Source organism: Agrobacterium sp. M50-1 (genome assembly GCF_049843495.1).
Lineage (GTDB): Bacteria > Pseudomonadota > Alphaproteobacteria > Rhizobiales > Rhizobiaceae > Agrobacterium > Agrobacterium radiobacter.
Genome location: NZ_JBBHZH010000002.1, coordinates 563,098 through 617,829, shown reverse-complemented (window position 1 = coordinate 617,829; position 54,732 = coordinate 563,098). Strand labels below are relative to the sequence as shown.

54 protein-coding genes (2 of these 54 cut by a window edge) are annotated in these 54,732 nt (G+C 60.1%); 32 read left to right on the top strand and 22 right to left on the bottom strand.

Going from position 1 to position 54,732, the window contains the following annotated elements; genetic code table 11:
• Both ruvX and WDZ78_RS07155 read right to left on the bottom strand, forming a co-directional pair.
• Positions 1-218: the start of a Holliday junction resolvase RuvX gene (ruvX, locus tag WDZ78_RS07160; protein ID WP_020012363.1), read on the bottom strand. Its footprint begins 262 nt before the window's first position; 218 of the gene's 480 nt are visible here — the first part of the coding sequence; its start codon is at positions 216-218; its stop codon lies off the left edge, out of view.
• 12 nt (positions 219-230) lie between these two features.
• Entirely contained in the window at positions 231-533 is a 303-nt protein-coding gene (locus tag WDZ78_RS07155; RefSeq protein ID WP_425672655.1) for an alkylphosphonate utilization protein, read from the bottom strand.
• A gap of 173 nt (positions 534-706) precedes the next feature.
• Here WDZ78_RS07155 and WDZ78_RS07150 point away from each other — a divergent pair, with 173 nt between their 5' ends.
• The 4 genes from WDZ78_RS07150 (at position 707) to WDZ78_RS07135 (ending at position 3,849) form a co-directional block, all read left to right on the top strand.
• Positions 707-1,411, top strand: a complete 705-nt coding sequence (locus WDZ78_RS07150) for a metal-dependent hydrolase (RefSeq protein WP_020012365.1) — start codon at positions 707-709, stop codon at positions 1,409-1,411.
• 125 nt (positions 1,412-1,536) lie between these two features.
• A complete protein-coding gene (gene gatC, locus WDZ78_RS07145; RefSeq protein WP_003521472.1) occupies positions 1,537-1,824 on the top strand; it encodes an Asp-tRNA(Asn)/Glu-tRNA(Gln) amidotransferase subunit GatC in 288 nt (95 codons plus the stop codon).
• 55 nt (positions 1,825-1,879) lie between these two features.
• Positions 1,880-3,361: an Asp-tRNA(Asn)/Glu-tRNA(Gln) amidotransferase subunit GatA gene (gene gatA / locus WDZ78_RS07140; RefSeq protein WP_425672654.1), complete on the top strand. Its 1,482-nt coding sequence runs from the start codon at positions 1,880-1,882 to the stop codon at positions 3,359-3,361.
• A 20-nt stretch (positions 3,362-3,381) separates the two neighbouring features.
• Positions 3,382-3,849: a GNAT family N-acetyltransferase gene (locus tag WDZ78_RS07135; RefSeq protein WP_425672653.1), complete on the top strand. Its 468-nt coding sequence runs from the start codon at positions 3,382-3,384 to the stop codon at positions 3,847-3,849.
• Positions 3,850-3,918: 69 nt separating this feature from the next.
• Here WDZ78_RS07135 and WDZ78_RS07130 read toward each other — a convergent pair whose 3' ends face one another.
• On the bottom strand, positions 3,919-4,176 hold the full coding sequence (locus WDZ78_RS07130) for a YjhX family toxin (protein ID WP_059753193.1): 258 nt from the start codon (positions 4,174-4,176) through the stop codon (positions 3,919-3,921).
• Between the two features lie 274 nt (positions 4,177-4,450).
• Here WDZ78_RS07130 and WDZ78_RS07125 point away from each other — a divergent pair, with 274 nt between their 5' ends.
• Positions 4,451-4,960 (top strand): GNAT family N-acetyltransferase, encoded by a 510-nt coding sequence (locus tag WDZ78_RS07125; protein ID WP_020012369.1) that lies wholly within the window; start codon positions 4,451-4,453, stop codon positions 4,958-4,960.
• Here WDZ78_RS07125 and WDZ78_RS07120 read toward each other — a convergent pair.
• The gene (locus WDZ78_RS07120) at positions 4,942-5,274 is read right to left on the bottom strand and encodes a DUF1294 domain-containing protein (protein ID WP_425672652.1); all 333 of its coding nucleotides are present in this window, start codon (positions 5,272-5,274) and stop codon (positions 4,942-4,944) included. The genes WDZ78_RS07125 and WDZ78_RS07120 overlap by 19 nt on opposite strands.
• Before the next feature lie 151 nt (positions 5,275-5,425).
• Here WDZ78_RS07120 and gatB point away from each other — a divergent pair, with 151 nt between their 5' ends.
• From gatB to WDZ78_RS07095, 5 genes are all read left to right on the top strand, one after another.
• The gene (gatB, locus tag WDZ78_RS07115) at positions 5,426-6,931 is read left to right on the top strand and encodes an Asp-tRNA(Asn)/Glu-tRNA(Gln) amidotransferase subunit GatB (protein WP_425672651.1); all 1,506 of its coding nucleotides are present in this window, start codon (positions 5,426-5,428) and stop codon (positions 6,929-6,931) included.
• Between the two features lie 206 nt (positions 6,932-7,137).
• Complete coding sequence (locus WDZ78_RS07110; RefSeq protein WP_020012372.1) at positions 7,138-7,635, top strand: GNAT family N-acetyltransferase; 498 nt, start codon at positions 7,138-7,140, stop codon at positions 7,633-7,635.
• Positions 7,632-8,105, top strand: coding sequence for a GNAT family N-acetyltransferase (locus WDZ78_RS07105; protein WP_020012373.1), 474 nt, complete (start codon positions 7,632-7,634; stop codon positions 8,103-8,105). The genes WDZ78_RS07110 and WDZ78_RS07105 overlap by 4 nt, the downstream gene beginning before the upstream one ends.
• Before the next feature lie 109 nt (positions 8,106-8,214).
• On the top strand, positions 8,215-8,613 hold the full coding sequence (locus WDZ78_RS07100; RefSeq protein WP_020012374.1) for an NADH:ubiquinone oxidoreductase subunit NDUFA12: 399 nt from the start codon (positions 8,215-8,217) through the stop codon (positions 8,611-8,613).
• A gap of 129 nt (positions 8,614-8,742) precedes the next feature.
• Positions 8,743-9,180, top strand: coding sequence for a DUF2155 domain-containing protein (locus tag WDZ78_RS07095; protein WP_026364075.1), 438 nt, complete (start codon positions 8,743-8,745; stop codon positions 9,178-9,180).
• Positions 9,181-9,197: 17 nt separating this feature from the next.
• Here WDZ78_RS07095 and WDZ78_RS07090 read toward each other — a convergent pair whose 3' ends face one another.
• The 6 genes from WDZ78_RS07090 to WDZ78_RS07065 form a co-directional block, all read right to left on the bottom strand.
• Positions 9,198-9,641 carry a hypothetical protein gene (locus WDZ78_RS07090; RefSeq protein ID WP_026364076.1) on the bottom strand — a complete coding sequence of 148 codons (444 nt, stop codon included), beginning with the start codon at positions 9,639-9,641 and terminating at the stop codon, positions 9,198-9,200.
• 78 nt (positions 9,642-9,719) lie between these two features.
• A complete protein-coding gene (gene aat / locus WDZ78_RS07085) occupies positions 9,720-10,364 on the bottom strand; it encodes a leucyl/phenylalanyl-tRNA--protein transferase (RefSeq protein WP_020012376.1) in 645 nt (214 codons plus the stop codon).
• Between the two features lie 6 nt (positions 10,365-10,370).
• Positions 10,371-11,717, bottom strand: coding sequence for an acetyl-CoA carboxylase biotin carboxylase subunit (gene accC, locus WDZ78_RS07080; RefSeq protein ID WP_003502491.1), 1,347 nt, complete (start codon positions 11,715-11,717; stop codon positions 10,371-10,373).
• A 12-nt stretch (positions 11,718-11,729) separates the two neighbouring features.
• The gene (gene accB / locus WDZ78_RS07075) at positions 11,730-12,218 is read right to left on the bottom strand and encodes an acetyl-CoA carboxylase biotin carboxyl carrier protein (protein ID WP_020012377.1); all 489 of its coding nucleotides are present in this window, start codon (positions 12,216-12,218) and stop codon (positions 11,730-11,732) included.
• Positions 12,219-12,243: 25 nt separating this feature from the next.
• Positions 12,244-12,681 carry a type II 3-dehydroquinate dehydratase gene (aroQ, locus tag WDZ78_RS07070; RefSeq protein WP_020012378.1) on the bottom strand — a complete coding sequence of 146 codons (438 nt, stop codon included), beginning with the start codon at positions 12,679-12,681 and terminating at the stop codon, positions 12,244-12,246.
• A 125-nt stretch (positions 12,682-12,806) separates the two neighbouring features.
• Positions 12,807-13,574 carry a DsbA family protein gene (locus tag WDZ78_RS07065; protein ID WP_026364077.1) on the bottom strand — a complete coding sequence of 256 codons (768 nt, stop codon included), beginning with the start codon at positions 13,572-13,574 and terminating at the stop codon, positions 12,807-12,809.
• A 174-nt stretch (positions 13,575-13,748) separates the two neighbouring features.
• On the opposite strand from WDZ78_RS07065, the gene WDZ78_RS07060 reads away from it, so the two are divergent.
• Positions 13,749-14,906, top strand: a complete 1,158-nt coding sequence (locus WDZ78_RS07060; RefSeq protein WP_026364078.1) for a pyridoxal phosphate-dependent aminotransferase — start codon at positions 13,749-13,751, stop codon at positions 14,904-14,906.
• Positions 14,907-14,930: 24 nt separating this feature from the next.
• On the opposite strand, the gene WDZ78_RS07055 is transcribed toward WDZ78_RS07060, so the two are convergent.
• Positions 14,931-15,614 carry an ArsR/SmtB family transcription factor gene (locus WDZ78_RS07055; protein WP_425672650.1) on the bottom strand — a complete coding sequence of 228 codons (684 nt, stop codon included), beginning with the start codon at positions 15,612-15,614 and terminating at the stop codon, positions 14,931-14,933.
• A 74-nt stretch (positions 15,615-15,688) separates the two neighbouring features.
• Between WDZ78_RS07055 and WDZ78_RS07050 the strand changes: the two genes are divergently transcribed.
• The 3 genes from WDZ78_RS07050 to WDZ78_RS07040 all read left to right on the top strand — a co-directional run bounded on the left by WDZ78_RS07050 (position 15,689) and on the right by WDZ78_RS07040 (position 17,199).
• Entirely contained in the window at positions 15,689-16,015 is a 327-nt protein-coding gene (locus WDZ78_RS07050) for an NIPSNAP family protein (RefSeq protein ID WP_020012382.1), read from the top strand.
• The gene (locus tag WDZ78_RS07045) at positions 16,012-16,377 is read left to right on the top strand and encodes an antibiotic biosynthesis monooxygenase family protein (protein WP_425672649.1); all 366 of its coding nucleotides are present in this window, start codon (positions 16,012-16,014) and stop codon (positions 16,375-16,377) included. The genes WDZ78_RS07050 and WDZ78_RS07045 overlap by 4 nt, the downstream gene beginning before the upstream one ends.
• 117 nt (positions 16,378-16,494) lie before the next feature.
• Positions 16,495-17,199 (top strand): SDR family oxidoreductase, encoded by a 705-nt coding sequence (locus WDZ78_RS07040; protein ID WP_425672648.1) that lies wholly within the window; start codon positions 16,495-16,497, stop codon positions 17,197-17,199.
• 229 nt (positions 17,200-17,428) lie between these two features.
• Here WDZ78_RS07040 and WDZ78_RS07035 read toward each other — a convergent pair whose 3' ends face one another.
• Positions 17,429-20,320, bottom strand: coding sequence for an Rne/Rng family ribonuclease (locus tag WDZ78_RS07035; RefSeq protein WP_425672647.1), 2,892 nt, complete (start codon positions 20,318-20,320; stop codon positions 17,429-17,431).
• Positions 20,321-20,965: 645 nt separating this feature from the next.
• Between WDZ78_RS07035 and WDZ78_RS07030 the strand changes: the two genes are divergently transcribed.
• The 4 genes from WDZ78_RS07030 to WDZ78_RS07015 all read left to right on the top strand — a co-directional run bounded on the left by WDZ78_RS07030 (position 20,966) and on the right by WDZ78_RS07015 (position 26,774).
• Positions 20,966-22,225 carry an N-acetylmuramoyl-L-alanine amidase gene (locus WDZ78_RS07030; RefSeq protein ID WP_003502504.1) on the top strand — a complete coding sequence of 420 codons (1,260 nt, stop codon included), beginning with the start codon at positions 20,966-20,968 and terminating at the stop codon, positions 22,223-22,225.
• A gap of 327 nt (positions 22,226-22,552) precedes the next feature.
• A complete protein-coding gene (locus WDZ78_RS07025; protein WP_112355711.1) occupies positions 22,553-25,000 on the top strand; it encodes a penicillin-binding protein 1A in 2,448 nt (815 codons plus the stop codon).
• Positions 25,001-25,098: 98 nt separating this feature from the next.
• A protein-coding gene (gene prfB, locus WDZ78_RS07020) for a peptide chain release factor 2 (RefSeq protein WP_425672646.1) occupies positions 25,099-26,230 on the top strand; the annotation gives its coding sequence in 2 pieces (ribosomal slippage) (positions 25,099-25,167 and positions 25,169-26,230; 1,131 coding nt in all).
• A 73-nt stretch (positions 26,231-26,303) separates the two neighbouring features.
• Positions 26,304-26,774, top strand: coding sequence for a cysteine hydrolase family protein (locus WDZ78_RS07015; RefSeq protein WP_020012389.1), 471 nt, complete (start codon positions 26,304-26,306; stop codon positions 26,772-26,774).
• Between the two features lie 26 nt (positions 26,775-26,800).
• Here the strand turns inward: WDZ78_RS07015 and WDZ78_RS07010 are convergent, their stop codons facing one another.
• The gene (locus tag WDZ78_RS07010) at positions 26,801-27,301 is read right to left on the bottom strand and encodes a hypothetical protein (RefSeq protein ID WP_425672645.1); all 501 of its coding nucleotides are present in this window, start codon (positions 27,299-27,301) and stop codon (positions 26,801-26,803) included.
• 21 nt (positions 27,302-27,322) lie between these two features.
• Complete coding sequence (locus WDZ78_RS07005) at positions 27,323-28,096, bottom strand: NAD kinase (protein ID WP_003502514.1); 774 nt, start codon at positions 28,094-28,096, stop codon at positions 27,323-27,325.
• A 303-nt stretch (positions 28,097-28,399) separates the two neighbouring features.
• Here WDZ78_RS07005 and WDZ78_RS07000 point away from each other — a divergent pair, with 303 nt between their 5' ends.
• Complete coding sequence (locus tag WDZ78_RS07000; protein ID WP_020012391.1) at positions 28,400-29,317, top strand: PhzF family phenazine biosynthesis protein; 918 nt, start codon at positions 28,400-28,402, stop codon at positions 29,315-29,317.
• A 114-nt stretch (positions 29,318-29,431) separates the two neighbouring features.
• Here WDZ78_RS07000 and WDZ78_RS06995 read toward each other — a convergent pair whose 3' ends face one another.
• Positions 29,432-35,791 (bottom strand): hypothetical protein, encoded by a 6,360-nt coding sequence (locus WDZ78_RS06995; protein ID WP_425672644.1) that lies wholly within the window; start codon positions 35,789-35,791, stop codon positions 29,432-29,434.
• Positions 35,792-36,269: 478 nt separating this feature from the next.
• On the opposite strand from WDZ78_RS06995, the gene WDZ78_RS06990 reads away from it, so the two are divergent.
• Positions 36,270-36,638, top strand: coding sequence for an Hpt domain-containing protein (locus WDZ78_RS06990; protein WP_425672643.1), 369 nt, complete (start codon positions 36,270-36,272; stop codon positions 36,636-36,638).
• Between the two features lie 130 nt (positions 36,639-36,768).
• Positions 36,769-37,089, top strand: coding sequence for a 2Fe-2S iron-sulfur cluster-binding protein (locus WDZ78_RS06985; protein WP_060724125.1), 321 nt, complete (start codon positions 36,769-36,771; stop codon positions 37,087-37,089).
• A gap of 306 nt (positions 37,090-37,395) precedes the next feature.
• On the opposite strand, the gene WDZ78_RS06980 is transcribed toward WDZ78_RS06985, so the two are convergent.
• The gene (locus tag WDZ78_RS06980; RefSeq protein WP_026364080.1) at positions 37,396-38,022 is read right to left on the bottom strand and encodes a DUF922 domain-containing Zn-dependent protease; all 627 of its coding nucleotides are present in this window, start codon (positions 38,020-38,022) and stop codon (positions 37,396-37,398) included.
• Positions 38,023-38,201: 179 nt separating this feature from the next.
• Here WDZ78_RS06980 and folP point away from each other — a divergent pair, with 179 nt between their 5' ends.
• The 3 genes from folP to folK all read left to right on the top strand — a co-directional run bounded on the left by folP (position 38,202) and on the right by folK (position 39,951).
• Complete coding sequence (folP, locus tag WDZ78_RS06975) at positions 38,202-38,987, top strand: dihydropteroate synthase (RefSeq protein WP_425672642.1); 786 nt, start codon at positions 38,202-38,204, stop codon at positions 38,985-38,987.
• Positions 38,988-39,065: 78 nt separating this feature from the next.
• Positions 39,066-39,431, top strand: coding sequence for a dihydroneopterin aldolase (folB, locus tag WDZ78_RS06970; RefSeq protein ID WP_003502532.1), 366 nt, complete (start codon positions 39,066-39,068; stop codon positions 39,429-39,431).
• A complete protein-coding gene (gene folK / locus WDZ78_RS06965; RefSeq protein ID WP_425672641.1) occupies positions 39,415-39,951 on the top strand; it encodes a 2-amino-4-hydroxy-6-hydroxymethyldihydropteridine diphosphokinase in 537 nt (178 codons plus the stop codon). The genes folB and folK overlap by 17 nt, the downstream gene beginning before the upstream one ends.
• Positions 39,952-39,965: 14 nt before the next feature.
• Here the strand turns inward: folK and WDZ78_RS06960 are convergent, their stop codons facing one another.
• The 4 genes from WDZ78_RS06960 to WDZ78_RS06945 form a co-directional block, all read right to left on the bottom strand.
• Positions 39,966-40,526, bottom strand: a complete 561-nt coding sequence (locus WDZ78_RS06960) for a hypothetical protein (protein WP_020012398.1) — start codon at positions 40,524-40,526, stop codon at positions 39,966-39,968.
• 129 nt (positions 40,527-40,655) lie between these two features.
• Entirely contained in the window at positions 40,656-41,735 is a 1,080-nt protein-coding gene (locus tag WDZ78_RS06955; protein WP_020012399.1) for a YcjF family protein, read from the bottom strand.
• The gene (locus WDZ78_RS06950; protein ID WP_020012400.1) at positions 41,732-43,210 is read right to left on the bottom strand and encodes a YcjX family protein; all 1,479 of its coding nucleotides are present in this window, start codon (positions 43,208-43,210) and stop codon (positions 41,732-41,734) included. Before WDZ78_RS06950 ends, WDZ78_RS06955 begins: the two co-directional genes overlap by 4 nt.
• Before the next feature lie 129 nt (positions 43,211-43,339).
• On the bottom strand, positions 43,340-43,816 hold the full coding sequence (locus tag WDZ78_RS06945) for a SixA phosphatase family protein (protein ID WP_425672705.1): 477 nt from the start codon (positions 43,814-43,816) through the stop codon (positions 43,340-43,342).
• Positions 43,817-44,118: 302 nt separating this feature from the next.
• On the opposite strand from WDZ78_RS06945, the gene dksA reads away from it, so the two are divergent.
• Positions 44,119-44,538: an RNA polymerase-binding protein DksA gene (dksA, locus tag WDZ78_RS06940; RefSeq protein ID WP_003496274.1), complete on the top strand. Its 420-nt coding sequence runs from the start codon at positions 44,119-44,121 to the stop codon at positions 44,536-44,538.
• A 107-nt stretch (positions 44,539-44,645) separates the two neighbouring features.
• On the opposite strand, the gene WDZ78_RS06935 is transcribed toward dksA, so the two are convergent.
• A complete protein-coding gene (locus WDZ78_RS06935) occupies positions 44,646-45,887 on the bottom strand; it encodes a flagellar biosynthetic protein FliO (protein ID WP_425672640.1) in 1,242 nt (413 codons plus the stop codon).
• Between the two features lie 235 nt (positions 45,888-46,122).
• Between WDZ78_RS06935 and WDZ78_RS06930 the strand changes: the two genes are divergently transcribed.
• The 7 genes from WDZ78_RS06930 to WDZ78_RS06900 all read left to right on the top strand — a co-directional run bounded on the left by WDZ78_RS06930 (position 46,123) and on the right by WDZ78_RS06900 (position 54,597).
• Positions 46,123-46,395, top strand: a complete 273-nt coding sequence (locus WDZ78_RS06930) for a hypothetical protein (RefSeq protein ID WP_020012403.1) — start codon at positions 46,123-46,125, stop codon at positions 46,393-46,395.
• A gap of 174 nt (positions 46,396-46,569) precedes the next feature.
• A complete protein-coding gene (gene cckA, locus WDZ78_RS06925; RefSeq protein WP_020012404.1) occupies positions 46,570-49,152 on the top strand; it encodes a cell cycle histidine kinase CckA in 2,583 nt (860 codons plus the stop codon).
• Positions 49,153-49,434: 282 nt separating this feature from the next.
• Positions 49,435-49,791, top strand: a complete 357-nt coding sequence (gene clpS / locus WDZ78_RS06920) for an ATP-dependent Clp protease adapter ClpS (RefSeq protein ID WP_003502541.1) — start codon at positions 49,435-49,437, stop codon at positions 49,789-49,791.
• A 10-nt stretch (positions 49,792-49,801) separates the two neighbouring features.
• Positions 49,802-52,309 (top strand): ATP-dependent Clp protease ATP-binding subunit ClpA, encoded by a 2,508-nt coding sequence (clpA, locus tag WDZ78_RS06915; RefSeq protein ID WP_020012405.1) that lies wholly within the window; start codon positions 49,802-49,804, stop codon positions 52,307-52,309.
• A gap of 167 nt (positions 52,310-52,476) precedes the next feature.
• On the top strand, positions 52,477-53,235 hold the full coding sequence (locus WDZ78_RS06910; RefSeq protein WP_020012406.1) for an AzlC family ABC transporter permease: 759 nt from the start codon (positions 52,477-52,479) through the stop codon (positions 53,233-53,235).
• Positions 53,232-53,576 carry an AzlD domain-containing protein gene (locus tag WDZ78_RS06905; protein WP_003502544.1) on the top strand — a complete coding sequence of 115 codons (345 nt, stop codon included), beginning with the start codon at positions 53,232-53,234 and terminating at the stop codon, positions 53,574-53,576. Before WDZ78_RS06910 ends, WDZ78_RS06905 begins: the two co-directional genes overlap by 4 nt.
• Positions 53,577-53,646: 70 nt before the next feature.
• A complete protein-coding gene (locus WDZ78_RS06900; protein WP_425672639.1) occupies positions 53,647-54,597 on the top strand; it encodes a phosphatase PAP2 family protein in 951 nt (316 codons plus the stop codon).
• On the opposite strand, the gene WDZ78_RS06895 is transcribed toward WDZ78_RS06900, so the two are convergent.
• On the bottom strand, positions 54,576-54,732 hold the 3' end of the coding sequence (locus tag WDZ78_RS06895) for a LysR substrate-binding domain-containing protein (protein WP_425672704.1). It continues 728 nt past the right edge of the window; the window shows 157 of its 885 coding nt (coding positions 729-885); its start codon lies off the right edge, out of view; its stop codon occupies positions 54,576-54,578. The two genes, WDZ78_RS06900 and WDZ78_RS06895, sit on opposite strands and share 22 nt — an antisense overlap.

Sequence of the window (54,732 nt, the reverse complement as noted above, 5' to 3'; positions counted from 1 at the left end):
ATGATGAAGGCGGAAACTTTTTCCTTTTCGGCGAAGGCCAGCAGCACTTCCGCATCCAGCGTAAATTTCACCCGTTTGATGACGGGGCGCGGCGTTGCGAAACGCCGCGACAGGTCCGACATGGCAAGCCCGATGGTCTTTGTGCCGAGGTCGAGGCCGGCAATCGCCTGCGCGGGCTGAAGCGTCTGCGCCAGTTCCTCGATGGTGAGTATTGCCATGTCGCGCTGTCCTTACCGTTTGCGGACAAATTCGGTGCGCAGCACCAGACCCTTCACCGCATCATGCCTGCAATCGATCTCTTCCGGATTGTCTGTCAGGCGGATCGACTTGATGACGGTGCCCTGCTTGATGACCGTGCTGGTGCCCTTGACCTTCAAATCCTTGATCAAGGTGACGGAATCGCCATCTTCAAGCACATTGCCGGTGGCATCGCGCACTTCCTTCGCGCGGGCCGCTTCTGCGGCCAGTTCGGAAGCCGGCCGCCATTCGCCGGTGGCCTCGTCGTACACATAATCGTCATTGTCAGCGGCCATTGTCGCCTCTCTTAAATACAGGTAGTGCGGTTTCTCAAGTCGTATCGAGCACGTCCGGTCGGACGCGCTCTAGATCTTTGATTTTACGCATTTTCCGGACGCAAAACCGCTACGCGCTTTTACTGGAAATGCTCTATGTCATAATATACCGGCAATACAAAGGAGAACTTCCCATGAAAATCACCTGGCTCGGCCATTCCGCCTTCCGTCTTGAAAACGGGAGTGCGAAGATCCTCATCGATCCGTTCTTCACCGGCAATCCCGGTTTTGCCGGACAGGATGGGAAGTCGGCGGCCGAAGGCATCACCCATATTCTCCTGACCCACGGCCATGGTGACCATGTCGGCGACACCGTTCAGCTTGCGCGCGAGACGGGCGCGACCGTGCTGGCCAATGCCGATCTTGCCGCGTGGCTTTCCGCCAAGGGTGTCGCGAAGGTCGATATGGGCAATACCGGCGGCACGGTGCATTTTGACGGTTTTTCCGTCACCTTCACCAATGCGCTGCATTCCTCCGCCCAGATCACCGAGGATGGCGTCTCCCATTCGCTCGGCAATGCCAATGGCCTGATGCTGCATTTCGAAGACGGCCCGGCGGTTTATCACATGGGCGATACCGACATCTTTTCCGACATGAAGCTCATCAATGAACTGCACCAGCCGGATATCGGCCTCGTGCCGATCGGTGACCGCTTCACCATGGGGGGAGCCGTCGCGGCGCTCGCCTGCCAGCGCTTCTTCAAGTTCGAGAATGTCATTCCCTGCCACTACGGCTCCTTCCCGATCATCGACCAGACGCCGGAGAAGTTCGTGACCGGCATGGAAGGGTCGGAAGCCCGCGTCCATACGCCAAAGGCGGGCGATACGCTGTCCTTCTGACGTTTTGCTCAGGCATGTCGTGACCGCAAAAGCACCTCACACTTTGACGCGACATGCTTTCTACCGTTGCGAATGGCGGACATGGTGATTATAGCGGGTAGGAAAATTCTGACCGGAGTAGAACCATGTCCGTCGATCTCGCCACCGTAAAGCGCGTTGCGCGCCTTGCCCGTATCGCAGTCAGCGAAGAAGAAGCACAGAATATGCTTGGCCAGCTGAACGGCATACTCGGTTTCGTGGAGCAGCTTTCGGAAGTGAATGTCGACGGCGTCGAGCCGATGACATCAGTCACCCCTGTGGACATGAAAAAGCGTGCCGACGTGGTGACCGACGGCAACAAGGCGGAAGACATCGTCGCCAATGCGCCTGCGACCGACCGGGACTTTTTCATGGTTCCGAAAGTGGTCGAATAATCCGACCGCCGTTTGCCGCCCGATTTTTCCAAGATTTCGAAAGCCGTTGCCGACCATGACCGACCTGACGAGCCTGACCATTGCCGAAGCCCGCGAAAAGCTGAAGGCCAAAGAGTTTTCCGCCCTCGAGCTGACCGACGCCTATCTCGCCGCCATTGATGCGGCAAACGGCGCGCTGAACGCCTATGTCGTCACGACGCCTGAAAAGGCGCGGGACATGGCGAAAGCCTCCGATGGCCGTATCGCGTCCGGTTCGGCTGGCGAGCTGGAAGGCGTTCCGCTTGGTGTGAAGGACCTTTTCGCCACCCGTGATGTGCACACGCAGGCGTGTTCGCATGTTCTCGACGGCTTCAAGCCGAAATACGAATCCACCGTCACCCAGAACCTCTGGGACCAAGGCGCCGTCATGCTCGGCAAGCTCAACATGGACGAATTCGCCATGGGCTCGTCCAACGAAAGTTCCTGGTACGGACCGGCCATCAACCCGTGGCGCGCCAACGGTTCCGAGCAGAAGCTCGTGCCCGGCGGTTCCTCGGGCGGTTCGGCCGCAGCCGTTGCCGCGCATCTGTGTGCAGGCGCCACCGCAACCGACACCGGCGGCTCCATTCGCCAGCCGGCAGCTTTCACCGGAACCGTCGGCATCAAGCCCACCTATGGCCGCTGCTCGCGCTTCGGCATCGTCGCTTATGCTTCTTCGCTGGATCAGGCCGGCCCGATCGCCCGTGACGTGCGCGACGCAGCGATCCTGCTCAAGACCATGGCGAGCGTCGACGCCAAGGACACGACCTCGGTCGACCTGCCGGTGCCGGACTACGAAAAGGCCATCGGTCAGTCGCTGAAGGGCCTGAAGATCGGTATCCCCAGGGAATACCGCGTCGATGGAATGCCGGACGAGATCGAAAAGCTCTGGGCCAAGGGTGTCGAGTGGCTACGCGATGCCGGCGCCGAGGTTGTCGACATCTCGCTGCCGCACACGAAATACGCGCTTCCCGCCTATTACATCGTCGCGCCGGCGGAAGCTTCGTCGAACCTCGCCCGTTATGACGGCGTTCGCTACGGCCTGCGCGTCGACGGCAAGGACATTGCCGACATGTACGAAAAGAGCCGCGCCGCCGGTTTCGGCAAGGAAGTACAGCGCCGCATCATGGTCGGCACCTATGTGCTTTCGGCCGGTTATTACGACGCCTATTACCTGAAGGCGCAGAAGGTTCGCACGCTGATCAAGCGTGACTTCGAGAACGTCTTCCATGAAGGCGTCGACGCCATTCTCGCGCCGATCACCCCGTCTTCCGCCTTCGCAGTCGGTGACGAGGAGCTCGCCTCGGATCCGGTGAAGATGTATCTTCAGGACGTTTTCACCATCACGGTCAACATGGCCGGTCTTCCCGGCCTTTCGGTTCCGGCCGGCCTTGACGGCAAGGGCCTGCCGCTCGGCCTGCAGCTCATCGGCAAGCCTTTCGAAGAAGAAACGCTGTTCAAGACGGCGCACGCCATCGAGCAGGCAGCCGGCAAGTTCACCCCCGCCAAGTGGTGGTAAGCGGCCTCAAACTTAGACAGATGCACGAAGCCGATCGCCATGCGGTCGGCTTTGTCGGTTTTGCCGCCTGGCGTTCTGGCGAGGCCTTCCACGAGAGCTATCTCGACCCTGATGTCATCGAGCGGGTGAGGGGCGAATTCGAGAGCTTCGCCAAGTCTCCAACTGGTGATGTTGTCGTCGCTGAAATGGGAGGCGTAGTTGCCGGCTGGGGCGCATGCGATGCGGCGCCGCATCACATTTCCGATCTCTGGGTGGACCCGACCTGGCAGGGCAAGGGGATCGGCAAAGGCCTGATCCTTCATTTTCTCGACAGGATGCGCGCGCAAGGCCTGCCGCTTGCCACCATCGACACCCATGCCGGAAACCGCGCAGCCATCGGTCTTTACGAGCGTTGCGGATTTGAGATCGTCTGGCGCGGCATGGAATGGTCCGACATCATGAAAGTCGAGCTTGAAAAGGTGAAGCTCGAGCACAGGCTCTCGCCATAACCCGCTTTTACGGCCGCAGCTGATTCTCGGCGAAATGCCGGGCGGCAGCATTGCCGCCGCCCGGTCGATTTATCTGTTGTCCAACTCACCCCTCACGAGTTCCAGCCCGCGCGTGGTAATGCGGTAAGGTTTGCCGCCCGAGGAGGCGATCGCTCTCTTCCGTTTCAGCTTGCGGAAGGTGAGGAGATTGAGGCCGCTGAAAATCCAGCCGTCACGCGTATAAAGCGCGAGTTTTTCGATTTTGTGGGCGTCATCTCGAACGATTTCAATTCTGCCGCCCTGGGCGAGCAGGTGAAGAATGCGCTGTTCGGCGCGGGAAATGTCCATTTTTGGAAGTCCGGTCGGCGTCATATAGACGCGTGAAAACAAATCCGGGTGCCGTTAAGGCAACCGGCTCGGTTTCAGCATGGCCCGGCGCGCAATAAACTTGCGGGCAGGGCCTTTACCGGGACTCCGATTGAGCGAACATAAAAACTCCGTTCTTGCTCCTTTTGGGTAGCGGGCGAACCCGGCGCGGTCAAGCCCCGCCAGGCGCGAGAAAACCATGCTGGTCGAATCGCGCTGGCAATGGTTTAATTTCAACGGCCATGGAGGGCGCGGCTTGATCGTCATTCGCAATGCGCATGAGCAGGAAGCGGAGGTTCTGGCGGCCATCGGCCTCAGGGCATGGCGACAGGCAACCGCGGCTCTCGGCATCACCCCGACCCTGTACGACAATGCGGCCAGTGCTTTTTCCAATTTTACCCGCTCGTCATGGCTGGCGATCAGGGTGGCGGAATTCGGTGGCTCGGTTGCGGGCTGGGCGGCGCGGGAGCATTTCGACGAGACGATTTCCGATTTCTGGATCGATCCGGATTTTCAGCGCCGGCGGGTCGGCAGTCGTCTGCTGGGTGATGTGGAAAGGCTGATAGAGGACAGGGGGTTCGAGACCATCCGGCTTGAAACCCACGCCCAGAACGAACCGGCCGTCGCCTTTTTTCGCCACCATGGCTACAGCGTCCGCTGGCTCTCCGTCTCCTATGCGCCAAAGCTCGATCGCGAAGTGCAGTCGGTAGGCCTGCAGAAGCAATTGGCCGAGGTCGAGAGCGGTCTTTACGGACCGGCGTTCTGAAGCAGGATTTTCAGGACGCCTGCAAGCCGCATCGGCCAGTCGGGTATGATGACAAGCGATCCGACAAGGCCCACCTGCAATATCACGATCAATATCAGGATGCTGCGGAATGGCTCCTTGCGTGTTTTATGCCGCAGCAGGCGTTGCGCCGAGATCGCGCCCAAGCTGCCGCCAATGAGCGCAAGCGATAATAGCGTGCTTTCCCGGACACGCCATCCGCCCTTCTTCGCCGCTTCCTTGTCCCACCAATAGACAAGAAAGACGAAAAGATTGAAGGCGATATAAGTCATGAAGCAGAGAGCGATCGTCACCATGGCGTGAATTGAAACCGGGAAGCGTAAAAAACGCGTATCCGGTATTGGCTAAAATCCCGGACCTGGCGTGACAGGGTGCAAGATGTCTTGCGCCCGCGCTCCATTTGTTCTACCCACCAAGGCCAAAGAACCCGTATATCGTGAGCTTCAGATGACCCTTGTAGACGTGCGCACCCCCGACTCGAAACGCTTCATTCCCGGCGCCACCGGCGATTGGGAAATCGTGATCGGCATGGAGGTGCATGCGCAGGTTCTCTCCAATTCCAAGCTGTTTTCCGGTGCATCGACCACCTTCGGCAATGCGCCAAACTCCAACGTGTCGCTGGTGGATGCCGCCATGCCCGGCATGTTGCCCGTCATCAACGAGGAATGCGTCAAGCAGGCGGTGCGTACCGGTCTCGGCCTGAAGGCGAAGATCAACAACCGTTCGATCTTCGACCGTAAGAACTACTTCTATCCGGACCTGCCGCAGGGCTACCAGATTTCGCAGTTCAAGGACCCGATCGTCGGTGAGGGCACCATCACCATTTCGCTCGGTCCCGACCGTCAGGGCAATTTCGAGGATATCGAGATCGGCATCGAGCGCCTGCATCTGGAACAGGACGCCGGCAAGTCGATGCACGACCAGCACCCGACCATGTCCTTCGTGGACCTGAACCGTTCGGGCGTGGCGCTGATGGAAATCGTTTCCAAGCCGGATATGCGCTCATCGGACGAAGCGAAAGCCTATCTGACGAAGCTGCGCTCGATCGTGCGTTATCTCGGCACCTGCGACGGCAACATGGATGAAGGCTCGATGCGCGCCGACGTCAACGTTTCCGTGCGCCGTCCGGGCGAAGGTTTCGGCACGCGCTGTGAAATCAAGAACGTCAACTCCATCCGTTTCGTTGGTCAGGCCATCGAATATGAGGCGCGTCGCCAGGTCGCCATTCTGGAAGATGGCGGCGTCATCGATCAGGAAACCCGCCTGTTCGATCCCGGCAAGGGCGAGACGCGTTCCATGCGCTCCAAGGAAGACGCGCATGACTATCGCTATTTCCCCGATCCGGACCTTCTGCCGCTCGAATTCGACGATGCTTTCGTCGAAGCGCTGAAGGTCGATCTGCCGGAACTGCCCGACGACAAGAAGGCACGTTTCGTGGCCGATCTCGGCCTGTCGGTCTATGACGCCTCGATCCTCGTTTCGGAAAAGGCGATCGCCGATTATTACGAGGCCGTCGCCGCCGGCCGCGATGCGAAGGCCGCCGCCAACTGGGTCATCAACGATCTTCTCGGTGCGCTGAACAAATCAGGCAAGGATATCGAGACGACGCCGGTTTCGCCGGAACAGCTCGGTGGCATCATCGATCTCATCAAGTCTGAGACCATTTCGGGCAAGATCGCCAAGGACCTGTTCGAGATCGTCTGGAACGAGTGCGGCAACCCGGCCGAAATCGTCGAGGCGCGCGGCATGAAACAGGTGACGGATACCGGCGCCATCGAAAAGGCCGTGGACGAGATTATCACCGCCAACCCGGATCAGGTCGAGAAGGTGAAGGCAAAGCCGACGCTTGCCGGCTGGTTCGTCGGCCAGGTCATGAAAGCGACGGGCGGCAAGGCCAACCCGCAGGCGGTGCAGGCGCTGGTGAAGGCTAAGCTCGGTATCGAGGAAGAGTAAGCGGACGCTGCCTCGTGCTCATAGGTATCGAGGTAGAAAGCTCTCATCCGTCATCCTCGGGCTTGTCCCGAGGATCTAACGACCCACAAGGTCCAACGTGCTCAGATCCTCGGGACAGGCCCGAGGATGACGTCGGGTACGAGGGACTGACATCACTTCTGCCGGGATCAACGCCCGGCATTTCTGTTTCAAGACGGAGCCCAAACATGTTTTTCATCCGCACGGCAAGTCTGCGGGACATCGAGCCGGTCCGCACCTTGCTCGCCACCACATGGCACGCGACCTATGATGCGATCTATGGCGTCGACAAGGTGAACCAGCTGATCCTCGCATGGCATTCGCCGCAAGCCATGAAAGACCGTATCGAGAAAAAGGGCGGCGAATTTCTGGTGGCTGATGACGGCAGGCGGATTGGCGGCATGGCCTATGGCTCCATGTCCACCAAGATGGCGAAGACGGCCCTGCTGCACCAGCTTTACGTCGCGCCCGACCTTCAGCGCCAGGGCGTCGGCCGCGATCTTTTCGCCGAACTGGAAACCTGTTTTCCGGATGCGGAAATCATGCGGCTTGAAGTCGAGCCTAAAAATACTGTCGCAATCGCCTTTTATGAAGGCGTCGGGTTTGTCGAGGTAGACCGAATCGAGCGCATGGCGGGCATCGAGGGTCTGCCCGGCATCGTTATGGAAAAGAGCCTGACCCGATGAATGCGACATTGCAGAATCTCATTATCCGCACGGCGCGCGAAGATGACCTTCCCGCCCTTGCCGCCATTTTTGCCGCCGACGAGATTGGCGGCCATGGCGATACGGCGGAAGAATCGGCGCAGCCGGATTATCTTGCAGCCTTCCGCGCCATTGAAGCATCGCCGAGCGAAACGCTCTATGTGGCGGAACTGGATGGCGAGGTCGTCGGCACCTTCCAGACGGCGATCCTGACCAAGCTCGTCGGGCGAGGGGCAAAGTCCATGGTGATCGAGGCGGTGCAGACGCGCGCCGACATGCGCGGTCGCGGTATCGGCGCGGTGATGATCAATCATTGTCTGGAAGAAGCCCGCCGTCAGGGCCTCAACGCCGCGCAACTGACGTCCAACATGGCCCGGCTGGACGCGCACCGCTTCTACGAGCGGCTGGGTTTCGAGAAGCGGCATTTGGGCTTCAGGATGAAGCTGAAATAGCACGGATATATCTCGAAATGCTGGACAATTGCCGTGAGGGGCGGCATAAGCATGTCTTGTGCCGTGCACGGAAAATCGCTGCGGCGCATTCAAGCCCGAGGAACGCATAATGAAGACTCTCCTGACGCAAATCTTCACCTGGTGGAATGGCCAGACGATCGGAACGCGGTTTCACACCTGGCGTTTCGGCAAGAAGGTCGGGCAGGACGAGTTGGGCAACACCTATTACGAAGGCGGCACCACCTCCTGGGGAATGCCGCGCCGGTGGGTGATCTATAATGGTTATGCCGAAGCTTCCGCCATTCCGCCCGGCTGGCATGGCTGGATGCATTACCGCACCGACGTGCCGCCAAGCCAGGAAAACTACGTTGCGCGCGAGTGGCAGAAGCCGCATCAGCCGAATCTGACCGGTTCGTCAAAAGCCTATCGCCCGCAGGGATCGCTGGCGGTAGCAGGCGAGCGGCCGCGTGTGACCGGCGACTACGACGCCTGGACCCCTGGCAACTAAGCTTTTGTGATGCGCGGTGTTGTGCAAAACACCGCGCTTGCATCTGGCCTCACCGGTTTTTGCCACATTCCGCCCTTAGGCGTTGATCCGGTCGGCATCGCGACACAGGCAAATTTTGGAGACCACTATATGAGGAAAATCACGCGGGATCGTTCTTTGCGTGCGCTGACAGTGTCGCTGTTTGCGGCGGTCTCTGCTGTTCTCCTCGTATCGCCCGTCTCCGCCGCCCGTCTGGAAAACCGCGTCGCCGTGTTTTCCGGCATCGACAAGATCACCGGCCGCATCACTTCCTTCGATGTCTATATCGACGAGACTGTGCAGTTCGGCGCGCTTCAGGTGACGCCGAAGGTCTGTTATTCCCGCGACCAGACGGAAACCCAGAAGATCGATGCCTTTATCGAGGTCGATGAGATCACGCTCGACCGCAAGATCAAGCGGATTTTCACGGGCTGGATGTTCGCCGACAGCCCCGGCCTCAATGCCGTGGAACACCCGATTTACGACGTGTGGCTGACAGGCTGCAAGCAGGACTCGGAAGTTCCTGCTCCCTCTACGGCAAGCAAATAATTAACCTGCGATCGCGCCTATTTCTGGCGTCTGAGCTTCTCGGCCAAATCTGCCAGGGCTTTGCTTTTGCTTTCCAGTTGTTCGATCATTTCCTCCCGCGTCAGTTCGGGCTCGATCACGATCGGAACGGTGAACCTGCTGGGTAGATCGCTGGCGGGAGGTGAGGGGAATTTGATTTCAGAAAATGCCCGCTTCACGGCTGTTCTTGTCTGGTAGGTACTATCCCTTATGTTTTTGACCTGAACAGCCTGTATCTTTCCCGTCGGGTCAACGCGGAAAGTAACAAGGATTACCTGCTTCTTGTTCGTCCGCACGACCTTGAGTTCTGGTCGGCCGGTTACGCCCGTCAAGGCTCGCGAAATTTCGCTTCGCCAGGCCGCCTGCGGGTTCGGGCGCTGTTCGGCAGCGGTGACATTCACAGCCAGCGTCAACATCGATAACAAGGCCGCAATCCAGCGCATGATAATCCCCGGTGAACCAAATATCATGATCAGATAAGTTATGTTTTTGGGGGTTGCAAGCAAGATCTCAGGTTGTTTTCAGTGTGGATTTTCTTGCGCAGGCAAATTTTCGAAGGGCACATCCGGCCTGTCGACAGCCGCTTCCAGTATCGTCGCATATTCCGACTTTGGAATATCGATTGCCCCGAATGTCTTTAAATGCTCGGTCGTAAATTGCGTGTCGAGCAGCGTAAATCCCTGCTGCCGCAACCGCTCCACCAGATGTACGAGGCATATTTTCGATGCATTGGTGCGGCGGGAAAACATGCTCTCGCCGAAGAAGGCGGCGCCAAGCGAGACGCCGTAAAGCCCGCCGACAAGCTCTTCGCCCTCCCATGCCTCGACACTGTGCGCATGGCCGATCTGGTGCAACTCGGTATAGAGCCGGCGGATGGTGGCGTTGATCCAGGTGCTTGGTCTGTCGGGCGCTTCCGCCGCGCATCCGGCCATGACAGCTTCGAAGGCAGTGTTGAAGCGTATCTCGAACGGCTTCCTGCGCATCGCCTTGGCGAGGCTTTTGGAAATATGGAAGGAGGTGAGGGGGATGATACCCCTAATCTCCGGCTCGACCCAGAAGAGCTCGGGATCGTCAGCCGAATCGGCCATGGGAAACAGGCCGGCGGAATAGGCGCGCAGCAGAATATCGACCGTTATGCCGTTGTTTCTGCTGCGACGCCCAACCATGGCGTCTTAGTGAGACGCGTCACCGGCCAGGTATTTCTCCAGCCAGTGAATGTCGTAATCGCCCTTCAGGATATCCTCGTTTTCGAGGAGGTCCTGGAAAAGCGGCAGCGTGGTCTTGATGCCGTCGACGACGAACTCGTCCAGCGCCCGACGCAGACGGCGGATGCACTCGTCACGGTCGCGGCCGTGAACGATCAGCTTGCCGATCATGCTGTCGTAATAGGGCGGGATCTTGTAGCCCTGATAGGCGCCCGAATCGACGCGCACGCCAAGACCGCCCGGCGTATGGAAATAGGTCAGCGTGCCCGGCGAGGGAACGAAGGTGCGCGGGTCTTCGGCGTTGATACGGCATTCGATGGCATGGCCATGGAATTCGATATCAGCCTGCGTGACCGACAGACCCTGGCCCGAAGCGACCCTGATCTGTTCCTGCACGAGATCCATACCGGTGATCGCTTCCGTGACCGGATGCTCCACCTGAAGACGGGTGTTCATTTCGATGAAATAGAACTCGCCGTTTTCATAAAGGAACTCGATGGTGCCTGCACCGCGATATTTCAGCTTGCGCATGGCGTCGGCGCAGATTTCGCCGATCTTCATACGCTGTTCGACGGTCAAAGCCGGCGAATTGGCTTCTTCCAGCACCTTCTGGTGACGGCGCTGCAACGAGCAATCGCGTTCGCCAAGGTGAACGGCATTGCCTTCGCCATCGCCGAAAACCTGCACTTCGATATGGCGCGGCTTGCCGAGATATTTTTCCATGTAGACGGCGTCGTTGCCGAAGGCTGCTGCCGCTTCGGAACGGGCGGTCGCAACCGCCTCTTCCAGATCGGCCTCGGTCTTCGCCACCTTCATGCCGCGACCACCGCCGCCCGCCGTCGCCTTGATGAGAACAGGGAAGCCGATCGTGCGGGCGATTTCGAGCGCGTTTTCGGGCTTCACTTCGCCATCCGAGCCGGGAACGACGGGAATGCCGAGTTCCTGCGCGGTCTGCTTGGCGGTGATCTTGTCGCCCATGATGCGGATATGTTCGGCGGTCGGTCCGATGAAGGTGATGCCGTGTGCGTCGAGAATATCGGCGAACTTGGCGTTTTCCGACAGGAAGCCGTAACCGGGGTGAACGGCGTCCGCACCTGTTATTTCGCAGGCCGCAACGATCTGGTGGATGTTGAGGTAGCTGTCACGCGATGGCGGCGGGCCGATGCAGACACTTTCGTCGGCAAGGCGCACATGCATGGCGTCCGCGTCGGCCGTGGAATGGACGGCTACCGTTGGAATGCCGAGCTCTTTCGCGGCGCGCAGGACGCGTAGCGCGATCTCGCCGCGGTTGGCTATGAGGATCTTCGAAACCATGCTGAACCGCCTTTATTCGATGACCACGAGGGCTTCGCCATACTCCACGGGCTGAGCGTCGTTGACGACGATTTCCACGACCTTGCCGGACTTGGGAGCCGGGATCTGGTTCATGGTCTTCATGGCTTCGACGATGAGAATGGTCTGGCCTTCCTTGACGGTCGCGCCCACTTCGATGAAGGGACGTGCGCCGGGGGCAGGCGAAAGATAGACCGTGCCGACCATCGGCGAGGACACGGTGTTGGCCGGGTTACGGGCCGGTGCTGCGGCCGCAGCCGGAGCAGCAGGTGCGGCGATTGCCGGCGCGGCGGCCGGGGCAGGTGCCGGCGCATAAGCGGCAGGCGCTGCAGCATAGACCGTGGCGGGAGCGGGAGCGGCGCGGGAAACGCGGATGCGCAGGTCTTCCTGCTCCACTTCGATTTCCGAAAGGTCGGTATCGTTGAGGATATTCGCGAGCTCGCGGATCAGTTCCTTGTCGATACCCTGTTTCTTTTCAGACATGACAAACCCTATTCTTTGTTTCTTTTTATGCCGTGATGTTTTTCAGCGCGTGAAGCGCCATGATATATCCATATGGTCCGAAACCGCAGACCATGCCCTTCGCCGCGGGTGATACCATCGATTTGTGACGGAACTCTTCCCTGGCGTGGATGTTGGAAATGTGCACTTCCACGACGGGCGTGGAAATCGCGCGAATGGCGTCATGCAACGCGATCGAGGTGTGGCTGTAGGCGCCGGGATTGATGACGACGCCCGCCGCCCGCTCGCCCGCCTCATGCAACCAGTCCACCAGCACGCCTTCGTGGTTGGACTGGCGGAATTCCACTGCGAAACCGAGATCGGCACCGGCTTGGAGACAATCATTCTCGATGTCCTTCAGCGTCTTGCCACCATAGATACCCGGTTCCCTTTTTCCCAGCATGTTGAGATTGGGGCCGTTGATGACGATGATGATGTTGCTCATTCACGTTTCCATAAGAAAATCAGCGACACCTATAGACTGCGCAGACGTCAAGGAAAAGCCCCCGCAAGCCGTAAACCGCCCGCTCGGCGGGCATCTCACAGGGAATGCAGTGGCTTTTTTAGCAATCAGGAGCAGGTGGCTTTTCCACAGCTGCGCATATTGGCGATTTTTTCCTTCAGCGGGTCGGCGCCGACCGCACCGAAAACGGCCTCGTCGCCGACGATATAGGACGGCGTTCCGGTGATGCCGAGGCTGGTTGCCAGCTTGTAGGTCTCCTGCACCTGCTCGTCATTGGGGTTTTCCGCCATCGATTTGCGGATGTCGGCTTCCTTGAGGCCGAGCGAAGTCGCGACTTCCATGGCGCTGTCCTCATTCGCCCGTCCTCTGCCACCGAGCAGGGTGCGCTGGAATTCGGGGTACTTTGCCGGCGCAAGCAGTTTGACGGCGTTGGAAACACGGTGTGCGGCAACCGATTCCGGGCCGAGGATCGGAAACTCCTTGAGGACGACGCGTATCTTCTTGTCGCCCTTCAGGATTTTATCCATGTCAGCCATGGCGCGTTTGCAATAACCGCAATTGTAATCGAAGAACTCGACCAGCGTGACGTCGCCATCCGGATTGCCGAGCGCCAGATCGAATTTCGATTCGAAGATGGCCTTCTTGTTGTCAGCGACGGCTTCCGCCGCCTTGGCGTTGCGCGCCGCATATTGCTTGCGTTCAAGCGCATCCTGAACCTCGAGCATGATTTCCGGGTTCTCGATCAGATATTGCTTGATGAACTCGCCCATTTCCTTCTTCTGCTGCTCGTCGAGAGCATGCGCGGGCAGGGAGGCGAATACCGTCGAAAGGGCCGTCACGCTGGCGAGAAGGGTGGAACGGAGAAAATGCGCCATATCGGTCCTCATTCTGTGCGGCCGAAGCCTCTTGAAATCTTATGAAGGCAATTACCTTACTTTAAGCCAAATGCCATACGGCAAAAATACTTGTCCGCATTATGATCGCATGATTGTGAAGATTGTGATTCTGCGGCAAGTCTTGCGAAATACGGTTCAGGAAAGAGCATGCCCTTGATCACGATGTCGAAGCGGAGCGCAGTCGAGCCCTTTCACGCCATGGATATTCTGGCGGAAGCGAACAGGCGCAGGCAGGCGGGACGCCCCGTCATTTCCATGGCGGTCGGCCAGCCCTCCCATCCCGCGCCGAAAGCCTCGCTCGAAGCTGCTGAAGCCGCGCTGAAACACGGGCGGATCGGTTATACCGATGCGCTCGGCCTGCGCGAGCTGCGTGAGGCGATCGCTGGCCATTACCGGCTGCGTCACCAGGTCGCCATCGATCCGGGCCGCATCGCGGTGACCACCGGTTCGTCTGCTGCCTTCAATCTCGCCTTCCTCAGCCTTTTCGATGCCGGAGACCATGTCGCCATCGCGAGGCCCGGTTATCCGGCCTATCGCAATATTCTGAAGGCTCTCGGCCTCAATGTCGTGGAAGTGCCGGTCACGGCCGAAACCGGTTATACGCTGACGCCGGCAAGCCTGGAGCGCGCGGAAACAAGAGCCGGCTGCAAGCTGAAGGGCGTGTTGCTGGCAAGCCCGGCCAATCCGACCGGCACCGTCACCGGCCGCGAGGCGCTGAAGCGGCTGGCGGGCTATTGCGAAAGCCGTGATATGGCTTTTATTTCCGACGAAATCTATCACGGCCTGACCTTCGTCGGCGAAGAGACGAGCGCGCTCGAAATCACCGACAATGCCGTGATCATCAATTCCTTCTCCAAATATTATTGCATGACCGGCTGGCGCATTGGCTGGATGGTGCTGCCGGAAAATCTCGTCCGTCCGGTCGAGTGTCTGGCCCAGAGCCTTTATATTTCCGCGCCGGAACTTTCGCAGCTTGCGGCGACCGCGGCCTTTTCTGCGGCGGAGGAACTGGATGTCTACAGGGAGAGTTATCGCACCAACCGCGATTTCCTGATGGCGCGCCTGCCGGAAATCGGCCTGCCGCTGGCATCGCCCATGGACGGCGCTTTTTACGCCTATGTCGATACAAGCCGCTTTTCCAACGACAGTATGGATTTCGCCAGGCGCATGCTGGCCGAAATCGATGTGGCGACGACGCCAGGCATGGATTTTGATCCCGAGGAAGGTCATCGCGCCCTGCGCATTTCCTACGCGGGTTCCGTGTCTGACATTGCCGAGGCCGTTGGACGTATTGCCGGCTGGCTGAAATAAAGCCGGATCATCTGCTCGTGGTGCTCAGGCGGGCGTGCAGCTGAAGGTGCTGTTGAAAGCCTTTTCGCCCTTTGTCGTGAAGGTCAGCACCCTGCCGTTTCCGCGCCGCAGCCAATCGCGCTGCTGCATGGCGTCGAGAAGTGACGCGCCAAGCCCGCCGCCGAGATGATGGCGGCGTTCACTCCAGTCGAGGCAATGCAGACAGACCGGGCGTCGCGCCTTTTCGAGCGGCGAAAGATCAATGCCGAAGCTCGAGAAGAAGTCGCGTCCGCTATCCGTAAGGGCAGGATCATCACCTAACGTCACGAACCCCTTCGCGGTAATGGCGGCAAGCAGCGACACGCCGCTTTCTCCGGCCAGATGGTCGTAACAGATGCGCGCTTCACGCAGAGCCTTGTCCTTCGGTCCGGTGCGGACGCGGATTGCCCCTGTGCGCTGGGCAAGGCCCATAAGTGCTTCCAGAACCTGTGCAACATCCTCGTCTGACAGACGGAAGTAACGATGCCGCCCCTGTTTTTCCGCCTTCAACAATTGTGCTTCTGAGAGTTTGGATAAGTGCCCGCTCGCGGTCTGCAGGGTCACGCCAGCGGCTTCCGCAAGCTCGCTTGCGGTGAGCGCGCGCCCATCCATCAGCGCCGTCAGGATATTGGCGCGGGCAGGGTCGCCGATCAGGGCGGCGACGTTGGCGATGAGAGGTCCGTCTTTCATACTTCGATGATAACCGAAGCATTGATGCGAAGCAATGGCGTAAAAAGATGCGGCAGAACACAAGGAGAGTGACGATGCTGACCTGCTTCATCCGCTACGAGATCGACCCCTTCAAGGTCGATGCCTTTGAACGATATGCCCGCAACTGGGGTGAGGCGATACCACGCTGCGGCGCCGATCTCATCGGTTATTACGCGCCGAAGGAGGGATCGAGCACGGTTGCCTATGGTGTTTACAACATCGAAAACCTCGCCGCCTACGAAGCCTACAGGGCGCGTCTTGCCGCCGATCCGGCCGGGCGGGAAAATTATGAATTCGCCCGGCGCGAGCAGTTCATCCGCCGCGAGGACCGGCTGTTTCTCCGTCTCGCTTCCGCCCCACATGCCGGAGGCGGGCAATGATCGCCGTCATCTTCGAGGTCTGGCCGGCCGACGGCGAAAAACAGCATTATCTCGATATTGCCGCCGGCCTGCGGGCAGAACTCGAAACCATCGATGGGTTCCTCTCCGTCGAACGGTTCCAGAGCATCAGCAATCCGCAAAAGATGCTGTCCTTGTCGTTTTTCCGGGATGAGGAGGCGGTGAAAGCGTGGCGCAATACCCCGCCGCATCGCATTGCGCAGTCGCTGGGCCGGTCCGGTGTTTTTTCCGATTATCGCCTGCGCATCGCGCATGTGATGCGCGACTACGGCTTGCAGGACAGGGAGGAGGCGCCAGCCGACAGCCGTGGAGCGCATCCGGCAGAAGGAAGTGTGTCAGGCTGACATTTCCAGCATCAGTTTTTCTGCACGCCGCTCCAAGTCTTTCTGGTTCGAACTCGTCTTTGAAACCCGTTATAGATGGGGCAGTTTATGGATGCAGGCCTGGAAATGGAGAAAACGATGTCGGCAGAAAAAGTGGCGATTGTAACGGCGGGCGGCAGCGGCATGGGCGCGGCTGTGGCAAAACGCCTGGCCGCGGACGGTTACAAACTGGCGATCCTGTCATCCTCTGGCAAGGGAGAGGCGCTGGCAAAGGAACTGGGCGGCATCGGGGTCACCGGTTCCAACCAGTCCAATGACGATCTCCAGCGGCTGGCGGATAGGACACTCGAAACATTCGGCCGCATCGACGTGCTGGTGAACAGCGCCGGGCATGGCCCGCGCGCCTCCATTCTCGATATTACCGACGAGCAATGGCACACGGGCCTCGATGTCTATCTGATGAACGTCATCCGCCCGACGCGTATCATCGCCCCCGTCATGGTGAAGCAGAAGGTGGGCGCGATCGTCAACATCTCGACGGCCTGGGCTTTTGAACCGAGCAGCATGTTTCCGACATCCGCCGTGTTCCGCGCCGGCCTTGCCTCCTACACCAAGATATTTGCCGATACCTACGCGGCCGACAATGTGCGCATGAACAATGTGCTACCCGGCTGGATTGACAGCCTGCCGGCCACGGAAGAACGCCGAGAGGCCGTGCCGATGCAACGTTACGGCAAGAGCGAGGAAATCGCCGCCACCGTGGCATTCCTCGCTTCGGAAGGGGCGGGGTATATTACCGGCCAGAATATCCGGGTTGATGGTGGCCTGACGCGGTCTGTTTGACGCATGAGCCTTCCCAACCCCCATCCCTGTGCCTGTGACAAGGATCGCCGACCCAAGTGCTTGGACTGAAAGGACTCTCCCGCCACGTGGACGCGCGTTGACTGGATTCCTGTGACAAGCACAGGAATGAGGAAATGCCAGCGGCTCAAGAAAACGCCGGTTCTTTGCATCAACAAAACAAAACGCCCGCAACGATGTTGCGGGCGTTTTTCATTCAGTCTTTCTTCTCTCAGAAGAAGCCTTTGCGCTGCCACCAGCCGCCCTTGCGCGGCTTCGGCTCGTCGCCATCGGGGTTCGGCGAAGACGAGGTCACGACCGGCTCCGAACTGGAGACATTGCTGCCCCGGTTGGCTCGGACTTTTTCCTCTGTGGCCGGTGCTTCCGCTTCCGGAGCCAGATCGGCCGAAGCCTCACCTGCTTCTTCAACCGCGACCTCGGCGACTGTTTCCTCGACGATTACCGGCTCCACCGTTTCAACGGCTTCAGCCTTCGGCGCTTCCTCGGTTTCAGTCTTGACCTTCGCCTTGCGGGTGCGGCGTGGCTTCTTCGGCACTTCCTCTTCCGCAACCTCGGCAACCACACCTTCCACCGCTGCGGCGGCGGTCGGTTCTTCGGTTACGGATGCTTCTACGGAAACCTCTTCGCTTTCGCTCTCACCTTCAGCTTCCGAGCCGGCAGCATCAAGAGCTTCGTCTTCCGCACGGTTGCGGCGTCCACCGCGCTTGCCGCGACGGCGGCGCTTACGCTTGCCATCCTCTTCGGAAGTCAGTGCTTCCGCCGCACCGTTTTCGTTTTCAGCATCGCCCTCATCGGTTTCGACGCCATCGTCGTCACCTTCGGCATCATCGCCTTCCGCATCGCCGGACTGGGCGTCGAGCGCACCGTTCTGGTCGCCCTGGCCACCCTTGCCGCGACGGCGACGACGACGCTTGCGCTTGCGCTTGCCTTCTTCACTATTGTCGCCCTGTGGTTGCTGCTGGCGTGGCTCGGAGGTCTGGGCCTTGACGATTTCTTCCTCGTCTTCGTCCTCTTCCACCTCGGCGACGAAATCGTCTTCCTCTTCCACGAAGCTCGGCAGCATCTGGATGAGGCTTTCGATCTTCACGGGGTTTTCGACGGCTTCACCACGGTCGATGGCGAAGTGCTGCGCACCGACGCCGGCGTCGGCAGCGATGATGATGGACACGCCGAAGCGGCCTTCATAATCAACGATGGTGCCGCGCTTGTGGTTGAGCAGGTAAAGCGCCGTTTCCGGCGTGCAGCGCACGGTGATGTTGTGGGTGGTGTTGCGCAGCAGATATTCCTCGACACCGCGCAGAACATGCAGGGCGATGGAGGATTCCGAGCGGACATGACCCGTGCCGCCGCAATGCTGGCAGACCTGCGTGGTCGATTCCAGCACCGAAGCGCGGATGCGCTGGCGCGACATTTCCAGAAGGCCGAAATGCGAGATGCGGCCGACCTGGATGCGGGCGCGGTCGTTCTTCAGGCAATCCTTGAGCTTCTTCTCGACGGCGCGGTTGTTGCGCTTCTCTTCCATGTCGATGAAGTCGATGACGACAAGACCGGCAAGGTCGCGCAGGCGCAGCTGGCGCGCCACTTCTTCCGCGGCTTCGAGGTTGGTCGTCAGCGCGGTTTCCTCAATGGAATGCTCGCGCGTCGAACGGCCGGAGTTGACGTCGATGGAAACCAGCGCTTCCGTCTGGTTGATGATGAGGTAACCGCCCGATTTCAGCGTGACCTGCGGCTGCAGCATCCGGTCGAGCTGGGCTTCGATACCGGAGCGCGAGAAGATCGGGTGAATGTCGCGGTAAGGCTGAACCACCTTGGCGTGGCTCGGCATCAGCATCTTCATGAAGTCTTTGGCTTCACGATAGCCTTCTTCGCCCGAAACGATGATCTCGCCTATATCCTTGTTGTAAAGGTCGCGGATCGAACGCTTGATGAGCGAGCCTTCCTCATAAACGAGGCAGGGGGCCGTGGAGTTCAGCGTCAGCGTGCGGACGTTTTCCCACAGGCGCATCAGATATTCGAAGTCGCGCTTGATTTCGACGCGGGTGCGGTTGGCGCCTGCGGTACGCAGAATGACGCCCATGCCCTGCGGAACCTCCAGATCGCGCGCGATTTCCTTCAGGCGCTTGCGGTCGGTCGGCTGGGTGATCTTGCGGGAAATACCACCGCCGCGCGCCGTGTTCGGCATCAGCACGGAATAACGACCGGCAAGCGACAGATAGGTGGTGAGTGCGGCACCCTTGTTGCCGCGTTCTTCCTTGGCCACCTGCACCAGAAGGATCTGACGGCGCTTGATGACTTCCTGAATGCGATACTGCTTGCGCGGCTTGCGGGCGACGCGGTCCGGAACTTCTTCCATGGCGTCTTCGGCGCCGACGGATTCGATCACTTCCTTTTCGTGATGATCGTCATCATCGTCGTCATCATCGTCATTGCCACGACGAAGACCCTCGACTTCCTCGGAAATCGTGTCGGTGTCGACCATGGCGGCCATTTCGCCACCGGTGCTGCCGTCGTCTTCGGAGGAGGCTTCGGCGGCCGCTGCGGCTTCTTCTTCGGCGGTCTTCTTCTTCGCGCGGGGGCGGCGGGTGCGCTTCTTCGGCTTTTCTTCCTCGGCGGGCGCTTCCACGGCTACGGCCTCGACGGCGGTTTCCTCGGAAACCTCTTCCGAGACAGGCGCAGTCTCTTCCACGACGACCGTTTCAGTGGTTTCGTTGGCGGAAACAATGCCGACATCCGGCTGATCCACCTGCGAAAGGTCGATCATGGGGGCGCCGGGCTCGGGTGCATCAGCGGATTCGAAGTCGTCGCTGCGGCGATGATCCTCGGCTTCCGCCTTCAGGAGAGCCTGACGGTCGGCAAGCGGGATCTGGTAATAATCCGGATGGATTTCCGCGAAAGCGAGAAAGCCGTGACGGTTTCCACCGTAATCGACGAAGGCCGCCTGAAGGGAGGGCTCAACGCGAGTGACCTTGGCAAGATAGATATTGCCGCGGATCTGTTTTTTGTGCTCCGATTCGAAATCGAATTCTTCGATCCGGTTCCCACGGACAACGACTACGCGTGTCTCCTCTTCGTGGGAGGCGTCGATAAGCATTTTGTCTGCCATGTAAGCTGTGCTCCTCGGCGCAGCCTTGTTTTATACGAGAACAGGCCCGCCACACGGACGAGCCTTTCATATGAGTGCAAGGATGTGCCGGAAATGAAGTCTCCAGCCGGGCCTCTGTAAACTGGCAGCATCCGGACCGACGGCGAGGCATTTGGCCTGCTCCTGGTATCCGGTTCATGTGAAAACTGCTGCGACATCATTGGCCAGGCGGAACGACAATAATATATAGACCCCTTGGGATCCGATGAATTTGCTCTCCTCAGAGCAGCGGTGGCAGCGCCACCGGGTAGGTCTCCGGCCACGGCCGGAATTGATCCAGTTTCAGGATAAATGTAACGACGGCAGATGATTGCCCGTTTTGCAGCGCCAGCGTCTTTTCCGATTGGCAGCCGGCGGGCATCTATCCCGTCAACACTTTTAACCCTCATCCGTGTTGTATGTTTTCTCTGTCATAATAGCAATAGGCTGGCTAAATATGCCATATTATTGGTGGAATTTCCGGGTTAACAATTGGTTCACCAAGGCCTGCGATTGTGGGGCGCAGACGCGCAAACTATCGTACGGCGTGGTTGAAACGGTACTGTTGTCGGCGTTTTTCCGCGCCGTTTATCGAAAATGACTGACATACGGAATTTCTTGAGGACCATGGATTTCACGCGCAACGCAGCGATATCAGGCGGGGCAGGGCGGCTTGGCGCGCGAATCGCGCGGGCTTTGGCGGCTCTGGCATTTTCTGTCGCCGCCTCTGTTTCCGTCGTGCCGGCAGCCCATGCCGTGGAGCCGCTCGTCGCCCATCAGGCACGTATCATCGGTGATGAGGCGCGCACGCGCATCGTTCTCGATTTTGCGGAAGAGCCGGAATTCGACGTTCACTATCTCGATTCGCCCGCGCGCATCGTCGTGGACTTCCCCGCAGTGAATTTCGCTTTCCCCACATCCGACCTCAAGCCAACTGGTCTTTTCTCGGACATCCGCTTCGGCACCATGGGCCAGAACAGCGCCCGCATCGTGCTGACGGCGAAAAAGCCGGTTCAGGTGACTGTTGCCGAAACGAAGAAGGCTGACGACGGGCAATCTTTCCGTTTCGTGCTTGATGCCGAGATCACCACCAAGGGCAAGTTCGCAGAACTGGTGAAGGATCAGCAATGGCAGGCGCCGGCCCCGGTGACGACTGCCGCGATCACGCCTGACGACAAGACATCGCGCCCTGCGGAATTTGTCATCGCGGTCGATGCCGGTCATGGCGGCATCGATGCCGGCGCTACCGGCGGCACGACGGGCACCGAGGAAAAGGTCATCACTCTGACCTTTGCGAAGGAACTCGCGGAGCGGTTGAACCGCGAACCCGGCATCAAGGCGTTTCTGACGCGCGATTCCGATACATTCCTTGCCCTGTCCGAACGGGTGACGATTGCCCGCCAGAACAATGCCAATCTCTTTATATCGCTGCACGCGGATACATTGAAGCAAAAGGGCATTCGCGGTGCGACCGTTTATACATTGTCAGACCGGGCGTCGGACCGGCAGGCGCAGGAACTGGCGGAGCGCGAAAACAAGTCCGACCAGATTGCGGGTGTCGCGGCCTCCAGCGAGCCGCCTGAGGTCGCCGATATTCTTCTCGATTTCACCCGCCGCGAAACCCAGGCCTTTTCGGTGACGCTCGCCGAAAACATCGTTTCCTCCTTCGAGGGGCAGGTAGGTCTCATCAACAATCCGCATCGTTACGCCGGTTTCATGGTGCTGCGTGCCCATGACGTGCCGTCTGTGCTGCTGGAACTCGGTTTCCTCTCCAATGCGGAAGATGAAAAGCTGCTTCTCGATGGGGAATGGCGCAAGAAGGTGGCCGATACGCTGGCAACGGCCGTCGGTCGATACCGCGCCAAGGCCATGGCGAACGGCGGCTGAGAAGGGAACCAGCGGAGCGACGATGCTGTTGCCTCCCTGCCATTGACCGCCGAAAAGCTGTTCAATTCTTGGGTCTTGCGGACGATTGCGGAGGCGAAGCCCTATTTTACTCACATTCGCCGCGTTACTCGAAGCGCGGATTCGGTGGCGATCCGCAAGCGTCCGCAACGCGATTGCGGGCCTGCCGCCCGGTAACATATCAGCGAATGCTGCCGTATCCGGCTTGTCATCGAAGGTATGGTGTGCAAAACGGCACGCGATATGCAAGGATGCGCCCGTAAATCGTCGGGCGTTGATGGTTACGATTCGAATTATCGGTAGCTTGGTATGATCAGACTGATTGGATATTTTTTCGGCTTGGCCAGCGTGCTCTTCCTGTGCGCCGCCGTCGTCGGTGCGATTTATTTGCACGGCGTGACGAAGGACCTGCCGGATTACGCAGTTCTGAGCACCTATGAGCCGCCGGTAACGACCCGTGTGCATGCCGGCAACGGTGCGCTGATGGCGGAATACGCCCATGAAAAGCGCCTGTTCCTGCCGATCCAGGCCATTCCCGACCGCGTGAAGGCCGCTTTCCTGTCCGCCGAAGACAAGAATTTCTACAACCACCCGGGTGTCGACATCTTCGGTCTCGGCCGCGCCATTCTCGTCAATCTCCAGAATGTCGGCTCCGGTCGCCGTCCGGTCGGCGCATCCACCATCACCCAGCAGGTGGCGAAGAACTTCCTTCTGACCAACGACCAGACCATTGACCGCAAGCTCAAGGAAGCCATTCTCTCCTTCCGCATCGAGCAGACCTATTCCAAGGACAAGATTCTTGAACTCTATCTCAACGAGATCTTTTTCGGCCTGAATTCCTACGGCATCGCCGGTGCGGCGCTTACCTATTTCAACAAGTCTGTAACGGAACTGACGATTGCTGAGACCGCTTATCTCGCATCGCTGCCGAAGGGACCGAACAACTATCATCCCATCCGCCGTGAAAAGGCTGCGCTCGAGCGCCGCGACTGGGTGATCGACCGTATGGCCGAAAACGGCTACATCACCGTCGCCGACGCCACTGATGCGAAGAAGCAGCCGCTCGGCGTCAACCTGCGCCGCGGTGGCGCGCATATTTTCGCGTCCGATTATTTCGCCGAGGAAGTCCGCCGCCAGATCGTCGAGAAATATGGCGAGGAAGCGCTTCTTGAGGGCGGGCTCTCGGTTCGTACCTCTTTCGATCCGCAAATCCAGATGGAGGCGCGCAAGGCGCTTCAGGACGGGCTTGTGCAATATGACGAGCGCCGCGGCTTCCGCGGACCGGTGGAAAAGATCGAGACGGCCGGCGACTGGACGGCGGCGCTGGCCAAGGTCAAGGGTCTCCGGGACGTTCCGGAGTGGAAAGTCGCGGTCGTGCTCGCGGTTGCCAACGATGGCGTCGATATCGGCGTGCAGGCCGATCCCGATGCGGAAGATGGCGACAAGCGCACGCGCGGCCATATCTCCGCTGAAAACATGCGCTGGGCTTTCCGTGATGCAAGCGGCAAAAGAGCAACCGCCAAGTCGCCGGTCGGTGTCCTGACCGCGGGTGACGTCGTTTATGCACAGCCGCTTTCCGGCTCCGGCAACGAATATCGCCTGCGCCAGCCGCCAAAAGTGCAGGGCGGCATGGTGGTGATGGACCCGCATACCGGCCGTGTTCTGGCCATGGTCGGCGGCTTCTCCTACGCGCAGTCGGAATTCAACCGCTCGACGCAGGCCATGCGCCAGCCCGGCTCCTCCTTCAAGCCGTTCATCTATGCGGCCGCGCTCGACAACGGCTATACGCCCGCATCGGTCATTCTCGACGCGCCGATCGAGGTGGTATCTGGCAATCAGGTCTGGAAGCCGCAGAATTACGGCGGGGGTTCCGCCGGTCCTTCGACCCTGCGTCTCGGTATTGAAAAATCCCGTAACCTCATGACCGTGCGTCTGGCGCAGGACATGGGCATGAATCTGGTCGCGGAATATGCCGAGCGCTTCGGCATCTATGACAAGATGCCGCCGCTTCTGTCCATGTCTCTGGGTTCGGGCGAAACGACAGTCATGCGCATGGTTTCTGCCTATTCGGTCATCGCCAATGGCGGCAAGCAGATCAAGCCGACACTGATCGACCGTATTCAGGACCGTTACGGCAAGACGATCTTCCGCCACGAGGAACGCGCCTGCGAAGGCTGTAACGCGACCAGCTGGCAGAACCAGGACGAGCCTGTCATCGTCGACAATCGCGAACAGGTTCTCGATCCGATGACCGCATACCAGACGACGTCGATGCTTGAAGGCGTCGTGCAGCGCGGCACGGCGGCGGGCAAGATCAAGGTCGATCTGCCGGTTGCCGGCAAGACGGGCACCACCAACGATGAAAAGGACGCCTGGTTCGTCGGTTACACACCGGACATGGTTGCCGGCCTCTATATCGGTTTCGATTCGCCCGCACCTCTCGGTCGCGGCGGCACCGGTGGCTCTCTGTCTGCTCCGATCTTCGGTGAATTCATCGCTGATGCGGCCAAGCACATGGAGCCGAGCAAGTTCATCGTGCCTGCTGGCATGAACTTCGTCGCCGTCAACCGCAAGACCGGCATGGCGGCGGTTGAGGGCGAGCCGGACACCATCATGGAAGCCTTCAAGCCGGGCACGGGTCCCGCTTCCACCTTCTCTGTCATCGGCGATGACGGATACATGTCGCAGGAAGACATTCTGAAGACCTCGCCGCAGGCGCAGCAGGCCATCACCGGCGGTGGCGGCGGTCTTTATTGACATCAGTCCTGACGTTTGGCGGGGGCGCGGGTCTTTACATCCGCGCCCCCCGCATTTATTTGAGCAACGAGTTTCAATGAAGGTGAAGAACCAGCGAAATGCGCAATGAAATCGTGAACGTAGTCGACGAAATCAAGCAGGCCATAAGCCTGCTGAGGAGGCATCTTTGACTGGGACCAGGCGATAAGACGACTGGACTGGTTGAATAACAAGGCAGAGGACCCGACCCTCTGGAACGATGCCACTGAGGCCCAGAAGCTGATGCGCGAACGCCAGCAGCTGGATGACAGCATCAACGGCGTCAAGGCGCTGGAGCAGCAGCTCCGCGACAATATCGAGCTGATCGAACTCGGCGAGATGGAAGGCGATAACGAAATCGTCAAGGACGCCGAAGACGCGCTGAAGGCTCTTAAGAGCGAGGCGAACCGCCGCCAGGTGGAAGCCATGCTTTCAGGCGAGGCCGATGGCAACGACACATATGTCGAAGTGCATTCCGGCGCCGGCGGCACCGAAAGCCAGGACTGGGCGAACATGCTTCTGCGCATGTATACCCGCTGGGCCGACCGCGAAGGTTTCAAGGTCGAGGTTCTCGAAGTTCACGACGGCGAAGAAGCCGGCATCAAGTCCGCGACGATCCTCGTCAAGGGCCACAATGCATTCGGCTGGATGAAAACGGAATCGGGCGTGCACCGCCTCGTTCGTATTTCGCCCTATGACAGCAATGCGCGTCGCCACACATCGTTCTCTTCCGTCTGGGTTTACCCCGTCGTCGACGATTCGATCCAGATCGACATCAATGAGAGCGATTGCCGTATCGATACCTATCGTTCGTCCGGCGCGGGCGGCCAGCACGTCAACACGACAGACTCGGCCGTGCGTATCACGCATATTCCGACCGGTATTGCCGTTGCCTGCCAGCAGGAGCGCTCCCAGCACAAGAACCGCGCCAAGGCGTGGGACATGCTGCGCGCCCGCCTCTACGAGGTGGAACTCCAGAAGCGGGAAGAGGCGGCAAACGCCCAGGCGGCCTCCAAGACTGATATCGGCTGGGGCCACCAGATCCGTTCCTACGTTCTGCAGCCTTACCAGCTGGTCAAGGATCTGCGCACCGGCGTGGAAAGTACAGCACCCGGCAACGTGCTGGACGGCGACCTGAACGAATTCATGGAAGCCGCACTCGCTCACCGCATCAGCGGCGGCGCGGATGTGGAAGTCTCGGATATCGATTAAGGCGTCCGGCGCGTCGACTGGAAAATTGCCCCTCGCAAACCCATTGCGAGGGGTTTTTCGTTGGAGGACTAGCATGAAACAGGCGCTCTATATCGTCGACGTCCAGCCGAGCTTCAATCCGCCGGCTGCGCTGGTGGCGGAGATATCCGCACTCGCCCTGACAATGCCCAGCATCGCCACCGTCGAGCGTCATGATGAAAGTGTGACACCCTTCGAGCGACAACTCGGCTGGAAACCGGGCAGGGATGACGAGTCGCTCGTTGCGGCGGATCGCATATTCATCAAACACGGTTATGCGCCGCCCCGGGAGGTCATCGACTATCTTCTGTCGCTGAAACCCGACAGGGTGCTGGTCTGCGGCATTCAGGCTGATACCTGCGTGCTGGCCGCTGGTTTTGCTCTTTTTGATGCGGGGCTGCATCCCACTCTGTTGCCGTGGCTGACGGTGGGCTCCAGTCTCGACCGCAGTGGCGAACTCGGTGCGAGATTATGGAAGCATCATTTCGGAGCGGTTCTTGCCGGACCGGAGGCACTGGAAGCATAATCTTGCCCGGTCGCGCATGGGGCCGATCAGTTCGAGGCCTTCTCGATCTTCATCTCGCCCAGCTTGTCGATCAGGATCGTCCAGCTTTCCGCTTCCTTGCTCATCGGGTCCGTCTTCAGATAAACGGTCACGAACAGGCCGGGCGAGGCGGGCGCGCCATTCGAGCTTTCAGGACGAATATCCGTGACATAGGATTTCATCTGGCTGAATTCTTCCAGCTCGATATTTTCGAGGAGATTCGGCCCATCGGCGGTAAAGACGATGCGCTGCAGGTAGATCTTCGCCGTGCCGTCGCCCTGGCGGATGGCGATGACCTTGTAATAACCGCGTGTGGGCGAGGCAGGCGGCGGCCGCAGCTGTCCGTCAGGGCCCTTCACCGGCTCAAGATTCCGATCTTCCCACATGCCGCTGCTGACGACGAAGATTGCCGAAACCGGCAAGGCGTCGATCGCTTCCGTCTGCGCCCGCGCGGGAAGGACAGCGGCGGCGAAAAGGAAGGCGGCGAGGATAGGTCTTGTCAGTTGCATGGCCATTATCGATTGTGGGCGTCAATTGTTGAACTGTTCGGCGAGAACCCGGTCCGACCATGAACGATCCGGATCCGAGAGAATCCTTGCCGTCCGGTCCTGCGATTGTGCAATCCGAACATGACGAACGGATTTCACCTCGGTGTGGTCGGCCACCGCGTTCACCGGGCGCTTGTCGCGTTCGAGAACATGAATATCGACCGTCACCTTATTCGGCAAAAGCGCGCCGCGCCAGCGTCGCGGCCGGAAAGCACTGACGGGGGTCAGCGCCAGAAGCGGTGATTCCAGCGGCAGGATCGGTCCATGGGCGGAGAAATTGTAGGCTGTCGAACCAGCCGGGGTCGCCACCATCATGCCGTCGCAGATCAGCTCTTCCAGCCGCACCTTGCCATCCACCTCGACACGAAGCTTGGCGGCCTGATGGGACTGGCGAAACAGGCTGACCTCGTTCATGGCGAGGGCGGTAAACTCGTCGCCGTCGGAATCCGTCGTCGTCATGCGCAGGGGGTGAAAATCATTGCCGCTCGCCACCGCTATGCGCTCGAGCAGGCCCTCCACCCGGTAGTCATTCATCAGGAATCCGACAGACCCGCGGTTCATGCCATAGACACGCTTGCCGGAATTCATCGTCTCGTTGAGAATCTGCAGCATGAAGCCATCGCCGCCGAGTGCAACGATCACCTCCGCCTCTGCAAACGGCGTATCGCCGTAAATGCCTTTCAGCTCTTTCAGCGCCGTCTGCGCCTCCTCTGTTGCGGAGGCGACGAAGGACAGTGAATAGGTAGAATGCGACATTCGCTTCCCTCGACAACGGCGCAGACCGGGCCGGTCCGAGCAAGGCACTGTAACCTGTTGAAGCGGCTTGAAATCTTTAAACCTCGACAATGAGGTGGATAACATGCCGCCAGACGCACCCTTGGTACATGAAGACGGCGGCTGGCGACAAGGCCTTTCGCAGGCGCAGGCGTTCCCTGGCGGCGGGCCGCACCGCTCCGGTCCACAGCTTCTTGATTTGCGCCCACCGACAAGGGTTGCGATGCGGGACGGCCTGATGCAGTTTGCCAAGGCAGCCGGAATGACGAGTGGCAGGAGACGGATGTGACGCTGAATTACGATATCTATGACGTCTTTACCGAGACGAAGATGGCGGGAAATCCGCTGGCGGTCATGTATGACGCCGATGATCTTCCCCAAGGCACGATGCAGGCGATTGCGCGGGAAATGAACCTCTCCGAGACGGTTTTCGTCAACCGCTCCACCAACCCGGCGCATGCGGCTTCGCTACGCATCTTCACACCGTCAGGCGAATTGCCTTTCGCAGGCCATCCGACGGTGGGCGCCGCGGTCGCCATCGCCGAGCGAAATCGCGGCGAAGGCGATGACGACATCGATATGGTCTGCGTGCTGGAGGAGAAGGTGGGGCCGGTGCGCTGCGCGGTGAAGATGCGCGCGGGAGCCGTCAGCTTCGCGGAATTCGACCTGCCGCGCAAATCATCCCGAGTTGACCTGCCGCTCGACCACACCGCGCTTGCCGATGCGCTCGGCGTCAGCGAAGGACATCTCGGCTTTGAGAATCATGTGCCGTCCATCTGGACGGCCGGCGTGCCGTTCCTGCTCGTACCGCTGCACAATATCGCCGCGATCAGGGACATGGATTTCGACGCCAATCTTTGGCTGCGCACCGCGCCGCTGGTCGAGGGACGCCTGGCGGCGGCCTATATCTACTGTCGCGGCGGCGTCAATCACGCGGCAAAGTTCCACGCCCGCATGTTCTCCCCGGATATGGGCATTTCGGAAGACCCCGCAACCGGTTCCGCCGCCGCCGCCCTGTCTGGCGCGATCCAGCATTTCGACGGGTTGACGGACGGCCATCATCCGCTCCTGATAGAGCAGGGCGTGGAGATGGAAAGACCGTCCCACATCCATCTGCGCATGGACATCAAGGACAACGAAATAGCCCGGGCGCGCATCGGCGGTCACGCGGTGCGTGTGGCGTCGGGAACGTTCGAGATTTGACTTCAGTGTAACCCGGTCAGCGCACGTCGCCGAAGAGCGACAAAGCCGCAGGCAACGCCAAAAGAAAAACCCCGGTCGTGAGACCGGGGTTTTGTCATTTCAGCGCCAATCAGATCAGTTGAACCGACCCGCCGCATGGGCAAGCATCGTATAGACCTTGCCGGTATCGGAGGTGAGGTAGGACTGGGTGACTGTCCGGTCGCGATCCGTGCGGGCCACATCGGCGAGCAGCTTTTCGAAATCGGTGATGTAGCGGTCCACGGCGGTGCGGAATTCGGCTTCCCGCTCGTATTTGCGCTTGATCTCGTCAAAGGTCGTCTGACCCTTCAGCGTGTAGAGGCGACGGGTGAAGACGTCGCGCTCGCCGCGCTGGTAGCGGCGCCACAGTTCCACCGATGCATCGTGATCGATGGCGCGGGCGATATCGACCGAAAGCGAATTCAGTGATTCCACCATGTGGCGCGGATTGCGGGTGTCGGCCGCACGGGTCGGCTGCTGCTCGGCGCTGGCGCGTGGTGTGGACGCCGCTGGCGTCTCCTGTGATGCACCGCGCAGCAGGTCGCTTATCCAGCCGCCACCTTCTTCCCGGCGTCCGGCCGGGTTGGTTGCGACCGGCTGGGTCGGCGCAGGAGCCTGACGGTTTTCGACCTGGCGGTTTTCAAGCGGCAGGGTGCCACGCAGGGCCGGTGCGGGGGCAGGCTGCTGCGGCTGTGCCGGGCGCTGCTGTTGCACCGGAGCCGCTGCTGCCGGCTGCGGACGGGCCTCGACGCGGCGTTCTGCTGCAGGCTGGGTCGCGGCAATCGCACGGGCGACCGGCTCGGACACTTCCATCTGGTGGGTCGAACGACCGACAAGGTGGGAAATATCCTGCAGGGCCTTGATCTGCTCGGAAACGGCGCGGCGCATGGCGGCAGCGCTTTCCTTGGCTTCTTCCGGCAGGTCGAAGGCACCGCGCTTCAGTTCGGCGCGTGTCGCATCCAGCTCGCGGCGGATGTCGTGGCTGGAGCGGCGGATTTCGTCCGTTGCGCCGGCAAAGCGGCTGACGGCTTCCTCGACGGCCTGACGCAGCGTTTCCTTGAGGTTGGCGGCGGCGGCATTCGATTTTTCCGAGGCACTGCCCAGAAGATTGTCGACTTCCGAAAGCGAGGATTCAACACCGCCGCGCAGGCGGTTTACCAGCTCGTCGGAGTATTTCTGCGCGTCGGAGAGCGTGCTTTCGATCGAGCGGCTGGCATCCTGACCGGCGGAGAGCAGGGCGCCCCGCATGGTCTGCGCCGCCGAGCGGGCGCGCTGCTCGGTTTCGTCGAGCGAGCGGCCAATATCGGAGAAGGACGCCTGCAGATTGTCACGCAGATTGCCGGCCACGTTCTGTGAACGCTCTTCGGCTTCGTTGAGCGTGGTTTCCACGACGCCAACGACGTTGCGCATGGCGCTTTCGATTTCCTCGGAGCGCTTGACGAGGCCGACGGACAGGCTGCGCAGAGCGTCCTGGCGTTCTTCCAGCGTGCCGACGAGGCTCGACTGTGCGGCATTGAGCAGTTCCGACGCCTGGCTCAGCACCTTCGAATGCTCCTCGAAGCGTCCGACGATACCGGCAACCTGCGCCAGCGTCTGGCCGGAAATATTCGACAGGCGGTCGATCTTTCCTTCGAGCAGACGGCTGGAGCTGGAGACCATGTCGGCGGCCTGCGAGGCGGATTCGGAGAAGCGGGTCGCCGAGGCGTTCAATGCCTCATCTGCCGCGCCGAAGCCCTGTGCGGCGCGCTCGACGGCGGAATTGAAGTTGGTTGCCGACTGTTCAACGATCTCGGCCATGCTGTTATGGGTCTGCGACAGCATGTCCGTGCTCTGGCGGGTGGCGGCGACCAGCTTGTTGGCGGCATCGCTGCCGGCGCGGGCATATTTGTCGATGCCCTGTTCGACGGCGTCCGCCATCGCAGTATGGGTCTCGGACAGCATATCCGTGCTCTGACGGGTGGCTGCGACCAGCTTGCCCGCCGCATCCGTTCCGGCAGCGGCGTAGTCGCTGATCGCCTGTTCCACCATGCCGACCATGCCGCTGTTGCTCTGCGAGAGAAGCTCGGCGCTCTGCTGGGCGGCGGAAACGATCTTCTCGGCGGCTTCGCGGCCGATGGTGGCATATTCGTCGACGACAGGCTTGGCTTTCTCTTCGATCAGGCGAGACAACTCCGCAGAGCGGCTGGCCAGCATCGAATTGAGTTCGCGGGTGCGGTTGTCCAGCGCCGAGCGGATGGATTCGCCGCGCGCGTCGAGGGCGGATTCGACACCCGTCAGCGTCTCGGAAATGACGCCGACCTGAGAGCGGACGACGGCTTCAGCCTCGGCAACCTTGTTGACGATGATGTTGCCCGCTTCGGAGAAGGTCTGGGCCACGGCGGCGGCCTGGCCGGAGAGACGGGTCTGCGCATCAGAAATGCGGTTGACGATCTCGCCGGAGCGCTCTTCGATGGCCTTGGTGAAGGCTTCGTTCTGCGCCTGTACCTGTTCCGCGAACTCCGAACCGGATTTCGAGAGCAGGGCGGAGGAGCGTGCCGCTTCATCGCCGATGCTCTGGGTAGCTGACGTGACCGCACCGCGCAGGCTGACAGCGAGGTCGCTCGCCTTGCCTTCAATGGTGCGGTTGACGTTTTCGAGGCCGATCGTCAGCGCCCGGTCCATGGTGCCGAGGCGCTCATCAATGCGGGCCGTTCCGTTATCGAAGGTTTCCGCCAGACGGCTGGTGCGGCTTTCGAACGTGTCTGCGACGCGCGTGGTCTGCTCGTCCAGAATGCCGGTGATGCGCTCGGCGGCCTCGTCGCTCGTGCGGGCGAACACGGCCGTCTTGTCTTCCAGCGCTTCGGCAAAGCGGCGGCCGGCATCCTCGATCGAGGTGTTCACATTGGCCAGATCGCCACCGACGCGTGCCTGCAGCGTATCGAGCGAAGTTTCGATACGTGCGCCGGTCTCGTCGAGACGGGTTGTGACATTGCCGATAGAGGTTTCGATGCGGTTGGAGAGGGCGTCGGTGGCCCCGCCGATTTCGCGGGCTGCTTCGCCGATCTTGACGGCGATATCGACGGCGCTGTTGCGAAGACGTTCTTCCAGCGTCGCGGCACTGCCGTCGATTGCCTTCTGCAGCGTATCCTGCTGGGTTTCGAGCGACAGTTCAAGCATGCTGGCGCTGGAGGCGACAGTGGTGCCGATCATCATCGCCTGCTCGGAAAGCATGTCGCCCATCTGCGTCGTGGCGGAGCTGAGCGTCGCAGCAAGGTCCGCCTGGCGCTGGTCGAGCGCCGTGCGAATATCCTCATGCGATTGCGAGAGGTTGGTTTCGAGGCGCGACACGCCTTCTTCCACCGTCTGGGCAAAACGGGCGCTGCCGTCTTCAACGACGCTTTCGATGCGATTGGCCGCACCCGAGACGCTCTGCTCGATCAGGCCGCTATTGCGCTCCAGCGAACCGGCAATGCGCTCGGCCTGCGAGCCGAGCATGGTTTCGAGCCGCTCGTGACCGCTGGCAAGCGCGTTTTCAAGCGTGAATGCGGTGGATTCGAGACGCTGGCCGACACCGGCCGCCGCAAGCGAAAGCGACGATGCTCTGGCATCCATGGCCTCGGCTATACGCTCCTCGACACCCGAAATCGTCATGTCCAGCGCAAGGGTGCGGCTGTCCAACGCATCCGCGATGCGTTCTTCCGCGCCTGCCACGATGCCGGAAAGGGCGGCGGTACGGCTGTCCAGTGCGCCGGCGATGCGGTCTTCCACACCGGAAACGGCGTTCTGCAGGGCTGTGGTGCGACCATCGAGAATATCGGTGATCTTTTCCTCTACGCCGGAGAAGCTCATGTCGAGCGCCATGGTGCGGCTGTCGAGAACATCGGTGATCCGCTCTTCGGCGTCGGAAACGACGGTCTTCAGCGAATCCGTGCGGCTGTCGAGTGCGCCGGCGATGCGGGTCTCGGCCCCTGCCACCAGATCGCCAAGAGCCGCGGTGCGCGTATCGAGCGCTTCGGTGATTTTCTCTTCGGCGCCGGAGAATGCCATGTCGAGCGCCATGGTACGGCTGTCGAGCGCATCGGCGATGCGTTCTTCAGCACCGGAGACCACGGCGTTGAGCGCGGCGGTGCGGCCATCCAGCGTTTCCGCGATACGGGTTTCAGCACCGGCGACCACGTCGCCGAAGGTGGCCGTGCGGCTGTCGAGCGCGCCGGCGATTTTCTCTTCAGCGCTCGCCACAATGCCGGTGAGGGCGGAGGTGCGGCTGTCGAGCGTCTCGGACAGTCTTTCCTCGACATTGGCGAAGGTCATGTCGAGCGACAGCGTGCGGCTGTCCATCGTGTCGGCGATGCGTTCCTCGACGCCGGAAATGGCGCTGGAAAGAGCGGCTGTGCGGCCGTCAAGCGTATCGGCGATACGGCTTTCCGCACCGGCAACGACGTCGTGCAGGGCAGCCGTGCGGCTTTCCAGCGTATCGGAGATACGGTCCTCGATGCCGGAAACCGCGCCGGTGATGGCGGCAGCCCGGGTTTCGAGCGTTTCCGAAAGGCGGCGCTCGACATCGGCAACGACACTGTTGATCGCGGCGGCGCGTTCGTCCAGCATGGCGGCAAGGCGTTCGGCCGTGCCGGAGACGGAGCCGGTAATCGCCATCGAACGGCTGGCGAGTGCCTCGTCGAAACGGTTCTGGCTGGCTGAGAGCGCGCCGAACAGGGCGTTGCTGCGTTCCGACAGCACGGCGTCGATCTTCTCATGCGAATTGGCGAAGGCGTCGGTGATTTCGGCGGTGCGCTGGCCGATCGCGTCGCTGAAGGCCTGTGTTCGGATTTCAAGCGCGCTTTCCAGCATTTCCTGACCCGTGCCCAGCGCAGTTGCCAGCGCCAGCGACTGATCGGTCATGGTGGTGCCGATACGCTCCAGACCGGCGCTCAGCATGGTGTCGAGCGCTTCGGAGCCGCCGGCAACGGTTTCGTTGATGCGGGCGAGACTTTCCATCAGCTTGCTGTCGAGGGTGCCGGCGCGCTGGTCGAAGGCGCTGGCGAATTGCGCCACATGCACGTCGAAGGCCGAGTTGACCTGGCCTACCGTCGCCTGCATGCGCTCCTCGTAGAGGCCGGAGCGAAGATCGAGATCCATGATCGCATCGTCGGCCGTGCTCTGCAGGCTCTGGCGGAAGGAGAGGCCTTTTTCTTCAAGCGTCGTGGACAGCTTGTCGAGAACCGTATCGAGCGAACCGCCGATGACCTGCTGACCGCGTTCGATATTGCGGTTGAGTTCGAGTGTACGGTTGGACAGCGTCTCGTTGAGCTGGCGGGTGCGTTCCTCAAGCGCGCTGTTGAGGCTTTCCACGCCGCTATCCAGCGTCGAAGCATGGATCGCGAAACGCTCCAGCAGTACTTCACCGCGCTCGTCCAGCGTCGAGGTGAGGTTATGCAGGCGCATGTCGAATTCGTTGGAGATCGTCGAGCCGGAGGAGTTCAGCGCCTGGAGCAGGTTTTCGGTCTTGGCGGCGATCAAGCTGCCCATCGCTTCGGTCGAGGCGCGCGATTTTTCGAGCAGCGCGGCAGAACGCGTATCGATCATCGAGGCGAAAGCCTCGCCGGTCGTGGCGATCCGCATCGAAAGCTCTTCGCCGACGATGGAAAGTTCTTCCTTGATCTGTTCCTGTGCGCCGACGATGGAGGAGCGGATGCGCTCGGCGTGATTGACAATGGCGTCACGCTCGGCGGTCAGTTCCTGCACGAGGCTGCGCACGCGCAGTTCATTGTCGGCATAGCTGCGCTCAAGCGCATTGACTTCCGAATGGACGAGGGTTTCGAGTTCCGTCGCGCGGGCAATGGTGCGCTCGATGCCGTCATTCATGGCCGAGACTTCGCGGCGCACCGCCTGACCAACGGACATGATGCGGTCGGACGCTACCGTTTCGGGCTCGGCAAGACGAAGGGCGACTTCGGCCATGGAGCGGGCGGCGTTCCGCAGATCGCGGGCACGCGCCATCATGATCGCGAAGGCGAAGAACAGCATGATGGGAACAAGGATGCCGACGACGATTGCCATCAGGCCGGGGATAGCGGTGAGATCAGCCAGCGAGGCGATGTTCCAGAGCGCGTTGCCATAGAGAAGATGTGCGATACCAAGGCCGCCGAGCGCCCAGATGACCGACATGATCGTGGCGTTGCGCAGCGCGCCGCCGATGGAGCCGCCTTCCAGCGATTTCAGGATCATGGCCGGGCTGCGCTTGGAGCCGTCATTGGCCGCTTCGAGATTGGGCGATCTGGGTGTCTGTTCGGCAGGCGCGCGCGCGGCCTCGGGAGCAGGGGTCTGTCTGCTTGCTTCCTTCAATCTGGCCTCCGGCTGCTTCGGCGCTGCAGTTTTCCGCGTCTCCGGCTTTTCTTCGAAAGCGCCAAGCTGCAGGGCATCTTCCAATGCCTGAAATGCAGTCTCGTCGACAGAGTCGCTGATCTTGTTATTCGCCATGCGGTTACGCCTCGTTACACATACGCCCGGCTTCATGCCGTTGACCACTTGCGATCCGCAAGCAGACTGCCGCCATCATGCCAGCGGAACATTATCCCTTTAAAAGAGAACAATTCCGCCATTTACCAAATCCCGAATTGCTGGTGGTCCAGCTTTCGGGCGAAATTACATCACTGTGCCGCAATAACAAAGCTTGAGCTTAAGCCCTGCGGGAACGGCAGTACCGTAGTGACACATTTAGGTATTCGAAACAATTAATGCGGATTTGCGGCGGTGGCGAAGTGTCGGCTTTTTAACAGTTTTTAAACCTGAGTTTCACGCTGAACGCCTTGTTTCGCATAAGTTTAACATAAATTAACCATAGCAGAAGATTTTCGCCTGCGTCACGCCGTAATTTAAGCCGATAGCAGCCGCCCGGATGCGTGAATACGACACAGATGTGACACGAAACAGGAAACGGTGAGACAGGATTTCAGCCATGGCAGCGGTCAGTATTGTTTTCGAAGCTCCCGATAATTGCGGCGGCGCGCCTGCCACCGGTAAAAAACCGATCGATTTCGATCATCTCGCCCGGCAGACGATGGGCGACAAGGATCTGGAGGTCGAGGTGCTGCAACTTTTCAGCCGCAACGCCCGCGCCGCCCTGCATGAAATGGCGGGCGCGGACGACAAGACCGTCATGGCGACGGCACACCGTCTGAAGGGGTCGGCGCAGGCCGTCGGCGCATCCGCCGTTTCCGCAGCCGCGGCAGCAGTGGAAGACAAGGGCAATGACAGCGCGGCGATCGCAAAACTTGCCGCAACCATTGTCGAGGCTGAAAATTTCATCCTCAAGCTCTGCCGCTGAGACGTAATTCATCAAATTTGCCATTTTACACGGCCGGTTGCGTCTATGCGCCCTCGAAGCGGGTTGCCAAGGCGGAGCGGCCTTTCTATGTGTTTAGAACAGTTCTTAGATCACATTTTGGATTTCCGGCATGACAAAACTGACCATCGTTGCCTTTGACGGCACGCCCCATGAACTCGACGTGAGCAACGGCTCCACCGTCATGGAGAACGCGGTACGCAACTCCGTTCCTGGCATTGATGCGGAATGCGGCGGCGCCTGTGCCTGTGCGACCTGTCATGTCTATGTCGACGACGCCTGGGCCGAGCGCGTCGGCGGACCGGAGCCGATGGAAGAGGACATGCTGGACTTCGCCTTCGACGTTCGCCCCACCTCGCGGCTCTCCTGTCAGATCAAGATGAATGACGAGCTTGATGGTCTCGTTGTTCATGTTCCCGAGCGTCAGGGCTGAATCTTCGGTTTTGCCTCAAACAGAAAAAGCCCCGCTCACCTGGTAGCGGGGAGCGGGGCGAGGCGGGTACGCAGCATGCAGGCGAGGGAGGAAACACCTGCGAGCCCTCAAGTGCGCACCGGGAGAACCGGAGACGGTTGCAACCGCCGGACCCGCCTTGGGCCGCAACCATTTCAAACCGTATGAACAAGCTACAATGAGTCTTGCCGGCCGCACCACGGCGAGAATTCACGGGTGATATAGGACATGACGTTACGTCATGTCCGAGATTTTCCCCGAGATTCCGGAAGGTACGGCCAATGGCCGTCAGCGGCGGTTCTGGCCCTGCTCGAGCCGGTTTTTCAAAAGCCGGGTCATGCGGGCGTCGAAGTTTTTCGATTCCACGACGTCGAAGCGCATCTGATCCCGATCATGCTCGTCCATCACTGTCTGGGTGATCTTGCCGACCATCTCCTGCAATGTTTCGCAGCTTTTCTGCGGCCGAAGCGAGGTCAGCTGTCTTTCAAGCGAACGGGCATGGGTGCGGGCGATTTCCGCATGGCGCTCCTCGTGGCGCTTGATATCGGCAAGCAGCGTATCCCAGATGAAGGCTAGTTCCGCCGTGGTGCGGCGGCGGTTTTTCCATTGCGGCAGGAGGATGCGGGTGTTCAGCACCACTTTGGCGGTTCCGACGCTGCAAAGGCCGTTTTTCTCCACATAGGTGAGCTCGCCGCCGAATTTGATTTCGGTAGCACCCGGATGACGCGCGCCGGTATTGCGGGTCAGCGGTCCGTGCTTGGAAAGCTGCTGGTCGAGGTCGGCCGCCGTTTTGCCGCTAATCGAAAAATAGGAATAGGTCTTGCGGACGATGGTGTCGGAAAATGCCGATCCGGGTAGGGAAAGTGCCATTGCGCCCGCCAAAGCGACGCAGAGAGCACGTGATGATTTAGTCATGACCCGGCCTTCCGGTTGAACTTCAAAAAGGTTTGCTGCATAGGCGGAGCGGAACTTATAAGAATTGGCATAACACTCCGTTATTCCCGAAAGGCGCGTGTTACGTGATAACAGCCGGCAGCAACGCGTGGCAAGCGGCCCATGGTCGCTCCCTGAAACTTGATGGGCGTGGCCGTATTATGGCCATCGTCAATGCAACGCCTGATTCCTTTTCCGATGGCGGCCGTTATCTCGCCGTCGATTCGGCTTTTTCCCATGCGCTGACCTGCGTGGAAGAGGGCGCTGACATCATCGATATCGGCGGCGAATCCACGCGGCCGGGTGCGGCCGCGGTGACGGAAGCCGAGGAACAGGACCGGGTGCTGCCCGTCATCGAGAAATTGCGCCGCGAAACCGATGTGCTGATTTCAGTCGATACCTACCGCGCCTCGACGGCGCGGCTGGCGATTGGAGCGGGCGCACATATCGTCAATGACGTCTTCGGTCTGCAGAAGGACATGGAAATGGCCGGCGTGGTTGCCGCCACCCGCGCCGGCGTCTGCATCATGCATACCGGCCGCGACCGGCAGAAGCTTGCCGATGTGATCGCGGACCAGTTCGAATTCCTCAATCGCTCGCTCGAGATCGCCGAGGATGCGGGTATTGCCCGCGACGCCGTCGTGCTCGATCCCGGCTTTGGTTTTGCCAAGGATGAGCGGGAAAATGTCGAACTGATGGCCCGTTTCGCCGAGCTTGCCGCTTTCGGCCTGCCGGTTCTCGCCGGCACGTCGCGCAAGCGTTTCATCGGGTCGCTGACGGGCCGGGATGTGGCCGCAGAACGCGATATCGGAACGGCTGCGACCACCGCGATCCTGAGGTTGGCGGGTGCTTCGATTTTTCGCGTGCATAATGTCACCGCGACCCGTGATGCCCTGGCAATCGCCGATGCGGTTCTTGCCAAAACGTCGGCAAAGGCCGATGCGTAGATCAATGAGTGCCGGAATGCCGCGCCCCGAAGAAGGCGCGGCTTGTCGGCGAAACAGTCCTGCCATGGAGGCGATGCGATGAGCCGCTATACCATCATCCTGAAAAACTGTTCTTTCTTCGCCCGTCATGGTCTTCTTGAGCAGGAAGAGGTGCTGGGCCAGCGCTTTTTCGTCGATGCCGAGATGGAAGTCGAGGCGGGTGATGCGTTGGAAACCGACGATATTGAAAATACCGTCGATTACGGCGTGGCCTTTGCCGTCATCGAAAAAATCGTCGTCGGGCAGCGCCGTTACCTCATCGAGGCGCTGGCGAACGATATCGCCAAGGCGCTGCGTGCCCGTTATCCGCAGATCGTCTGGCTCAGGATCACGGTGCGCAAACCCTCCGCACCCGTTCCCGGCATTCTTGATTATGCACAGGTGAGCGTTGAACACCGTGCCTGAGAAGAGGACCGTCGCCGCATTGGGCCTTGGCGGCAATATCGGCGATCCCGCCGCCGCCATGGCAAGGGCGCTCCGTGAACTCGATGTACACGAGGATTGCCGCGTGCTGGCCGTTTCCGGGCTCTATCGCACGCCGCCCTGGGGCAAGACGGATCAGGCGGATTTCTTCAATTGCTGCGCTTTGGTCGAAACCTCGCTTTCAGCGCCCGCGCTCCTGCAATTATGCCTTGATATCGAAAAGGGCATGAAGCGGGTGCGAACGGAGCGCTGGGGCCCGCGTACCATCGATATTGATGTGCTTACCTATGGGAATGAGTCTCTCGTAACGGAGAGCATTGAAGTGCCGCATCCGCGCATGACGGAACGCGCTTTCGTGCTGATGCCGCTCGCCGATATCGCGCCCGATCTCGAAGTCAGGGGCAAGGCCGTCAGGGATTGGCTGCAGCAGGCGGACAAAACAGGCATTGTCAGCGCAAATGAAAAGCGGGAGTGGTGGACACTCCCGCTTGGTGATGGCTGATAAGAGTATGGCGTTTACGGCTTGATCGAGCCGACGGCGATCTGATCAATATCGCGCGCCAGCGTCACGCCGATGACCGGGATCATCTGGTCGGCGACCTTGACGGAAATGGTGATGTTCATCGAATTGTCCTTGGATACGCGGGCGACCATGGCGCCGTTGAGCTTGGCGCGGTTGATGCCGACGACGACCTTGTCACCGCTCACCTGTCCGGAGGTGATGTCCAGTCCCTTGCCTTCGGCGCCGTCGAGGAACTTGCCCTCGTAGCTGTTGCCCTTCTGGCTGATGACGGCCGACATGGGCTGGCTGAAGACGCCGACGCGGCAGGTGCCGCCGAGCTTGATACCGGTCTGCTTGTCGTCGAGCGGTTCACCCGTCAGGTCACAGGTGAATTTGGTGCCCTTGTATTTGCCGGCAACGATTTCGCCCGGACCTTTCCAGACACCGGCCACTGAGCGGAAGAAAACGTCGTCGCGATCGCGCGATGCGGCATGGACGTCAGACATGCCGAAACCGCCGCTGACGGACAATATGGCGGCAAGCCCGCCCACAAGCGAAAAGAAGCGCGAATACATGATACTTTCCCCGGCGAAGAAGCCTGTTCGATAGGCTGCAATCTACCGGCGAAATGGTTAATGCTTGGTTTATTTTGCTCTCATTTGCGGTGTCGTCCGTAACCTTTTGAACCGTCAATGCCCAGTAGATCAGGCTTTCTCACCGGTTTTCCCGCCGCTTAAATCGGGGGTGAGGTCGGACATGAAATCGCCGATCCCCGGACGCTTCACGGCCCTGAACGGTAGCGGACGGCACAGATCCATCGCCGCAATGCCGATTCGCGCCGTCATCAGCCCGTTGATGACGCCTTCGCCGAGACGAGCGGAGAGTTTCGAGGCAAGGCCATGGCCGAGAACCTGCTGAGCAAGCCCGTCACCAACGGCAATCGATCCCGTGACGGCAAGGTGCGCGACGACATCCCGTAGAAGCTTGAGCATGCCGAGCGTGCCGGGGCGGCCGCCATAAAGCTCCGCCATGGCGCGCACCAGCCGCGTGACTTCAAACAGCACATAAGCGAGATCGACCACAGCGCGTGGGCTGACGGCGGTGACGACGGAGACGCGCTTGGAAGAGTTGAGAATTAGTGCCCGGGCTTGCCGGTCGAGCGGAACGAGCAGCTCGCGTTCGGCAAGCTCGATCAGATGCGGGCCATCGATGACATCACTTTCCGTTTCCTTCAGCGCCGCACGCCCTTTGGCCGTTTCGGCCCGGTGGGAGAGGACGGCATTGAGGCGCGTGACGATGGCGCGGGCGGGTTTCGAGCTCTTGTCGAGACTCGCTGTTTCAGCGTCCGCCTTGAGAGACTGCACGGCATTGAGCCGCATGATGCCGAAGACTTCGCGGCCGACGAGGGCGAGAACTGCAAAAAGCGCCACGATGAGGGCGATTGTCGCGGTATAACCCAGCCAGTCGGAGCGGGAGAAGAGATTGCGGATAAGCTGATCCGCCCACAGCCCGAAGGCAAGCGAGAACAGGACGCCCAATGCACCGAGCGCGAGCTTGCCGAAGGAGAAGCGGCTTTTCTTCGGCGTCGCCACCGGCAGCGCATTGGCATCTATGCCCTCGGGCGCCAGAAACGGATCGTCTTCGTCCGCCGTCAGCGAAACCTCGGCGTCGAAGCTGCGCGGCGCGCGCTTCTGTGTGGCGGACGGCCGCGTCGTTTCCTCGGTCTCAAGCGTGAAAGCCGCGGGGCGGCGTGTCTGCGGATCGTTTTGTGTGGGAGCCTTCATGCGAGCTTGTCTCCGAACAGGAACTGCATGGCGCGATCGAGCCTGATATGGGGAACGGAAAGCCGGATGCCGCCGCTACCCGGCTCATCTATGTTGGGCGGGCGGAAGCGCACGACATTGACATCGGGCAGCGATGCCTTGTCGCCATCCCTATCGAGGCTGCGAAACAGCGGTTCCGGATCCTCGGGCAGGTCGCCGGGAAAGATCGCCGTCTTGCGATTGCCGTCAAAGGTCTCGCCATTGATGGTTTCACCCGCCATCGGCGTGCCGACGATGACCGGCAGGTCGTGGCCGTCCTGGCGCACGCTTGCCTCACGGGTGGCGCGCACGGAAGCCAGCGCCATGACCTCGATGCCGGCGCCGTTCATGCCGATGGTGGTGATGGCGCGGTCCACCAGACGGCGGGTCAGCCGCTCCAGCCGGTCATGGCTTTCATGATGCAGATGGTCGGCCTTGGTGGCTGCAATCAGCACCTTGTCGATTCGCCTGCCGATCAACGACGACAGCAGGCTGTTGGTGCCGGGGCGGAAACAGGCAAGCACGTCGCCGAGCGCCCGCTCCAGATCCTGCACGGCTTCCGGGCCGCGATTGACGGCCTGCAGCGTGTCGATCAGGACGATCTGCCGGTCGAGGCGGGCGAAATGCTCGCGGAAGAAGGGTTTGACCACGATCGACTTATAAGCGTCGTAGCGCCGTTCCATCATGGCGCGCAGCGAGCCCTTCGGCGCTTTCTCGTCGGTCAGGCCCGGAAGCGGCGCGAAGGTCAGCGCGGGCGACCCTTCCAGATCGCCGGGCATCAGGAAACGGCCGGGCGGCAAAGTGGAAAGCGATCTTTCGTCGGATTTGCAGGCTTTCAGATAGGCTGCGAAACTTTCGGCCAGACGGCGCGCCGTCATTTCGTCGGCAGGCGCATTGATATCGAGCGAAGAGGCGATCGCCAGCCATTCCTGCGCCAGTTCGGCACGGACGCCGCTTCCGGCAAGAGCGACGGTCGCATCGCTGAACTGTTTGTAATCCTGCGACAGAAGCGGCAGGTCGAGCAGCCATTCACCGGGGTAATCGACAATATCGATGGAAAGCTTGCCGGCGGAGAACCACCGGCCCCAGCCGCTGGCGCTCTGGTAATCCAGCGTGATCCTGAGTTCCGAGATCGCCCGCGTCGAATCCGGCCACAGCCTGTCGCGCACCAGCGCCTGAATATGATCCTCATATTGAAAACGGGGAATGGCGTCGTCCGGCTGCGGTTCGAGACGCACATTCGAGACGCGCCCGGACCGCATCGCCTCGAACAGCGGCAATCGCCCGCCATTCAAAAGATTATGGACCAGGGACGAGATGAAAACCGTCTTTCCCGCCCGCGAAAGGCCGGTGACGCCAAGCCGCAATGTCGGATGGGTGAGGTTGCTCGCACGGTCGGCCAGATTATCGAAAGCGATCAGCGCGCTGTCTGTCAGGGACGTAAGAGAAGGCGACAATGGCAGTTTCCTGGCTGTGTTTAACGGTCACCGCTGCAATATAGGGAGCTGCGGCTGCCCAAAAAAGAAGCGCTCCAGCGGATTTTCAGAAGGGCGGCTTTGCAAAATTCTTATGAAAGGCCGGAGCGATTATTTGCCCGGTGCGAGGAAATCGACCAGCCGCCAGCGATTTTTACCGTTTGCGGCGTTGTCATCATGGTCGAGAACTGCAAGGCCCGATGTCGGAAAGCCCGAGGGGAGGGCGGCATGCAGCAGGTCCTCGCCGATCATCGCCTCCAGCGTCGCCTCCATGGTGGGGTTGTGACCCACCAGCATCACAGACTGCACCTCCGTCTGAGCGGCGATAAGCGACAGATAGGTCTCGCTGCGCGCATTATACATCTCATCGACGTAGAAGATGTCTATGCCTTCGTTGAAGGCCCGTTGCCAGGCCTGCGTGGTCTGCCGGCAGCGCGCGGCTGTGGATGACAGAAGCAGATCGGGGCGGTAATGCCGGTCGGCGGCAAGGTCGGCGATGACCTCCGCCTCGGCAAAACCGGCTTCGTTCAATCCCCGATCGAAATCCCGTTCCCCAGGCGCCGCCCAGGCGGCCTTGGCGTGGCGCAGAAGATAAACTCGGCTCGGGGAAGATGCTGTCAAGGGCGGGGACCGGCGTTCGAATGTCAGGGCACGAGTTGAATGCTACAGGATAGGGTTGCAGGACCGCAAGTCCTCTTTCCTGTTGGTAAGTCGCGTTGAAGTGATTGAAGAAGAGTTCGCTTCAATACGAATAAAGAATAAAAATTAGTCATTTAGATGATTTTTGTGTCAGTTTTAAAAATGCCTGAAAACTGATCTGCAGACTTGAATCGGCCACTATCATTGGAGTATACACCGCCGCATTGAGATGTTCTTCGAGGAGAATCGCGTTGAGTGAGAAGATCGATCTTAGCAAATATGTGCTCTCGGAAGACGATGAGTTCATGAATGCCAGCCAGCGGGCATACTTCCGCGCGAAGTTGGTCGCCTGGAAAAATGACATCCTTAGAGAAGCGCGCGAGACCCTCGGACATCTCGCTGAAGAAAGCGCCAACCACCCCGATCTCGCTGATCGGGCCTCTTCCGAAACGGACCGGGCGATCGAACTTCGCGCCCGCGATCGTCAGCGCAAGCTGATTTCAAAGATCGATGCAGCCCTTCAGCGGATTGAAGACGGCACTTACGGTTACTGTGAGGAAACGGGCGAGCCTATCGGCCTCAAGCGTCTGGACGCCCGCCCGATTGCAACGCTCTCCATCGAGGCGCAGGAGCGTCACGAGCGTCGCGAAAAAGTCTACCGCGACGAATAAGGCGCTGCGGCAAGCAGGCCTTCAAATCGCAGACAAATAAAAAGGGCACGGAATTCGCTTCCGTGCCCTTTTCTGTTCCGAACTTCTGGTCGCAAGACCCGCGCCCGTCAGCGGTCACGGGTCACGGAAAGTTCTCCGAAGATACGCGCCATTTCCTTCTGCATGTCTCCATCCGGTGAAGCGCCGGTGACAGGCGGGGAGGCGGGCTGGGTCTTGGCCTGCTTTTCCGCGACAGTGGCAACGGACGGCTCGTTATCCGCCTCCTTGCTCTTGGCGATTTCCGCCTCAAGGAAGCTCTCGAAATCGCTGGCGAGCTCGTCGGAAAATTTTGGCTCGGCGTCGTTCGAAGCCACAGCCGGATTTTCAGGCTTGGGCGGAAACGGTGCGGGGGGCGTCGCCTGTCCCGGCTTCAGGTCGGGAAGAACGCGCTCCCGGGCAGCGTCGAGAAAATCGGCGGCGACGGATTGGTCGATCATCGGCTCGCGTGCAGCAAAAACCGGCGGGGCGAATTCCGCGGTCCGTTCTTCCGCCTTTGCCTGTACGGGCGTCTGTTCCGGGATCGGCGGTGCAACGGGTGCTGGAGCCGGCACGACAGGTTCGGCGCGCCTGGGTTCCGTCCGGGCTGCGGCCATGTCAAGCGATGCCGCCGCTATGGGCAAGACGGCAGCAGCCGGGGCCGCAACCGGTATTGGCGGCGGCGTGGGCCGAACTGTCTCCCGCTCGGGCGCGGCCTGTCTTGCTGACGGAACGGGTTCGCGCGCCGTTAAGGGCGTGGAGACGGGTTGCGGCGGGGTTGATGGTCGTGGCGGAACCTGAGCGGCTGCTGCTGCAACGGGTGCGGCACGCGGGGCGGGTGCCGGCGGCTCCGGCCGTTGTGGTTGTCTTGCGGGTTCTTCACGTATGGAAACGGGGGTTGCAGCGGCAACGGGCTGCTGCTGCGGCAGGGCGGGGCGACGTTCCTGCTGGATCGCCGGCTCGGCTCTCTTCTGCTCGCTTTCCTGGCGCGGCAGCGCCTTCAGTTCCGGCTCCTGCACATCCCTGACGATTGGGATAGCGCCTATGCCGCTTTCGATGACGATATCCGTCGGGCCGCCGATCATGACCAGATGCTCGACATTGTCGCGGCGCACCAGCACCAGACGGCGGCGCGCATCCACGGCCGTTGCGTCGAGGACCTGCAGACGCGGCTGCCGGTTGCGGCCGCCCCGAATGAAAGGGGCCGAACCGCTGCGTCTGCGCAGAAGCCACAGCGCAATCGCCAGAATGAGCAGGGCCACGCCCACACCAACAACGGCGACGATGAGACGGTTTCCATAGGTGCCGATAAAATCTTCCATCATGGAGATCATCCCTTCAGATTTTCTGGCTTTTTAATTTCTTGGGCAATTAATATTGCCGTGGTTCTTATAATGTGAACATCAAGCAGGAAAAGACGATTTTTTTAGGCGTGACACAAGGTTTATTCATTTCGCCCCACAGGATTGCCGCCTCAAACGTAAAGACGCCACCAAAGCGCCTCATCTCGTCCTTCAATGCTGAGAGGCAGTGAAAGTTGCAATTCTTTTGCCAAAGGAGCGGTTCTGAATGTTCCAAGCATTGCGCATTGACGGCTCCCTTGCCCGGCGTTTCATGGTTGTTTTGCTGCTATCGCTTTTCGCGTCGCCGCATTCGATCGTGAGGGCCGAAGACAAGGCACCGGATCCCTCAGCGACCATGGCGGAGTTCGTGCGCGATAATCCCTCCTGCCTCGACTTCACTGACGGATGCTCGGTTTGTACCGTCGCTGACGGCAAGATCGTCTGTTCCGCGCCACGCATCCAATGTCAGGTGAGGGAGCTGACCTGTACCAGACAGTAGTCTCTCAGTGCTTTTATACACCTTTCAGGCCGTTTTCGCTGTGCGTTTTTAAGCCTTTGTGCCCTGGCGGAGCTTTTTGCCGGTCAAGCGAGTTGCTACAAGAAATTCTGCTGCCCGATTCCGTCAAGGAAATAAGGCTGACCGAATGACGACCTGCACGACTGCGAGGCCAAGATGACACGGGTGTGCGAGACAAGCGACAACGACCTTCCGCTAGTGGACAGGCGTGCCCGTTCCGGCACGGTGCTGCGCATTCTTCTCCTGGCGCTGGTTCTGATCGCGGCTGCCGCCGCCTTCGTCTATTTCAAGGATTCTCTCGAAAACGAAATCGTGCTCGGCATTCTCGGCGTGCTGGCGATGATGGGCATCTTTTTTCTGGTGTCGTCGATCATCGGTTTCATCGAGGTCATGCCGCAGTCGCAATCCGACGGGCTTGCCCGGCGCTTCCTGTCGGCTCACCCCGAAGGCACCCTGATTACCGACGCCAAGGGGCATATGGTTTACGCCAACGCCACCTATTGCCGGATGAGCGGCACCACGAAGGCGAGCGATATCCAGAGCCTCGAGACGCTTCTGTCGCGCAGCCGGGAATCCACCGAAGCGCTTTACCGGCTCATCAACGTGCTGCGCGAAGGCCGAGACGGTTACGAAGAATTCCGGCTGCTGAAACCGCTGGGCGAGGATTCCAATGCGGGGCCGCACTGGTATCGGCTGAAAGGGCGGGTGCTGAAGGATGCCGGCGGCGAGGGGCTGCATGTCTTCCAGATCGCCGATATCACGCCGGAACGCGAGGATCAGGAGCGCTTTTTCCGCGAATTGCAGAATGCCATCGATTACCTCGATCATGCGCCGGCCGGTTTCTTTTCCGCCGGGCGCAAGGGCGAAATCGTTTATCTGAACGCCACCCTGTCCGAATGGCTCGGCATCGATCTCGCGCAGTTTTCACCCGGTTCGATGACCGTTTCCGACATCGTCGCCGGCGAAGGCATGGCGCTGATTGAATCCGTCCATCCGCAGGGCTCGGCAAAGCGCACCGAAATCCTTGATCTCGACATGCGCCGGGTCAACGGCCAGAGCATGCCGGCCCGCCTCGTGCATCAGGTCACCGCCAAGGACGGCGCGCCAGGCGAGAGCCGGACCATCGTTCTGATGCGCCCGAAGGGGCAGGAGGATACCGAATCGTCCTCCGCCATGCGCTTCACGCGTTTCTTCAACAACACGCCGATGGCGATTGCCTCGCTTGATGGCGAAGGCCGCATTCTGCGCATCAACGCGCCCTTCCTCAAGCTGTTCTCCGGCGTCGTTGGACGTGACGATATCGATCGCGGCATAGCACTCGAAACCATCATCCACGACAACGAGAAGCCGCGTCTGGAGCAGGCGCTGGCCGAAGCCAAGGACCGTCAGGGCGACATCGCCCCGTTCGATTCCCGCCATCCGAGCGACGAGGGCAGGCATTTCCGTTTCTATGTCAACGCTGTCATCGATCAGGATGACGAGGCGCCGGAAGAAGTGGCGATCGTTTATGCCATAGAGGTGACCGAGCAGAAGGCGCTCGAAACCCAGATGGCGCAGACGCAGAAGATGAATGCTGTAGGCACTCTGGCGGGCGGTATCGCTCACGACTTCAACAACGTGCTGACCGCCATCCTCCTGTCGTCCGACCATCTGCTGCTGCAGGCGCGGCCGGCCGATCCGAGTTTTGCCGACCTCATGGAGATCAAGCGCAACGCCAACCGCGCCGCCGTTTTGGTGCGCCAGCTTCTGGCATTCTCGCGCAAGCAGACCATGCGTCCGGCGATCCTCAACCTGACCGATGTGATCGGCGATCTGCGCATGCTGGTCGACCGGTTGATATCAGGCACCAATGTCAAGCTGGAGGTCGATTACGGCCGTGATCTGTGGCCGGTGAAGACCGACCTGTCGCAGTTCGAGCAGGTGCTCATCAATCTCTGCGTTAATGCGCGTGACGCCATGCCAGACGGCGGCAAGATCACCATCAGAACGCGGAACGTCGACGCGAAAGAGATCGCGGCGTTTGGCCGTCCGGAATTCCCGGCCGAAGACATGGTCATGGTGGAAGTGGCCGATAACGGCACGGGTATTCCGCCCGAGATCATGGACAAGATTTTCGAGCCTTTCTTCACCACCAAGGAAGTGGGCAAGGGCACGGGTCTTGGTCTCTCTATGGTCTATGGCATCGTCAAGCAATCGGGCGGTTACATCTATCCCGAATCGGAAGTGGGCAAGGGAACGGCTTTCCGTATCTACCTGCCTCGCCATGTGGTGGAAGCCGTTGCCGGCCAACAGCCCGGTCAGGCGGCTCTCGCCCCCGTGGCTGCGCCCGAACCCGTGAAGGAAGAGCCGCTGGACCTGACCGGCAACTCCGCCGTCGTGCTTCTGGTGGAAGACGAGGAGGCGGTGCGGCGAGGCGGCAAGCGCATGCTGGAAACCCGCGGCTACACCGTGCATGAGGCCGGCTCCGGCACCGAGGCGCTGGAGGTGATGGAGGAACTGGAAGGGAAGGTCGATATCGTCGTTTCCGACGTCGTGATGCCGGAAATGGATGGTCCGTCGCTGCTGCGAGAGTTGCGCAAGTCCTATCCCGACCTGAAATTCATCTTCGTTTCGGGTTATGCCGAGGATGCCTTCGCGAAAAACCTGCCGGCAGACGCCAAGTTCGGCTTCCTGCCGAAACCGTTCTCGCTGAAGCAGCTCGCCATCGCCGTTCGCGAAATGCTTGACGACAAGGAGTAAGGCCGGGGGCGCGAACCGGATTCGGCAGCGCCGCGACCTGTCGCACCTGTTTGCATCCGGCCTGAAAACGTGCCGCCAATGCCGGCCCATGTCTTCCCGTGCTTTGGCTACCCTCCATATCCGCACTTTTCCCGAGGTTTGCCTCTTCGCAAACGCAATAGTGATTGCACCGTTTCGCAAGGGGCTTAAAATCGCGTCTTAACGACCTAGATATGAAGAGGCGAAGTTCTCCCTCCTGGCAAAGAACTGTCGGTTTGAGAACAGTTTGGAGAATGATGAAAGATGATCGCTAAGCCGATCTACATGCAGGGCGAGGGCGAAGGGGAAGACGGCGGCGGCACCAACCGCGGAACGTCTGTTATCACCCGCGTCAAGCCTAAGACCAAAAGACCGAATTTGTACCGTGTTCTTTTACTGAATGACGACTACACTCCCATGGAATTCGTCATCCATATTCTGGAGCGTTTTTTCCAGAAGGATCGCGAAGCGGCAACCCGCATCATGCTGCACGTGCACCAGCACGGCGTGGGCGAATGCGGGGTGTTTACATATGAGGTCGCAGAGACGAAAGTAAGCCAGGTCATGGATTTCGCCCGACAGCACCAGCATCCGCTGCAATGCGTCATGGAAAAGAAATGAGGATCGCAACGTGCCAACTTTTTCCCCGAGTCTCGAGAAGGCGCTGCACCAGGCACTGACCTTTGCAAATGAGCGTCACCACGAATATGCGACGCTTGAACATCTCCTTCTGGCGCTGATCGACGACGCGGATGCCGCCGCCGTGATGGGCGCCTGCAACGTCGATCTCGATGCGCTGCGCAAGACCGTCAGCGATTACGTCGACAACGAACTGACCAACCTCGTCACCGGTTACGACGAGGATTCCAAGCCCACATCCGGCTTCCAGCGGGTCATCCAGCGGGCTGTCATTCATGTGCAGTCGTCCGGCCGCGAGGAAGTGACCGGCGCGAACGTGCTTGTCGCCATTTTCGCCGAGCGCGAAAGCCACGCCGCCTATTTCCTGCAGGAGCAGGAGATGACCCGTTACGATGCGGTCAATTACATCTCCCACGGCATCGGCAAGCGTCCGGGCACGTCGCAGACGCGCGCGCCGCGCGGTGCTGATGAGCCCGAAGGTGAAAACAAGGCGAGCCGCAGCAATCCGGAGGAAGAGGGATCTTCCGCCAAAAAACAGCAGGATGCGCTGAAGGCCTATTGTGTCAACCTCAATGAAAAGGCGAAAAACGGCAAGATCGACCCGTTGATCGGCCGTCACGACGAGGTCAACCGCACCATCCAGATCCTCTGCCGCCGCTCCAAGAACAACCCGCTTTATGTGGGCGATCCCGGCGTGGGCAAGACGGCGATCGCCGAAGGTCTGGCCAAGCGTATCGTTGAAGGCAAGGTGCCGGAAGCGCTCGCCAATGACACGATCTTCTCGCTCGACATGGGCACGTTGCTCGCCGGAACCCGTTATCGCGGTGATTTCGAGGAGCGCCTGAAGCAGGTCGTCAAGGAACTCGAAGAGTATCCGGGCGCGGTTCTGTTCATCGACGAAATCCACACCGTCATCGGTGCGGGCGCGACCTCGGGCGGCGCAATGGATGCATCGAACCTCCTGAAGCCAGCCCTGTCTTCGGGTGCGATCCGCTGCATCGGCTCGACGACCTACAAGGAATATCGCCAGTTCTTCGAAAAGGACCGCGCGCTTGTGCGTCGTTTCCAGAAGATCGACGTCAACGAGCCTTCCATCGATGATGCGATCGCGATCATGAAGGGGCTGAAGCCTTACTTCGAGGATTATCATCACCTGAGATATTCCAACGAAGCGATCAAGGCTGCCGTCGAATTGTCGGCCCGCTACATTTCCGACCGCAAGCTGCCGGACAAGGCGATCGACGTGATCGACGAGACCGGTGCGGCGCAGATGCTGCTGCCGGCATCCAAGCGCCGCAAGCTGATCACCGAACGGGAAATCGAGGCGACCATCGCGACGATGGCCCGCATTCCCCCGAAGACGGTTTCCAAGGATGACGAGATGGTTCTCGCCAACCTTGAGAAGGAATTGCGTTCCGTCGTCTACGGTCAGGACATCGCCATCGAGGCGCTGGCCACGGCCATTAAGCTGGCGCGTGCCGGCCTGCGCGAACCGAACAAGCCGATCGGCTCCTATGTCTTCTCCGGCCCGACGGGCGTGGGCAAGACTGAGGTGGCGAAGCAGCTTGCCGCTTCGCTCGGTGTCGAGATGCTGCGCTTCGACATGTCGGAATATATGGAACGCCATACCGTGTCGCGTCTGCTCGGCGCACCTCCCGGTTATGTCGGCTTCGATCAGGGCGGTCTTCTGACCGACGGTGTCGACCAGCATCCGCATTCCGTGGTGCTGCTGGACGAAATCGAGAAGGCCCATCCGGATATCTACAATATCCTGTTGCAGGTGATGGACCACGGCTCTCTGACCGACCATAACGGGAAGAAGATCGACTTCCGCAACGTCATCCTCATCATGACGACCAATGCGGGTGCGTCCGAAATGGCGAAATCGGCGATCGGTTTCGGCTCTTCGCGCCGCACGGGTGAAGATGAAGAGGCGATCAACCGCCTGTTCACGCCTGAGTTCCGCAACCGTCTGGATGCGATCATTCCGTTCTCGCCGCTGCCGACCGCCGTCATCCACAAGGTCGTGCAGAAGTTCGTCATGCAGCTGGAAACCCAGCTCTCCGAGCGCAACGTCACCTTCGATCTGCATGAAGATGCGATCTCCTGGCTGGCGGAAAAGGGTTACGACGAAAAGATGGGCGCTCGCCCGCTGTCGCGCGTGATCCAGGAAAACATCAAGAAGCCGCTTGCCAATGAAATCCTCTTTGGCAAGCTCAAGAAGGGCGGCGTCGTCAGCGTCACCGTCGGCAAGAAGGATGACGGTTCCGACGGCCTCGTGCTTGAGGTGTTGCCGGAGACCGCGCCCGTGAAGCCGCAGCCGGAGGCCGAACTGAAGGCGGCCAAATCGCCCGGCAAGGCAAAGGCAAAAACTGCTTCCAAGGCGGCGAAAGCCAGGGAAGAGGCGGATGTCCTTGTTGCCGAGGCTGATAAGTCTGATGAGGTCAGCAAGCCGCGGCGCAAGACCAATACGGTGCCGAAAGTGCCGAAGAAGAAGTGATCGCGGTCTTTGATCGATAAACCGGTGCCGGGCGAAAGCCCGGCATTTTCATGTATGAAATGCGTCGCGTTTTACCTGATACCTGCGACGCGTTTCATTTTTGTTTCATGCATGACGTTACCCCGAAGCCACGGCGTTTTCGGGCGACATGCTCGAGTGGGTCAGCAATGCACACTGCCGACAGCGATACCATCCCATTGCGCGGCTGGTTCTTCCGGGGAATGCGGGGCATATTCTCGCTGCCTTCGCTCATTCTCATGACATCTTTCGTCGGTTTCAGCGCTTTCGCACTCGAATCCGGAGTTGCGCGCGGCGAAGCCGTGTTCATGACGCTTGTCATCTGGGCCTTGCCGGCCAAGATGATCCTGATTGGTTCCATGGTCGGCGGCGCCAACCTCGCCGCCTGTTTTCTGGCGGTGACGCTGTCCTCGGTCCGCATGATGCCGATGGTCGCTTCCATCGTTCCGGAGATGCGCGGCGCGAAGACGCCGACATGGATTTTGCTGTTCCTCTCACATTTCGTTGCGATCACCGCCTGGGTCTTCGCCACGCAGAATCTCTCCAGGGTGCCGCGTGAAGCCCGCGCCGCCTGGTTCGCCGGTTTTGGTATTACGCTCACCGTGGTCAACGCCATCATCGTCGGCCTGTGTTACGGCGTCGTCGCCGCCTTTCCGCCTCTCGTCGCCGGCGTGCTGTTTTTTCTCACGCCGGTCTATTTCGTGGCATCGATCTGGGCTTCTGCCCGTCATTCCGTCGTCAAGGTCGCCTTCGTCATCGGCGTCATCGCCGGTCCCGCCTTCGCGGTGATCGCACCGGAGTTCGATATTCTTTATGCCGGGATTGGCGGCGGCACGGCGGCCTATCTCATCGACCGCCTTGTCTTCCGCCGGCGGATAAAACCCGTCTCACCGGAGAGCGAACCATGATGACCGAACATTGGTGGGCGCCCTATCTCTTCATCGCGATTGCCGGCTGGCTGGCGACCGATCTCTGGCGCTGGCTCGGCGTTCTCGCCGGCAACCGCCTGAAGGAGGATTCCGAAGCGCTGCACTGGGTGAGGGCAGTTGCCACCGCGCTCGTCATGGCTGTCACCGCCAAGCTGATCGTCTTTCCAACCGGTACACTTGAGGCGTCACCCCTGTGGCTGCGCATTGGGGCCGCCACGCTCGGTTTCATCGCATTTTTGCTGGCGGGCCAGCGGGTCATCGTCGGCGTGGCGGTTCCGATCCTGCTTCTGGCGGGTGGATTGTTCGCACTCGGTTTCTAATACTCACCTTATCCGAATATTAAGACCGTCGACCTAGCGTGGTCCGTGCTGGAACCCGGGGGGTAATTCCGTGCGACTATTTGCGGCAGAACGATTTGTATTATGTGTTATTCTGATGTTATTCGCCATCGATGCGGCATTGATTGCGGTGAGAGGCATTGATGTCGACTATCTCGGATATGCTCTCTGCCTGGGGGTGGGCGGCGGCGTTTTCCTTCTTGGCCAACTCTACCGGATAAGCGAGCGTGATCTTCGCATAGCCACGGCTCTGGTTTCCGCCGGGCTGTTCATCCTCTTCACGGTGGTGGGCTCCGTCTTCAATTACATGTTCCTGCCGGTTCAGTTTCCTGCAATCGATCCCCTGTTATTCCGCGTCGATGCCGCGCTCGGTTACAACTGGCGGGATATGGTCATCTGGGCTGCTGCCAATCCGTGGATCGGCGAAACGTTATTTCTTGTCTACGGGACGTCGCTGCCGCAATTGCTGTTCATTGTCATCATGCTGGGGTTTACCGGCAAAGACCGGATGTTGCATCATTTTCTGGTGACCGGGGTGCTTGGTGCTCTCGCCTGCATCGTCTTCTGGATTTTTTTCCCCACATACGGCGCCAAAGCCTATCTGGAACTGCCGCAATGGGTCACCGATACGGTCACGCTGGCGGTCGATCCCGCTTATGGGCGGGAACTGATGCGATTGGGCTTGGAGGGCGTCAGCTATCTCACTCCCCAAAACGTGCTCGGCCTGATCGGATTTCCATCATTTCATATCTTCATGGCGGCAATGTCAGTCTGGTTCGTGCCTCGTAACCGTTGGGCGATGGCGATAATATTGCCGCTGAACCTCCTGATGTTGCCGGCCGTTCTGGTTCAGGGCGGGCATCATCTTTCGGATGTTTTCGGTGGTCTCATCGCTTTTGCCATCGTTTGCGCGGCTTCCGGCAGGTTGCTCGATCGGCTGTCGGCGAGGGAACGCCTTGGTGTTTTGACACCGGTTCCGGCTCAGATCGTTGCTGCGGAGTAGTGACTTTGGCTCGCATGGGCTTCGGCCATCAGCCAATCGGCCAGAATTTTCGCCGGTGCGGTCATCTCTTCAGGCCGGATAAGCCAGTAATATTTGTCCGCATCGGAAGCGCGGTCGAAAAGTACGGTCAACTGG

Excerpts from the sequence above, each read along its gene's own strand:
- WDZ78_RS07155 (WP_425672655.1), bottom strand. The coding sequence starts at position 533 with ATGGCCGCTGACAATGACGATTATGTGTACGACGAGGCCACCGGCGAA.
- WDZ78_RS07150 (WP_020012365.1), top strand. The coding sequence starts at position 707 with ATGAAAATCACCTGGCTCGGCCATTCCGCCTTCCGTCTTGAAAACGGG.
- gatC (WP_003521472.1), top strand. The coding sequence starts at position 1,537 with ATGTCCGTCGATCTCGCCACCGTAAAGCGCGTTGCGCGCCTTGCCCGT.
- gatA (WP_425672654.1), top strand. The coding sequence starts at position 1,880 with ATGACCGACCTGACGAGCCTGACCATTGCCGAAGCCCGCGAAAAGCTG.
- WDZ78_RS07135 (WP_425672653.1), top strand. The coding sequence starts at position 3,382 with ATGCACGAAGCCGATCGCCATGCGGTCGGCTTTGTCGGTTTTGCCGCC.
- WDZ78_RS07130 (WP_059753193.1), bottom strand. The coding sequence starts at position 4,176 with ATGGACATTTCCCGCGCCGAACAGCGCATTCTTCACCTGCTCGCCCAG.
- WDZ78_RS07120 (WP_425672652.1), bottom strand. The coding sequence starts at position 5,274 with ATGGTGACGATCGCTCTCTGCTTCATGACTTATATCGCCTTCAATCTT.
- gatB (WP_425672651.1), top strand. The coding sequence starts at position 5,426 with ATGACCCTTGTAGACGTGCGCACCCCCGACTCGAAACGCTTCATTCCC.
- WDZ78_RS07110 (WP_020012372.1), top strand. The coding sequence starts at position 7,138 with ATGTTTTTCATCCGCACGGCAAGTCTGCGGGACATCGAGCCGGTCCGC.
- WDZ78_RS07105 (WP_020012373.1), top strand. The coding sequence starts at position 7,632 with ATGAATGCGACATTGCAGAATCTCATTATCCGCACGGCGCGCGAAGAT.
- WDZ78_RS07100 (WP_020012374.1), top strand. The coding sequence starts at position 8,215 with ATGAAGACTCTCCTGACGCAAATCTTCACCTGGTGGAATGGCCAGACG.
- WDZ78_RS07095 (WP_026364075.1), top strand. The coding sequence starts at position 8,743 with ATGAGGAAAATCACGCGGGATCGTTCTTTGCGTGCGCTGACAGTGTCG.
- WDZ78_RS07090 (WP_026364076.1), bottom strand. The coding sequence starts at position 9,641 with ATGCGCTGGATTGCGGCCTTGTTATCGATGTTGACGCTGGCTGTGAAT.
- aat (WP_020012376.1), bottom strand. The coding sequence starts at position 10,364 with ATGGTTGGGCGTCGCAGCAGAAACAACGGCATAACGGTCGATATTCTG.
- accC (WP_003502491.1), bottom strand. The coding sequence starts at position 11,717 with ATGGTTTCGAAGATCCTCATAGCCAACCGCGGCGAGATCGCGCTACGC.
- accB (WP_020012377.1), bottom strand. The coding sequence starts at position 12,218 with ATGTCTGAAAAGAAACAGGGTATCGACAAGGAACTGATCCGCGAGCTC.
- aroQ (WP_020012378.1), bottom strand. The coding sequence starts at position 12,681 with ATGAGCAACATCATCATCGTCATCAACGGCCCCAATCTCAACATGCTG.
- WDZ78_RS07065 (WP_026364077.1), bottom strand. The coding sequence starts at position 13,574 with ATGGCGCATTTTCTCCGTTCCACCCTTCTCGCCAGCGTGACGGCCCTT.
- WDZ78_RS07055 (WP_425672650.1), bottom strand. The coding sequence starts at position 15,614 with ATGAAAGACGGACCTCTCATCGCCAACGTCGCCGCCCTGATCGGCGAC.
- WDZ78_RS07050 (WP_020012382.1), top strand. The coding sequence starts at position 15,689 with ATGCTGACCTGCTTCATCCGCTACGAGATCGACCCCTTCAAGGTCGAT.
- WDZ78_RS07045 (WP_425672649.1), top strand. The coding sequence starts at position 16,012 with ATGATCGCCGTCATCTTCGAGGTCTGGCCGGCCGACGGCGAAAAACAG.
- WDZ78_RS07040 (WP_425672648.1), top strand. The coding sequence starts at position 16,495 with ATGTCGGCAGAAAAAGTGGCGATTGTAACGGCGGGCGGCAGCGGCATG.
- WDZ78_RS07035 (WP_425672647.1), bottom strand. The coding sequence starts at position 20,320 with ATGGCAGACAAAATGCTTATCGACGCCTCCCACGAAGAGGAGACACGC.
- WDZ78_RS07030 (WP_003502504.1), top strand. The coding sequence starts at position 20,966 with ATGGATTTCACGCGCAACGCAGCGATATCAGGCGGGGCAGGGCGGCTT.
- WDZ78_RS07025 (WP_112355711.1), top strand. The coding sequence starts at position 22,553 with ATGATCAGACTGATTGGATATTTTTTCGGCTTGGCCAGCGTGCTCTTC.
- WDZ78_RS07015 (WP_020012389.1), top strand. The coding sequence starts at position 26,304 with ATGAAACAGGCGCTCTATATCGTCGACGTCCAGCCGAGCTTCAATCCG.
- WDZ78_RS07010 (WP_425672645.1), bottom strand. The coding sequence starts at position 27,301 with ATGCAACTGACAAGACCTATCCTCGCCGCCTTCCTTTTCGCCGCCGCT.
- WDZ78_RS07005 (WP_003502514.1), bottom strand. The coding sequence starts at position 28,096 with ATGTCGCATTCTACCTATTCACTGTCCTTCGTCGCCTCCGCAACAGAG.
- WDZ78_RS06995 (WP_425672644.1), bottom strand. The coding sequence starts at position 35,791 with ATGGCGAATAACAAGATCAGCGACTCTGTCGACGAGACTGCATTTCAG.
- WDZ78_RS06990 (WP_425672643.1), top strand. The coding sequence starts at position 36,270 with ATGGCAGCGGTCAGTATTGTTTTCGAAGCTCCCGATAATTGCGGCGGC.
- WDZ78_RS06985 (WP_060724125.1), top strand. The coding sequence starts at position 36,769 with ATGACAAAACTGACCATCGTTGCCTTTGACGGCACGCCCCATGAACTC.
- WDZ78_RS06980 (WP_026364080.1), bottom strand. The coding sequence starts at position 38,022 with ATGACTAAATCATCACGTGCTCTCTGCGTCGCTTTGGCGGGCGCAATG.
- folP (WP_425672642.1), top strand. The coding sequence starts at position 38,202 with ATGGCCATCGTCAATGCAACGCCTGATTCCTTTTCCGATGGCGGCCGT.
- folB (WP_003502532.1), top strand. The coding sequence starts at position 39,066 with ATGAGCCGCTATACCATCATCCTGAAAAACTGTTCTTTCTTCGCCCGT.
- WDZ78_RS06960 (WP_020012398.1), bottom strand. The coding sequence starts at position 40,526 with ATGTATTCGCGCTTCTTTTCGCTTGTGGGCGGGCTTGCCGCCATATTG.
- WDZ78_RS06955 (WP_020012399.1), bottom strand. The coding sequence starts at position 41,735 with ATGAAGGCTCCCACACAAAACGATCCGCAGACACGCCGCCCCGCGGCT.
- WDZ78_RS06935 (WP_425672640.1), bottom strand. The coding sequence starts at position 45,887 with ATGATCTCCATGATGGAAGATTTTATCGGCACCTATGGAAACCGTCTC.
- WDZ78_RS06930 (WP_020012403.1), top strand. The coding sequence starts at position 46,123 with ATGTTCCAAGCATTGCGCATTGACGGCTCCCTTGCCCGGCGTTTCATG.
- cckA (WP_020012404.1), top strand. The coding sequence starts at position 46,570 with ATGACACGGGTGTGCGAGACAAGCGACAACGACCTTCCGCTAGTGGAC.
- clpS (WP_003502541.1), top strand. The coding sequence starts at position 49,435 with ATGATCGCTAAGCCGATCTACATGCAGGGCGAGGGCGAAGGGGAAGAC.
- WDZ78_RS06910 (WP_020012406.1), top strand. The coding sequence starts at position 52,477 with ATGCACACTGCCGACAGCGATACCATCCCATTGCGCGGCTGGTTCTTC.
- WDZ78_RS06905 (WP_003502544.1), top strand. The coding sequence starts at position 53,232 with ATGATGACCGAACATTGGTGGGCGCCCTATCTCTTCATCGCGATTGCC.